At 35.8% G+C, this 57671-nt stretch carries 45 protein-coding genes (2 of these 45 cut by a window edge); 27 read left to right on the forward strand and 18 right to left on the reverse strand.

The genetic code is table 11. The features are described from left to right. The 5 genes from ACHRWY_RS15455 to ACHRWY_RS15475 form a co-directional block, all read left to right on the forward strand. Positions 1–1297: the 3' end of a family 16 glycosylhydrolase gene (locus ACHRWY_RS15455; RefSeq protein WP_395355847.1), read on the forward strand. It extends 2666 nt beyond the left edge of the window; the window shows 1297 of its 3963 coding nt (coding positions 2667–3963); its start codon lies beyond the left edge, outside the window; it ends in the stop codon at positions 1295–1297. Between the two features lie 122 nt (positions 1298–1419). After that, complete coding sequence (locus ACHRWY_RS15460; protein ID WP_395355848.1) at positions 1420–4092, forward strand: beta-1,3-glucanase family protein; 2673 nt, start codon at positions 1420–1422, stop codon at positions 4090–4092. Positions 4093–4252: 160 nt separating this feature from the next. After that, complete coding sequence (locus ACHRWY_RS15465; RefSeq protein ID WP_395355850.1) at positions 4253–5893, forward strand: glycosyl hydrolase family 18 protein; 1641 nt, start codon at positions 4253–4255, stop codon at positions 5891–5893. Positions 5894–6041: 148 nt separating this feature from the next. Continuing rightward, positions 6042–8918: an RICIN domain-containing protein gene (locus ACHRWY_RS15470; RefSeq protein WP_395355852.1), complete on the forward strand. Its 2877-nt coding sequence runs from the start codon at positions 6042–6044 to the stop codon at positions 8916–8918. 384 nt (positions 8919–9302) lie between these two features. Next, on the forward strand, positions 9303–11246 hold the full coding sequence (locus tag ACHRWY_RS15475) for a metallophosphoesterase (protein WP_395355854.1): 1944 nt from the start codon (positions 9303–9305) through the stop codon (positions 11244–11246). 673 nt (positions 11247–11919) lie between these two features. On the opposite strand, the gene ACHRWY_RS15480 is transcribed toward ACHRWY_RS15475, so the two are convergent. After that, a complete protein-coding gene (locus ACHRWY_RS15480; RefSeq protein ID WP_395355855.1) occupies positions 11920–12981 on the reverse strand; it encodes a phosphatidylinositol-specific phospholipase C1-like protein in 1062 nt (353 codons plus the stop codon). A gap of 270 nt (positions 12982–13251) precedes the next feature. Here ACHRWY_RS15480 and ACHRWY_RS15485 point away from each other — a divergent pair, with 270 nt between their 5' ends. The 5 genes from ACHRWY_RS15485 to ACHRWY_RS15505 all read left to right on the forward strand — a co-directional run bounded on the left by ACHRWY_RS15485 (position 13252) and on the right by ACHRWY_RS15505 (position 20578). Further along, on the forward strand, positions 13252–13776 hold the full coding sequence (locus tag ACHRWY_RS15485) for an RNA polymerase sigma-70 factor (RefSeq protein ID WP_395355856.1): 525 nt from the start codon (positions 13252–13254) through the stop codon (positions 13774–13776). Between the two features lie 83 nt (positions 13777–13859). After that, positions 13860–14783 (forward strand): FecR family protein, encoded by a 924-nt coding sequence (locus tag ACHRWY_RS15490; RefSeq protein WP_395355857.1) that lies wholly within the window; start codon positions 13860–13862, stop codon positions 14781–14783. A 73-nt stretch (positions 14784–14856) separates the two neighbouring features. Continuing rightward, positions 14857–18141, forward strand: coding sequence for a SusC/RagA family TonB-linked outer membrane protein (locus ACHRWY_RS15495; RefSeq protein ID WP_395355858.1), 3285 nt, complete (start codon positions 14857–14859; stop codon positions 18139–18141). A 3-nt stretch (positions 18142–18144) separates the two neighbouring features. Then, positions 18145–19914 (forward strand): RagB/SusD family nutrient uptake outer membrane protein, encoded by a 1770-nt coding sequence (locus tag ACHRWY_RS15500; RefSeq protein ID WP_395355860.1) that lies wholly within the window; start codon positions 18145–18147, stop codon positions 19912–19914. Between the two features lie 289 nt (positions 19915–20203). Then, positions 20204–20578, forward strand: a complete 375-nt coding sequence (locus tag ACHRWY_RS15505; protein WP_395355861.1) for an STAS/SEC14 domain-containing protein — start codon at positions 20204–20206, stop codon at positions 20576–20578. A gap of 224 nt (positions 20579–20802) precedes the next feature. Here ACHRWY_RS15505 and ACHRWY_RS15510 read toward each other — a convergent pair whose 3' ends face one another. From ACHRWY_RS15510 to ACHRWY_RS15525, 4 genes are all read right to left on the reverse strand, one after another. Next, on the reverse strand, positions 20803–21072 hold the full coding sequence (locus ACHRWY_RS15510) for a PrgI family protein (RefSeq protein ID WP_395355862.1): 270 nt from the start codon (positions 21070–21072) through the stop codon (positions 20803–20805). Positions 21073–21092: 20 nt separating this feature from the next. Then, positions 21093–21509, reverse strand: a complete 417-nt coding sequence (locus ACHRWY_RS15515) for a hypothetical protein (RefSeq protein ID WP_395355863.1) — start codon at positions 21507–21509, stop codon at positions 21093–21095. 190 nt (positions 21510–21699) lie between these two features. Further along, the gene (locus tag ACHRWY_RS15520) at positions 21700–22074 is read right to left on the reverse strand and encodes a hypothetical protein (RefSeq protein ID WP_395355864.1); all 375 of its coding nucleotides are present in this window, start codon (positions 22072–22074) and stop codon (positions 21700–21702) included. Between the two features lie 21 nt (positions 22075–22095). Next, the gene (locus ACHRWY_RS15525; RefSeq protein ID WP_395355866.1) at positions 22096–22245 is read right to left on the reverse strand and encodes a hypothetical protein; all 150 of its coding nucleotides are present in this window, start codon (positions 22243–22245) and stop codon (positions 22096–22098) included. A 277-nt stretch (positions 22246–22522) separates the two neighbouring features. Here ACHRWY_RS15525 and ACHRWY_RS15530 point away from each other — a divergent pair, with 277 nt between their 5' ends. From ACHRWY_RS15530 to ACHRWY_RS15570, 9 genes are all read left to right on the forward strand, one after another. After that, a complete protein-coding gene (locus ACHRWY_RS15530) occupies positions 22523–23443 on the forward strand; it encodes a hypothetical protein (RefSeq protein ID WP_395355867.1) in 921 nt (306 codons plus the stop codon). Between the two features lie 13 nt (positions 23444–23456). Continuing rightward, complete coding sequence (locus ACHRWY_RS15535) at positions 23457–23945, forward strand: hypothetical protein (protein ID WP_395355869.1); 489 nt, start codon at positions 23457–23459, stop codon at positions 23943–23945. A gap of 139 nt (positions 23946–24084) precedes the next feature. Next, positions 24085–24681, forward strand: a complete 597-nt coding sequence (locus ACHRWY_RS15540; protein ID WP_395355870.1) for an SMI1/KNR4 family protein — start codon at positions 24085–24087, stop codon at positions 24679–24681. Positions 24682–24720: 39 nt separating this feature from the next. Continuing rightward, positions 24721–25413 carry an SMI1/KNR4 family protein gene (locus tag ACHRWY_RS15545; RefSeq protein ID WP_395355872.1) on the forward strand — a complete coding sequence of 231 codons (693 nt, stop codon included), beginning with the start codon at positions 24721–24723 and terminating at the stop codon, positions 25411–25413. A gap of 290 nt (positions 25414–25703) precedes the next feature. Continuing rightward, positions 25704–26102, forward strand: coding sequence for a hypothetical protein (locus tag ACHRWY_RS15550; RefSeq protein WP_395355874.1), 399 nt, complete (start codon positions 25704–25706; stop codon positions 26100–26102). Between the two features lie 151 nt (positions 26103–26253). Beyond that, the gene (locus tag ACHRWY_RS15555) at positions 26254–26553 is read left to right on the forward strand and encodes a hypothetical protein (protein ID WP_395355875.1); all 300 of its coding nucleotides are present in this window, start codon (positions 26254–26256) and stop codon (positions 26551–26553) included. Positions 26554–26580: 27 nt separating this feature from the next. Then, complete coding sequence (locus ACHRWY_RS15560) at positions 26581–26823, forward strand: Imm19 family immunity protein (protein ID WP_395355877.1); 243 nt, start codon at positions 26581–26583, stop codon at positions 26821–26823. Between the two features lie 222 nt (positions 26824–27045). Further along, complete coding sequence (locus ACHRWY_RS15565) at positions 27046–27522, forward strand: TlpA family protein disulfide reductase (RefSeq protein ID WP_395355879.1); 477 nt, start codon at positions 27046–27048, stop codon at positions 27520–27522. An 11-nt stretch (positions 27523–27533) separates the two neighbouring features. Continuing rightward, positions 27534–28169: a thioredoxin family protein gene (locus ACHRWY_RS15570; RefSeq protein WP_395355880.1), complete on the forward strand. Its 636-nt coding sequence runs from the start codon at positions 27534–27536 to the stop codon at positions 28167–28169. Between the two features lie 9 nt (positions 28170–28178). Here the strand turns inward: ACHRWY_RS15570 and ACHRWY_RS15575 are convergent, their stop codons facing one another. Both ACHRWY_RS15575 and ACHRWY_RS15580 read right to left on the reverse strand, forming a co-directional pair. Further along, a complete protein-coding gene (locus ACHRWY_RS15575; RefSeq protein WP_395355882.1) occupies positions 28179–28913 on the reverse strand; it encodes an AAA family ATPase in 735 nt (244 codons plus the stop codon). Positions 28914–28943: 30 nt separating this feature from the next. Then, positions 28944–29675, reverse strand: a complete 732-nt coding sequence (locus ACHRWY_RS15580) for a YggS family pyridoxal phosphate-dependent enzyme (protein WP_395355884.1) — start codon at positions 29673–29675, stop codon at positions 28944–28946. A gap of 209 nt (positions 29676–29884) precedes the next feature. On the opposite strand from ACHRWY_RS15580, the gene ACHRWY_RS15585 reads away from it, so the two are divergent. Next, on the forward strand, positions 29885–30148 hold the full coding sequence (locus tag ACHRWY_RS15585) for a DUF2024 family protein (protein WP_395355885.1): 264 nt from the start codon (positions 29885–29887) through the stop codon (positions 30146–30148). Positions 30149–30224: 76 nt separating this feature from the next. On the opposite strand, the gene ACHRWY_RS15590 is transcribed toward ACHRWY_RS15585, so the two are convergent. Genes ACHRWY_RS15590 through ACHRWY_RS15600 form a run of 3 tightly spaced genes read right to left on the reverse strand, consistent with a single transcriptional unit; the run spans position 30225 to position 32310 of the window. Next, positions 30225–30518 (reverse strand): DUF3861 domain-containing protein, encoded by a 294-nt coding sequence (locus ACHRWY_RS15590; RefSeq protein WP_395355886.1) that lies wholly within the window; start codon positions 30516–30518, stop codon positions 30225–30227. Between the two features lie 17 nt (positions 30519–30535). Then, positions 30536–31267: a LytR/AlgR family response regulator transcription factor gene (locus ACHRWY_RS15595; protein WP_395355887.1), complete on the reverse strand. Its 732-nt coding sequence runs from the start codon at positions 31265–31267 to the stop codon at positions 30536–30538. Next, entirely contained in the window at positions 31267–32310 is a 1044-nt protein-coding gene (locus ACHRWY_RS15600) for a sensor histidine kinase (RefSeq protein WP_395355888.1), read from the reverse strand. The genes ACHRWY_RS15595 and ACHRWY_RS15600 overlap by 1 nt, the downstream gene beginning before the upstream one ends. Positions 32311–32577: 267 nt before the next feature. On the opposite strand from ACHRWY_RS15600, the gene ACHRWY_RS15605 reads away from it, so the two are divergent. The 5 genes from ACHRWY_RS15605 to ACHRWY_RS15625 all read left to right on the forward strand — a co-directional run bounded on the left by ACHRWY_RS15605 (position 32578) and on the right by ACHRWY_RS15625 (position 39883). Next, positions 32578–33741, forward strand: coding sequence for an efflux RND transporter periplasmic adaptor subunit (locus tag ACHRWY_RS15605; protein ID WP_395355890.1), 1164 nt, complete (start codon positions 32578–32580; stop codon positions 33739–33741). Between the two features lie 6 nt (positions 33742–33747). Continuing rightward, positions 33748–36918 (forward strand): efflux RND transporter permease subunit, encoded by a 3171-nt coding sequence (locus ACHRWY_RS15610; protein WP_395355892.1) that lies wholly within the window; start codon positions 33748–33750, stop codon positions 36916–36918. An 18-nt stretch (positions 36919–36936) separates the two neighbouring features. After that, complete coding sequence (locus ACHRWY_RS15615; protein WP_395355894.1) at positions 36937–38343, forward strand: efflux transporter outer membrane subunit; 1407 nt, start codon at positions 36937–36939, stop codon at positions 38341–38343. Between the two features lie 228 nt (positions 38344–38571). After that, complete coding sequence (locus tag ACHRWY_RS15620; protein WP_395355895.1) at positions 38572–39072, forward strand: hypothetical protein; 501 nt, start codon at positions 38572–38574, stop codon at positions 39070–39072. A gap of 292 nt (positions 39073–39364) precedes the next feature. Then, positions 39365–39883 carry an MEKHLA domain-containing protein gene (locus ACHRWY_RS15625; RefSeq protein ID WP_395355896.1) on the forward strand — a complete coding sequence of 173 codons (519 nt, stop codon included), beginning with the start codon at positions 39365–39367 and terminating at the stop codon, positions 39881–39883. A gap of 460 nt (positions 39884–40343) precedes the next feature. On the opposite strand, the gene ACHRWY_RS15630 is transcribed toward ACHRWY_RS15625, so the two are convergent. The 8 genes from ACHRWY_RS15630 to ACHRWY_RS15665 all read right to left on the reverse strand — a co-directional run bounded on the left by ACHRWY_RS15630 (position 40344) and on the right by ACHRWY_RS15665 (position 54554). Next, on the reverse strand, positions 40344–43157 hold the full coding sequence (locus ACHRWY_RS15630; protein WP_395355897.1) for a M16 family metallopeptidase: 2814 nt from the start codon (positions 43155–43157) through the stop codon (positions 40344–40346). A gap of 11 nt (positions 43158–43168) precedes the next feature. Next, the gene (locus ACHRWY_RS15635) at positions 43169–45436 is read right to left on the reverse strand and encodes a Gldg family protein (protein ID WP_395355898.1); all 2268 of its coding nucleotides are present in this window, start codon (positions 45434–45436) and stop codon (positions 43169–43171) included. Positions 45437–45447: 11 nt separating this feature from the next. After that, entirely contained in the window at positions 45448–46395 is a 948-nt protein-coding gene (locus tag ACHRWY_RS15640) for an ABC transporter ATP-binding protein (RefSeq protein WP_395355900.1), read from the reverse strand. Positions 46396–46459: 64 nt separating this feature from the next. Beyond that, positions 46460–47830, reverse strand: coding sequence for a RagB/SusD family nutrient uptake outer membrane protein (locus ACHRWY_RS15645; protein ID WP_395355901.1), 1371 nt, complete (start codon positions 47828–47830; stop codon positions 46460–46462). 12 nt (positions 47831–47842) lie between these two features. Beyond that, positions 47843–51169 (reverse strand): TonB-dependent receptor, encoded by a 3327-nt coding sequence (locus tag ACHRWY_RS15650; RefSeq protein WP_395355903.1) that lies wholly within the window; start codon positions 51167–51169, stop codon positions 47843–47845. A gap of 224 nt (positions 51170–51393) precedes the next feature. After that, positions 51394–52434 (reverse strand): FecR family protein, encoded by a 1041-nt coding sequence (locus tag ACHRWY_RS15655; protein ID WP_395355904.1) that lies wholly within the window; start codon positions 52432–52434, stop codon positions 51394–51396. Positions 52435–52667: 233 nt separating this feature from the next. Then, complete coding sequence (locus ACHRWY_RS15660; protein WP_395355906.1) at positions 52668–53255, reverse strand: RNA polymerase sigma factor; 588 nt, start codon at positions 53253–53255, stop codon at positions 52668–52670. Between the two features lie 552 nt (positions 53256–53807). Further along, a complete protein-coding gene (locus ACHRWY_RS15665; RefSeq protein WP_395355908.1) occupies positions 53808–54554 on the reverse strand; it encodes an NrtR DNA-binding winged helix domain-containing protein in 747 nt (248 codons plus the stop codon). A gap of 391 nt (positions 54555–54945) precedes the next feature. Between ACHRWY_RS15665 and ACHRWY_RS15670 the strand changes: the two genes are divergently transcribed. Next, positions 54946–57204 (forward strand): TonB-dependent receptor, encoded by a 2259-nt coding sequence (locus ACHRWY_RS15670; protein ID WP_395355909.1) that lies wholly within the window; start codon positions 54946–54948, stop codon positions 57202–57204. Between the two features lie 10 nt (positions 57205–57214). After that, on the forward strand, positions 57215–57671 hold the 5' portion of the coding sequence (locus ACHRWY_RS15675; protein ID WP_395355911.1) for a glycoside hydrolase family 3 N-terminal domain-containing protein. Its footprint extends 1853 nt past the window's final position; 457 of the gene's 2310 nt are visible here — the first part of the coding sequence; the start codon lies at positions 57215–57217; its stop codon lies off the right edge, out of view.

Raw genomic sequence — 57671 nt, forward strand, 5'->3', positions numbered from 1 at the left:
CAGGGCTGTAAATTTAGTGGGTACAGAAAACCCGCCTGCCACTTTACCTGCGCCGTGGGCGAGTACCGATTTAGGTGCTGTTACACCAGCAGGAGAAGCTACACATGCCAGCGGAACTTTTACTATTAAAGGATCCGGAACTGATATTTGGGAATCAAGTGATCAATTTCAATTTGTAAATCAATCTATTACGGGTGATGCCGAAATTATTGCCAAAGTAAATTCGCTTACCAATACCAATACATATGCAAAAGCCGGAGTAATGTTTCGCGAAACGCTTACGCCAACGTCTAAACACGCCATGACCGATGTAAGTGCCGCAGCAGGGATCGAATTTTTATCGAGAGATGCTGTTTCAGGCATCACGACTGCTACGGTAGTGGCAGGAACAACTCCAAAATGGATTCGTATTACAAGATCCGGAAATGTATTTACCTCTTATTCTTCGGATAACGGAACGACGTGGACACCAATTGGCACGCCAAAAACAATTGCTATGGCAAGCACCATTTATGTGGGAATGGCAGTTACCTCGCATGCCAACGGAACTTTGGCAACAGGAATTTTCAGCGATGTTACGGTTCGAAATATTACGCCTCCGGTCAACAATGTCAATTTAGCTTTGGCTAAAACTGCAGTGGCTTCAACAGAAGAAAATGCTGCTTTTTCTTCGGCGAAAGCCACAGACGGAGATGCCGGAACAAGATGGGCGAGTAGTTTTGCCAATGCAAGCGAATGGATTTATGTTGATTTAGGGAGCAACTACAACATTAATCGGGTAGTTCTAAAATGGGAAGCTGCTTTTGCAACACAGTACAAAGTGCAAATTTCGACGGACAATGTTTTTACCGAAAATGAAACCGTCAACACACAAACCGCCAGCGATGGAGGAACGGATGACTTAACAGTAAGCGGAACAGGAAGATACATCAGAATTTTATGCACCACAAAAGCTTTGGCCCCATACGGATATTCGTTATTCGAAATAGAAGCTTACGGATCTGCTTCTACAGCCAGAAAAGCTGCGGTTGCGACAGAAGAACCGGAAGCTGCAACGACTGCTTTTACAATGTACCCAAACCCGGCAAATAATTATGTTCAACTTTCAATACCTGAAAAATTAGACAATAAAGTCGTAACGATTTATGATGATTCAGGAACATTACTGGTAGAGAAAAAAATCGATTCTGATGCTAAGGAAGAACTAATCGATATTAGTAAACTTAGAAAAGGAATCTACATCCTGAACTTTAAATCCGATCAGAAAAACTGGTCAAAAAAACTGATCAGGAATTAATTAGAATCCGTTGGGCGTGATGTGTTTGTTAGTATGAACATTGCGCCTGGCGGATCCATTAATACTTTTCAAAGTCTTTTTTGATTTAAAATCTATTTACGTAACCCCAAAATAATTTAGATATGAATAAAAACAAACTTAGAGGATTTTCTCTTCTGACAATACTATTTCTGGCATTGTCCAATCTCATGCACGGGCAGGGACCTATCCCGTTTACTATTAGCAATACCTCAACATTCAATGACAGCGAATTGTATGTTGCCATTGTAGGTATTGATTACACTACCGGAAATCACGTTTGGGTAAATGCCAAAACAAGTCAGGTATTGCCTATGAGCGCTTCTTATAATACGGTTACAGGCCCTACAATTGGCGGAAATACCGGACCGGGACAAAACTCAAAATATGCCAATTGTTTTACCAAATTAAGCGAAATCCCAAACAAGACTTTTACATTGCCACAAATTGCCGGTTGCAGGGTGTTTATCGCCAAAGGGCAGCAATTGTATTTTTACTTTTTTGGAGCAAGCGGAGCACCTTCGGGATATACATCACCCAATCCGTTGAATGCCACAGATCCGAATCAGGGTATTTTGTATGAAATCATTGAATTGACGAACAATCAATATGGTTTTTTTGGAAATCCGTCGAGAGTCGATTCGTATAAATACCCAATGGGACTCGAATTATTTGGAGCCAATGGTTATCAGAAAAGAGTAGGTGAATTAAAAAAACACGCTGATATTGTGGCGGCTTTCAAAGCCAATGTTCCATCAGAATTTCAGGGTTGTGTAAATGATGCAACAGGTGAAATTACAGCACCATCAAAAACACCCGCTTTCGCAGATGGAACAGGAGGAAATTCTGTAGGCGCTCAGGCCAATTACCTGAAATCGTATATTGATGCCATCTGGAATAAATACAAAAATGAAGATTTGATATTTTATGCCGGAGATGCGGGAGTTTTCAAAGGAAGAGTGATTGGAGAACAGCTTGAAGTTGTGGGACAATCAGGTGGTTTTGTTGGCCGTACAGGTCGTGTACAAAACAGACCTTCGACTCAGGAAGCGCTTGAAGGAAAAGGTGTCCTGGACAGAAGACTGGTCGACGGAGATCTTGATCTTGTCGTTCAGGCACAATTAACAGCGGCCATTAATCGTCATGTGGTAAATGTTACAACTGCAAATCCGGGACAGCAAAACTGGTACGATGCATCGAAATTCTATCAGGTGAACCCAACGAATCATTACTCTAAATTCTGGCATTTACCGGGAATAAGTGTTGATAATCTGGCGTACGGATTTGCTTATGATGATGTAGCCGATCAGTCACCATCGCTTCATTCTCCTCAGCCCACTAAAGTAATTGCGACTTTTGGAGGATATGCCGGATCAGTTCCTTCTGTTCCCGCTACTACAGATGTCATTACGGTGTATAAAGATTGTAATTACACCGGATTTTCCGGCGGATTAACTATTGGAGATTATAATCTGGCACGTCTGAATACTCTAGGCGTGTTAAACGATGATATTTCTTCGCTTAAAATCACGCCCGGTTTTCAGGCGATTTTGTATCAGGATGATAATTTTACCGGAGCTTCAACCGTCATCAATTCGGATAATTCCTGCCTGAATACAACCTGGAATGATAAAGTGACTTCGATTAGGATTCTGGCAAACGGAACAACTACTTTAGGCAATCAAACGTTTTATCTTCAAAACAGAAACAGCAGTTTATATATGGATGTCTGGGGTGCGAGTTTGTCTAATGGCGCAGCGATTAATCAGGGGGCTCTAAATTCAGGAAACAATCAGAAATTTACATTTACCCATTTAGGAGACGGACTGTATAAAATTATTGCAAATCACAGTGGTCAGTCATTAGATGTAAATAATTTCAATAAAGCCAATGGTGCGCATGTAGAACAATATCCATACAATGCCACTACCAATCAGCAATTTGTATTGGTTGCGACAGGCGATGGGTTTTATAAAATGGTAGCCAGACACAGCGGCAGAATAGTAGAAGTGGCAGGAGCAAGTACAGCTTCGGGCGCTGTGGTACAACAATGGGATAATAACAACCAGACTTGCGGACAATGGAAATTAGTCCCGGCTACAAGTTCCCAAACTTCAGTTTTAATTCAGGCAGAAGATTATTCTTCCATGAACGGGATTCAGGTTGAAGCAACAACCGATGCAGGCGGAGGATCAAATGTGGGGTATACTGAAACAGGCGACTGGCTGGCATACAACAGCATTAATTTTCCAACAACAGGTTCTTATTTAATCGAATACAGAGTAGCGAGTGCTGTAACAGGTGGTAAATTATCTTCAGATTTAAATGGAGGAACAATTGTTCTGGGCAATGTTGATATTCCAAACACAGGCGGATGGCAAAACTGGCAGACTGTTTCTCAAACGGTGAATGTGAATGCAGGAACCTACAATTTCGGAATCTACATTCAGAATACCGGAATGAACATTAACTGGATTAAAATTACAAAAGTGGGGGCTGGTTTAACAGCAAAAATGGCTGCTGCGCCAATAGCTGAAGAAGAAGTTAATGCAGCCGCTTTAAACGTTTATCCAAGTCCTGCTGAAAATACACTTTTCTTTACGGCTGCTGTTAGCGGAGAAAATGCAAGTATTGTAGATTCTCAAACGGGTGCAACGGTTTCAATACAAAAAATCAATAACAATAGTGTAGATGTTTCTCATTTGAGAAAAGGAATTTATCTGATTGTTTTAGATAATGCTGGTAAAAAAACGGTCAAACGTTTCATAAAAAAATAGTTTTAAAAACAATTGCAGATTTCAGGTTTCAGCATTGATTTACCATGATTCCTAAAATGAAGTTTAGGGATTTGGTTTCAAATTCAAGCTGAAATCAGGAATCTACAATTAAAAAATCTCCCCCATTTTTTACAAATTTTTATTAACCTGTTAAATAATTATGATGAAAAACAATTACAAAAGAATGTCACTAAGATGGATGGTCATTTTGGTGTTGGGTATTTTTAATTTATCAGTAGCCCAGAAAAAAGTAATCGCTTATGTCCCGAACTGGGTAGATTTGAATTCGTTTTCGGGCAGTATTCAGTACAGCAAACTGACGCATATCAATATTGCATTCGAAAATCCTGATGCTAATGGATATTTGTCTTTTAACTCCGGCAGTACTACCATTATTAATGCAGCACATGCTCAAAATGTAAAAGTTTTTGTTTCCCTTGGCGGAGGATCAGTTTCTGAAGGCGGCGCTATTCGTGATAATTATTTCAATTTGATTACGAGCAGCAACAGAACGGCTTTTATCCAGAAAATATACGATTATGTTGTTGCCCATAATTTTGACGGTGTCGATGTCGATCTTGAAGGTCCTGCTATTAATGGTGATTATGGAGCATTTGTTATTGCTCTGGCTGCTAAATTACATGCAAATGGCAAACAAATTACAGCAGCGCTTTCAGAAGGTTATGGAGGTGCCAATGTGCCATCGTCTACTTTTGCCGCTTTTGACTGGATCAATATCATGGCGTATGATGCCACAGGGCCTTGGGCTCCTGGAAGTCCGGGACAACATTCTCCGTACAGTATGGCGGTAAATCAGTTTAATTACTGGACCGGAAGAGGATTACCGGCAAGTAAAGCGATCATTGGTCTTCCGTTTTACGGATATGGTTTTGGTGCTTCGGCCAATCAGGGAATTTCTTATGCTAATATCGTAGCCCAATATCCGGGTGCCGAAAATCTGGATCAGGTAGGAAACACGATTTATTACAACGGAATTCCAACCATCAAGGCCAAAACAACTTTCGCAATTCAGAATGCTGGTGGAGTGATGATCTGGGAATTATCACAGGATGCTACGGGGGCAAAATCATTATTAACAGCCGTTAATCAGGTAATTACAGGTAGCCAGCCACCAACAGGTACAGGAACTTTAATACAGGCAGAAAGCTATTCTTCAATGAGTGGTGTTCAAACCGAAGCGACAACAGATACCGGCGGAGGTTTAAATGTAGGTTATGCAGATACAGGGGACTGGATGGCGTATTCGAACATCAATTTTCCAACTTCAGGTTCTTATGTAATCGAATATAGAGTAGCAAGTGCCGTAAATGGTGCAAGAATATCTTCTGATTTAAATGCCGGAACCATTCAGTTAGGTGCTGTTAATGTACCCAATACCGGAGGCTGGCAAAATTGGCAAACCATAACGCAAACCGTAAATGTAAATGCCGGAACGTATAATTTTGGAATCTATATACAAAGTTCAGGCGTAAATATCAACTGGTTCCGAATCACAAAATCAGGAGCAGCTTTAACAGCAAAAACAGCGTCTCCTGAAGCAACAACGGATGGAATTGCAAGTTTGAGTGTCTATCCAAATCCAACAGAAAGCACGCTTTTCTTTAGTGCCGAAGTTTCTGGGGCCAGCGTGAGTGTTATAAATTCTCAGGGAGGAGAAACCGTTTCTACACAAAAAGCCAATAACAATAGTATAGATGTTTCGGGCTTAAAAACAGGAATCTACCTGATTTTAGTAGAAAAAGACGGAGTCAAAACTGTGAGACGTTTTATCAAAAAATAAGATTTAACCACAAAGTGCGCAAAGCTTTATGTTGAACCAGCTTTGCGAACTTTGTGTTTGCTAAGCGTAACGTGAGAAAAAAACTTTGCGCGCTTTGCGGTTATTTTTTCAGCACATACTATTGCAACCCCAAATACCCAAATTATATATGAAAAACAATTACAAATTTCGGTTAAGCTTACTTGTATTTCTTGCTTTTAGCGGTTTTGCCATCGCACAAACGTCTTTAGGTTCGAGTAAAACCCTTATGAACAATCTAAAAAAAGAACTGGTAAATTCTGCGACCTCAAAGAGTACTGAAAAAACAGTTTTGCTTCAGGCAGACCATTCGAAAAACTTTGACGGAAAAATAAATTACAAGGAATCAAATGCGTCAAGTGAATTCTTGATTGGAGAAATCAAAAACGTTCCCGAATCTTCTTTTTACATTAAGGTAAAAGACAAATCGCTGGAAGGTCATATTATTTTAAAGAAGACAAAAGAAGCTTATAAATATTATTCAGATGCTCAGGGAAATGCCTTCGTTTCTAAAGTTGATATTAATACCCTTGTTTGTATCGATTACAGAAATGTTCCTGAAAACACCAACAATACAACGAATAAAACAGCTGTTGCGGCAGCAATTGCCCCGGCATTATTGAATTTACAAAGTTTACCAGGCGCAGCAGGTTGTGTTTTGCTGGATTTTGACGGTTACAATATGCCGGCAGGAAATCTTTGGAACAACGGAAACGCCATCAATGCAGCACCCTCCGGAATGAGCGATGCCGATGTGCAACAGCATTGGGAAGTAGTGTCTGAAGATTACAGGCCTTTTAACCTGAATGTTACAACGAGCGAAGCCGTTTTTAACTCCTATCCAAGAAACAGAAGAATGCGTGTGGTGGTAACTCCAACCAATACTGCAGCCCCGGGGGCGGGAGGTGTTGCCTATATTGGTTCCTTCAATTGGGACAATGATGTACCGTGTTGGGTATTTATTACTTCGGGTAAATCTGGTGGAGATGCCTCTGCGCATGAAGTTGGGCATACTTTTGATCTGGGTCATGACGGACGTACCAATCCTGTAGAAGATTATTTCGTAGGCATAAACAATACGTCGTGGGCGCCTATTATGGGTGCAGGATATTACAGACCTGTTGTGCAATGGAGTAAAGGAGAATATGATTTTGCCAATAATAAACAAGATGATGTGGCTTCGATTGCAGGTTCTAAATTTGGTGTTGGGTATAGAGGCGACGATTACGGAAATACTACAGCTTCGGCAGCCAATTTAGATTATAATGCCAACGGGGTGATCAATCAGAAAAATGGTATCATCTCCAGTGAAGCCGATTATGATTTCTTTACGTTTACAACAGGCGGAGGAAATGTTTCTATTAATACCAATACCGTTGGAAGAGACGGAAACCTGCATCTTTTGATCCGATTGTATAACGCGGCAGGAGCCGAAATGGGAACGTATTGGAACTCTGATCCTTTTGCCTTAAACGCTTCTATGAACGTAAATTTGCCGGCTGGTAAATATTTTATTGGTGTTGATGGTACAGGAGCAGGAAACGCAGGTTACGGAGGTTATTCGGCGTACGGTTCTATCGGAAGTTATTCGATTACAGGAACAATTCCGCCCGGAGGAAATGTTAGCGCTTCGACCGATGTGATCACCGTTTATAAAGATTGTAATTATACGGGATTTTCAGGTGGTTTAACCATTGGCGATTATAATATGGCGCGTTTGAATTCTTTGGGAGTTTTGAATGATGATATTTCTTCGCTAAAAATCACACAGGGTTTTCAGGCGATTTTGTATCAGGATGATAATTTTACAGGAGCTTCAACTGTAATCAATTCTGATAATTCCTGTTTGAATACCACCTGGAATGATAAAGTGACTTCTATCCGTGTACTTGCAAACGGAGTGACCACTTTAGGAAATCAGACTTTCTTTTTACAAAACAGAAACAGCGGACTCAATATGGATGTTTGGAACGCCAGTTTATCTAACGGTGCCAATATTGCACAGGGAGCCCCTAATTCAGGAAACAACCAAAAATATACCTTCACACATTTGGGTGACGGATTGTATAAAATCATTGCGAACCATAGCGGACAATCATTGGATGTTAATAATTTCAATAAAGCCAATGGTGCGAATGTAGAACAGTATCCCTACAACGGAACTACGAATCAGCAATTTGTTCTGGTAACTACAGGCGATGGTTTTTACAAAATTGTAGCCAGACACAGTGGCAGAATCGTCGAGGTTGCCGGAGCAAGTACAGAAAATGGAGCCAACGTTCAGCAATGGGATAATAACAACCAGACTTGCGGACAATGGAAATTGATTGCAACAACAACTTCGCAAACCTCCACTTTAATTCAGGCTGAAGATTACTCTGCTATGAGCGGTATTCAGGTTGAAGCTACAACAGATACAGGCGGAGGTTCGAATGTTGGATACACAGAAACGGGCGATTGGCTGGCTTATAATAGTATTAATTTCCCAACGACGGGTTCGTATTTAATCGAATACAGGGTTGCAAGTGGTGTAACAGGTGGGAGATTATCATCGGATTTAAATGGAGGGACAATTATTTTAGGTAATGTTGATATCCCCAATACGGGAGGATGGCAAAACTGGCAAACCGTTGCCCAAACTGTAAATGTAAATGCCGGAACGTATAATTTTGGAATCTACATTCAAAACACGGGAATGAACATCAACTGGATCAGGATTACCAAAATTGGTGCTGCGGCAGCAATTCCCGTATCTTCATCAATTACAGATGAAAGAGCAGATGAAGTTGCTTTAAACATATATCCGAATCCGGTTGCCACTACACTTTTCTTCACTACAGATGTAGTAGGAGGAAATGTTAGCATAGTTTCTCAAACAGGAGCTGTGGTGGTAACCAAAACAATCAATGATAATAGCATCGATGTTTCAGGTTTAAGCAGAGGCGTTTATTTAATTGTTTTTGAAAAAGACGGTGTGAAGACTGTAAGACGTTTTTTAAAGAAATAAATAATAATATTTAACCGCAAAGTATGCTAAGGTTTACGCAAAGTTTGCAATATTTTAAGGCTGTCAGAAATGGCAGCCTTTTTTTATGTGCAGGATTTTATATAAACACGGAGTTCACAAAGCTTTGTATTGATATAGCTTTGTGAACTCCGTGGTTACAGTCACTAAGCTGATAGAATAAAAAATTTGCGACTTTGCAAGATTAAAAAAATAAAGCTTAGCTTCCGACAGCTATCGGGATTGCGTAAACCTTAGCGTACTTTGCAGTTAAATAAATAAGCAATAAAAATTATCATTCCATAACAATACGATAAAGGTCTTTCAGGTTTTAATTCATAGAATTGCAAATCGTTTTATAAATCCCCATTTGCAAAAGCTTACCCTATGATTTCAAAAGTTATTTCTCCTTATAAATATTGTTTTGTTATTCTGTTTTTTATTCTTTTCAGTGCCACAATTTCAGCACAAAAACAAAAGAATCTGGAAGGGGTACAAATTGCTTTTCTATCCGATGTTCATTTGCAGGATTTATTCGGAACATTTTCAGACAATCCTTATAAAGGTATTTTAAACCCAAAAACGGGAAAATATGTTTTAATGAGAACCATGGCTTCTCAATTGCATTCGACCCGAATCTTCAATGAAAATTACTTTGCTTTTATTGCCGCTTTAGAAGATATCGCTAAGCGAAAAATAAAATATGTCGCGCTTCCCGGAGATTACACAGATGACGGCCAGCCAATTCACGTAAAAGGCCTGGGGAAAATTTTAGATCAATACAGAAAAAAATACCATATCGAGTTTTTTATTACCACAGGAAATCACGATCCCGTAGGACCTTTTGCACAGGAATCCGGTAAAGAAGATTTTCTTGGTGCAACAGGAAAAAGTCAGCCCATTTATAGCAAAGAAGGCCTTTATAAGCCAAATTTAACGATCGAACAGCCTGTAGTTGTAACCGCCGATATTGCTAAAATGGGTTATTTAGAAATTACGGATAATCTTAAGGATTTTGGTTTTTACCCCAATAAAAAATACAAATTCTGGGCAACTCCATTTTCAGCCTATAGTTACCAGAATTATAGTTTCGAAAAAGCTTCAAAAGCGGCTCTACTATCGAATCGGGTTTACAATGTGGCTCCGGGTTACGAAGTTCCGGATGTAAGTTATGTGGTTGAGCCTGTTGACGGACTTTGGTTAATGGCCATTGATGGGAATGTTTATATTCCGAAGAAAAATGACGGAGATCCAAAAGATCCGAAAAACTATTCAGAAGCCAGTACAGGGTACAACAATGTACTTTCGAATAAAAAACACCTGATAAAATGGGTAGAAGAAATTTCGGCGCAAGCCAGATTACAAGGTAAAACATTAATTGCCTTTAGTCATTTTCCGATGATTGATTTTAATGATGATGCTTCTGCGGAAATAAAAGAATTACTGGGTCCGAATAAATGGCAGTTGAACCGTGTTCCGGTTGAAGAAGTAGCGCAGGTTTTTGCTGATGCCGGATTAAAAATTCACTTTGGCGGACACATGCACATCAACGATACAGGAACCCGGACTACAGCAAAAGGAAATACTTTGGTCAATATACAAACACCATCATTGGCAGCGTATATTCCGGCTTATAAACTATTGACGATAAAAAAAGAGAATCTGGTCGATATTCAAACCATTACAATCGATGAGGTTCCCGGATACAACGAACTTTTTGATTTATACAAAATGGAATATCAATTCTTAGAAAGCCAAAACACAAAAGACATCTGGAATATTGATATTCTAAAAACCAAAAACTACCATGATTTTACCGATTTCCATTTGAAGGAATTGGTTCGTTTGCGTTTTCTGAAAGACGACTGGCCAGAATCTTTCAAAAATTTTATCCTAAATATTTCTGCAAAAGATTTATTGGTTTTAGCCAATATTCAATCCGATAAAGATTTTGATGTGATACTAAAAAACAAAGAAAACTTTAAAAAAGAATGGGCAGAAGCAGAAAACAAATCAGATAAAATCTTAACCGAAAACAATTTTAAAAAGCAAGATTTTAACTGGACAGGTTATGATCTTCTGGTCGATTTTTATCGTTTCAGAAGTGCCGATGAATTGGCTTTAGTTGATGTTGGAACCGCAAGAGCCAAAGAATATAAAGTTCTGTCTCAATTATTCTTCGAAAACCATAAGGAAGATGCATCAAAAGAAAAACCATTGCAAAACCAGATGCGATTGTTTCTGATTATTTTCAATAAATTCATGCACGAAGTTCCGGCAGATCATTTTAGTGTTGATTTGAAAACGGGAGAGATTAAGAGCGAAAAATAGTTTCAGGTTTATTTTGGTTTCAGGTTTCAGGTTGAAATCAATAAAAATTAACCGCAAAGGGCGCTAAGGTTTACGCAAAGTTCGCTAAGTTTTGTTTTGGTTCGTAAAGTTTTGAGTTCGCAAAGCTGGTTAGGAAAATGGCACACGAATGACATGATCACACGGATTTAGCGCAGATTATTATGTGGCAGCAGAGAGTAAAGTTTTTTTGAAAGCTTTACAAAACGCAAAGTTCGCAAAGCTAATTGATAAAGCTTTGCGAACTTTGCGTTTACTAACCGCAATCTAAAACAAAAAACTTTGCGTTCTTTGCGGTAAAATTTTTATTGATTCCAACCTGAAAACGGAGACTGAAAACTACTCAACTCCAGTCACAGGATTGACTCTCACATAACTGCCATCATCATATGTTTTGGTTGGTAAAGTTTTGAGTTCGCAAAGCTGGTTAGGAAAATGGCACACGAATGACATGATCACACGGATTTAGCGCGGATTATTATGTGGCAGCAGAGAGTAAAGTTTTTTTGAAAGCTTTACAAAACGCAAAGTTCGCAAAGCTAATTGATAAAGCTTTCCGAACTTTGCGTTTACTAACCGCAATCTAAAACAAAAAACTTTGCGTTCTTTGTGGTAAAATTTTTATTGATTCCAATCTGAAAACGTAGACTGAAAACTACTCAACTCCAGTCACAGGATTGACTCTCACATAACTGCCATCATCATATTTTATCTGATAAGGAGAATTGAAGAATGTACTTGGCAAATAATAATCCGTTGTAATGACCTGAGCGCCGGATTTTTTGGCAGCTTCAAAATGCGTGTAATCATTTTTGCGGGCTTCTTTAGTGTCGGAATCTGCTCTTGTACGGATGATGTATCCTTTTTTGACTAAATCTGTAATTTTTGGATCTTCAGAATTGCCTATCATTAATGTTGCAGCTTCTGGTTTTCCCGGTTCTGCACAGATGAAAGCGGCGCGTCCTTTTAACGAAGGATGATTCAAAGCATACATGTCTCTTTTCGCTCCGTTGTTATCCAGAATAAATAAAAATTTACCTTTTGCTTTTTTCAGTGTTGGCCAATTGTCGTTTAAAACCGCTTCTTCTAAGGTTTTATATTTTCCACGGACCATATCCGGCGTGATTAGTTTATTGCCTAAACCTTTGCGAAGTTCTTTGTCCAGGGCATCAAATAATTCAGGTGTAAATTTCTCTGCTTTTGTACCTAAGAAACTGTCATCATCTTTTGGTTCCAAAGTAATAAAAACCGGAACGTGATCCGGATTGGCGTCAGACCATTTTTTTAATTCGGCAAGAGCAATTTGTAAAGTATAACAGGAAGTCCTGAAATCAATATCGATCATATGAAAAACCTTGAAACCTGGTTTTTGCATTTCGCCTTTAGGATCATACACTTGTTGAGATTTTACAACATCCAATCCCTTTGGGTGGGCGTATTTTCCACCTTTAGGATCGGCCTGAACATCAATTTCAAGATTGCGTAAACCTTTGTTCAACTGATCGGTAATGGGAATATGGGTGTATTGCAAACCTTTTAGGGAACGTGAAGTATCTTTTGCCTGCATCAAATTGTATAGATCCGGTTCGATATTCTGGCGGTAACTGTTGTGTGAACCAATTACCTGAATTTGATTGATTTTTAAATTGTCGCTTTGGGCATTGGCATTACAAATTACGATGCCGGTAATGAGTAATGTAAACAGGGTTTGTTTCATAATTGAATTTTAATAAGAGTTACTGAAATAGAAGAGGGGATCAGACAAATGAGTTTTGTCTTTTTTTGAGAGTACTAATGTAGAAACAATATCTGGTTTTTACGTTAGTTTAAGAAAAACAAATCGCAAACGGATTGTGATTTTTGCCTGAAAAAAGTAGTATTAATAAAACAAACGAATGGATTCCTTAATTTAAAGTTAACCTTCAGGAAAAAAACATTGGTATAACATTTTATTATTTTACATCACCAAACAGCCCCTAATATTGTTATGAAAAATCCTGAAATATTTGAAAAAACGTATACTGATTACTGGAAAAAGCTAAATGCCTTTTCGTATACGATGACTCAGGATAAAGACTTGGCACAGAACATTGTTCAGGATGTTTTTATTGACTTATGGGAACGAAAAGACGATTTGAATATCAATGCCATCGAACCTTATTTGTTTCGTGCGGTAAAAAATCAGGTTTTCAAACATTACCAGAATAACCGTTTTGATAAGACGATTCTCGAGGATAAATTCGAAGATTATATTATTGATAATTTCAGTTCGATCGATCCTGAATTAATGGATTTACTTTATACCTTAATTGATAAACTTCCGGAGAAACGAAAAGAAGTTTTATTGATGTATAAATTTCAGGACATGTCAATTGATCAGATTGCAGATGAACTTGGAATTTCGAAACAAACTGTTAAAAATCAAATTTCTTCAGCGCTGAAACAATTGCGCGAAGGCCTGAAAGACCTTGCCTGGCTTGCTCCATTCATTATTTTGAATCAAAAGTTTTAAGATAACTTTCTGTTAATGGTTTCATAATATTTCCCGATAGTACGATTTTGCATTTCTGGTACTTATTGGTAATAACAAGTATTATGATAAAAAGAATCAAGCATAGTTTAGAATATCTTATTGATAAAAGTTCCCGAAATAAAACTTCCGAAGCAGAAGAAAATCTATTGAATAATTTTGCTTTAAACCAATATCAAAACTCCAATTGGGATGAAACTTCGATGGGAAATTCTGATGAAGTGGCTCAGGATATATATGACAACATTCAGCTTAAAATAGGAAAGAAGAAAAACTTCCATCCTTATTTAAAATACATGGCAGCTGCCAGCATTCTTTTTCTGGTTGGTTTAGGATTTTTCTATACACCAAACGTTACAGCCGAAAAACAATTATCATTTAAGACGTCAGATACCCCCAAATCTATCTTATTAAGTGACGGCTCGAAAATTTATCTGGCAGCAAATTCATCATTTCAGTATCCTGAAAAATTTATGGGCGACGAAAGAAAAGTTTCTTTACTAAAAGGAAATGCATTTTTTGAAGTAGCCAAAGACAAAACACATCCTTTTATTATCAGTTCCGGCGAAATTAAAACCAGGGTAGTGGGAACTTCATTTCACATTCAGTTATCCAAATCAAAATGCGAAGTAATTGTCGTAACCGGAAAAGTAAATGTTTCTGCAAAAGGACAGAGCGTTGATCTTGTACCAAATGAAGAAGCCTTGTTTACAGCACAAAAGTTAACCAAACAACTGGCAGATAAATCATTTTTGGTCAATTGGTATGCTACGGATATTACTTTAAATCAAACCACACTTAAACAAGTCATCACGATTTTACAATATAAATACGGTGTTTCATTTCAGTACAATGACGAGCGTGTATTGGCAACTCCGCTAACGGTATTCATCAAAAAAGATGCGACGTTAGAAAGTGTTTTACAACAAATAAATTATATCACAAACCTAAAATTTAAAGTTTATGACGAAATAGTAAGAGTGGATTAAAAACAAAAAAGCAGTTGCTGAGAACAACTGCGATTAATAATTAAGTATCGTAAAAAAACCAATAACTTAAATCATGTATTTTAAACTTACCTATTTAAATCTAAAGAGGATTGTCTTTTTAGTGCTGGCGTTACTGACCATTCAGAGTGGTTATAGTACAACTAATTTTTTCGGAGAATCAAAAGTAAAAAATAAAATAGAAAAAGCGACTCTTGTCTCTATTTTTTCAAAATTGACACAGCAAACGGACTATAAATTTAGTTACGGACAAGCTATTATTGCTGATAATACGGTTTATACTGTAAATTACACGAATGAATCTATCGCTTTAATTTTAAGTGATCTTTCTAAAAAAGCCAATTTTAATTACAGTATCAATGGCAAATTAGTTTTAATTCAAAAAACAATTACTCCTAAAACGACCAGTTATAAAGCAGCAGATAAAGTTAAAGTACAAGGAAAAATTGTAGATGAAAATAATGTACCAATTCCGGGAGCCAGTATTATCGAAACAAGCTCATCAAATTCGACAGTTTCTGATTTCGATGGAAAATTTGAAATTACAGTTGGAGAAGGCAGGACAATTCAGGTTTCGTATGTGGGCTATAAAACGAAAACCGTTTCAGTACAAAATAGTTTTATGACCATTCAGTTAGAGCCCAATACAGCCGAATTAAATGAGGTTTTGGTTGTTGGTTACGGTAAACAATCTAAAAAAGATGTGACAGGAGCTGTTACACAACTTGAAGCAGCAAATTTTAAGCAGGGAATCAATATTTCACCTGATAATTTATTGCAGGGAAAAGTTGCCGGAGTTCGTGTGGTAAGTACAAGCGGAGAACCGGGAGCAGGGGTTAATGTTACGATTCGTGGAGTTGGATCGATCAGAAGCGGAAGCACACCTTTGTTCGTAGTTGATGGTATTCCGCTGGCAAACGACGATGTAAGCCCATCAGGAACAAATGTTGGTTTTGGAGCTTCGGCTGCTAAAAATCCATTAAACTTTTTGAACAGCAGCGATATTGAATCGATCACCGTTTTAAAAGATGCGTCTGCAGCAGCGATTTATGGTGCAAGGGGATCTAACGGAGTTGTTTTGGTGACTACTAAAAAAGGATCTAAAGGCGAAGGAACTTTGACTTTTGATACCTATACTGGACTTTCGACTGTGGCTAAAAAACTAGATGTTTTAAGTGCAGGTCAATATAGAAGCGCTATAAAAGAGCCTGCTTTTGATCATGGCGGAAATACAGACTGGCAGGATGTAATTTACAGAACAGCAATTACAAAAAATAATGCATTGTCTTTCTCTAAACAAACAGAATCAGGAAATTATTACGCTTCTGTAGCCCAAATGGATCAGGAAGGTATTATTCGTAACAGTAATTTCAAACGTATGTCGGGCAGGATTAATGCTGCCGAATCGTTTTTGGATAACAAACGTTTAAAAGTAAAAGTAAACCTTACGGCCAGTGAAACTAAAGATGACGGAGTCCCAACCAGTGATGACGGAGGTTCAAACGGTCAGTTGATTGTACATACTTTGATGGCAAACCCAACCAGATCAGTCTTTGATGCGAACGGAAAGTACACTAACTTTAATATGAACGCGCATTATAATCCTGCTTACTTATTGAGTATCTATGAGGATCAGACACGTACATTAAGAGTTTTGGGAAATCTTGAAGCTTCGTTAAGAATAATTGACGGATTAGAATATAAATTAAACATTGGTATAGATCGTTCTACAGCAGAAAGAAACACAACAATTTATCCAAACGTAACGGATTTAAATCCAAAAGGAAAATATGTTCAGAATAACTTAGATTCTAAAAACTCTTTGATCGAGCACTATCTGACTTATAATTTAGCGCTGGACAAACATAAATTTGAGGTTTTAGGTGGGTTCTCGTATCAAAAATTCGAAAGATCAGGAACAAGTTTCAGTATCGACGGAATCTCTGCCCAGGGAGTTGGTATTAAGCCGTCTATTAATCCTGGTTTTTCAGGAACACAGTCGGGAACTACAGGTTATGCCCAGGAAAATGAGTTACAGTCTTATTTTGGAAGAATCAATTATACCTTCAATAATAAATATCTGTTGACAGCTTCGATGAGAGCAGATGGTTCGACCCGTTTTGGTGAGAATAACAAATACGGTTACTTTCCTTCAGCTGCAGTAGGATGGAATATTTCTAAAGAAAGTTTCCTGGAAAATGTAGCGGCCATAAACAACTTAAAGCTGAGAGCGAGCTGGGGACAAACTGGAAATCAGGAAGTTCAAAACAAATTGACTAAAGCAAGTTATTCATTAGCAGGTCCTGACGGATATTATTTATATGATGATTTGAATCTGGTAAACGGAGTTTCGGTAACGAGAACAGCAAATCCTAATTTAAAATGGGAAGTGGTAACACAATACAATCTTGGTTTGGATTTCAATTTATGGCATGATAAATTGTATGGTACGCTTGATTATTTCAACAAAACCACTACAGATGCGATCTTAAACGTTCCTTCAAGTCCTTTACAGCCAACAACAACAGTGTGGACAAATATTGACGGAAAAATTGTCAACAAAGGTTTTGAGTTCATGTTAGGAACAAAAATAATTGATACGAAGAATTTTAGCTGGAATGTTGATGTTAACGGAGCAACATTAAAAAATAAAATTGAAGACTTACCGGTTTCAGAAATCTTAACAGGAACTATTTCGGGACCTGGACAATCCGGAGTAAATGCCAATATTTACAAAAGCGGTTATGCGGCAGGTTCTTTCTATTTGTTAGAGCATATTGGGTTTGACAGTAAAGGAGGAAATATTTTTAGAGATCAAAACGGAGACGGTAAAATTGATAACAGCGACAGAATTATTATCGAAGGTGCGCTGCCCACTTTTTACTATGGCTTTAATAGTGACATGAGATACAAGAACTTTAGTTTTTCATTCTCAATTATTGGTCAAACGGGAGGTTATTTGTTGAACAATACAGGATTGAATGCCTTAAACATAAACAACTTAGCCTCTGACCGAAATGTGGCTACAGGGTATTATCAATCTGGTGCAAACCCTACAAACTCACCTATTTTATCGACATTATTCTTAGAAAAATCAGATTTTATCAGGTTGAACACGGCTCGTATTGGGTATAATTTTGATCTGAAAGGATTGAATTGGTTAAACGGACTGACTCTTTACATCACAGGTCAAAACTTAATCACAATTACAAATTATACAGGTTATGATCCGTTAATCAACAGTCCAAAATCTAACGGAGGAAACCAGTCTATTGGTATTGATTACGCTAGTTACCCAACTTCCAGAACGTTTAGTTTCGGAGCAACTTTAAAATTATAAATTATGAAGACAAAGACATTTTTTAGCCTGAAAATTATAACTATATTCTCTTTTATTTTTCTCTTAAACAGCTGTACAGACCTGAATGAAGTTGTATTGGATGAAAAACTGGGAACGGACGCTACTGATCCTGCAGGTGCACTTGCTGCAGCTTATGACAGACTTGGAGACGGAACTTTTACAGATCACGGAGCTGTTTTTGCCATGCAGGAATACACCACAGATGAAGCTATTTTACCAACCCGTGGAAGTGACTGGGGAGATGGTGGAAAATGGAGGGACATGCATGAATTTACATGGAGTTCCAGTAATGCCATTATTGTGAGTAACTGGGATTTACTGACAAACGGAATTACCCGTTCTTTAACTGCAATTAAGTCTGCGCAGGAAAGCACTTTTCCGGAAAAGGAATTGTTTTTGGCAGAATCAAAAGCACTTTTAGCGTATTATACCTATACTACATTAGATCTGTACGGACAAGCACCATTTAGAGATCCATTAAACGTAGAGGCACCTTTACAAATTTTAAAAGCGGAGACTGAGATTGACAAATTAATCACTGATGTTGAGGCCCTGATACCCAATTTAGCTGATATTGGTACACAACGTACACATCACGGAAGATTTACCAAACAAGCAGCTTATGCTTTATTAAGCACCATGTATTTAAACCGTGCCGTATTCAAAGATCGTTACAATGCCACTTCAAGCTTTAATTTTAATGAAGCTGCCGTAAGCGGAACAGGAACAGACATGGACCGTGTTATTTATTATACGTCATTATTAATCGATTCCGGAAAATATAGTTTAGAAAGTGATTTCTTCAAAAATTTCGCAAGAGATAATGATAATGGTAAAGAACTTATATTTGCCATCACTCAAAAGATAGATTATATCCGTAATGGTTCTAACAGTTTTGCTTATGTGTGTATGGAGCGTAACCAGAGAACATCTGCAGCAAACAGAGGAACAAATGCAGCTTGTACAACTCCTGAATTCTATGCATCATGGGATGGTAATCATGATGATCCAAGATTTGAACAACATTACCAATATGCTGATGGTACATGGTTTATGAACGACGGTACAGATGTAAGTGTTCCTGCAACAGACGTTGTACCTAAGAGCAACCCGGCATTGCCCTGGTTCCACTTTAACAGAGGAATTCAGGCGGGACTTCAATACGGCCCTGTGTTATTGGCTTCGGGATCTCTTGAAATGGCAGGAAACCGTATAAAAGTTTCTCCACTAGTGATGGAAAAAAGTACCGGTACTAGAATGAATTTTACACCATCATTAACATTTGCAGATCCTACTAAATCTGTTTTTGCTCAAAACGAAATCAATCAGGGAGCACGTGTTTTTAAATATGAATTTGATCCGGAAGGCGGAAACGGTAACAGTAATGTTGATATTCCGTTATTCCGTTTAGGGGGAATTTATGCCATGAGAGCCGAAGCTTACTATAGAAAAGGAAGTACAGGTTTAGCCCTGATCGATCTTAATAAACTGCGTACAAGCAGAAAAAGAGAATCATTATTTGCAAATGCTCCCGGAAAAGTACTTACTTCTTTAGACACAGCGCAATTGTATAAAGAATTAGGTTTTGAATTGTACTGGGAATTACAAAGAAGACCACAAAGTATACGTTTTGGAAAATTTGACTTAGCCGGAACTGCAAAAGCTGCTTCTCAACCCTTTAGAAGAGCATTTCCAATTCCACAAACCGTTATCGACCAAAAGGTATTCAAACAAAATCAAGGTTATAATTAAGTTTTTGTGTTAGTTTATTTTTTTTTATAAAGGCCTGCTTCGAAAGAAGCAGGCTTTTTTATTTAAGATTAAAAACTTCGGTAATGCACAATGAATCCCTGCAATAAAATACTTAGGGGCTTAGCGTCTAACAATTTCAGCAACTTAAAAAGAGATAGTTATAATATAAAAATTGTGTGAGATGTTATAAGGTACTATAGGTATTGTATACCTAAATTTGAGAGTAATTTTCATCTTTTCAGATGAAATTAAAAGAGTAAAAATAAATAAACAATTCAAAAAGAATAAAATGATACATCAAATCGATACCACAGACAATATTGTGGCTTTTAGGGCATTGGCAGAAGTAACTAAAGAAGATTTTCTACGAGTAGTAGTACCTTCTGTAGAACACCTGGTTAAGCAAATTAACGAGATCAACTTTCTGTTAGTTTTAGATACGGACATTCAGAATTTTACTGCCGGAGCATGGCTTCAGGATGCTTTACTGGGATTAAAGCATCTCGGAAAATGGAACAGGGCTGCCATCGTTACAGATTCTGACGAAATAATCACTTTTACTAACGGATTTAGTTATGTCGTTCCGGGAGAATTTAAAGGATTTAAAAAATTAGATTTTAATAAAGCCCTAAACTGGGTTGAAGGAAATATTGAGATTAAATAATTTTGCTTTCTACGTTTATAACTTATTTTAATTGAAGTAACTTATTTCATCGTGGACTTTATGAAAAAATTATTTTTAAGCTGTGCTGTAATCCTGTTTTTAGGAACTGCAACTGCACAACAAAAGCCACAAATTCACGGATTTTAGTTCTGTATAAAAGAACTGTAATCCGTGAATTTGTGGCTACTATTTTTTTCGGGATAAACCGGAAATATTAATAAAATCTAGTGATTGTATTCAATACCACTACTATCATTGATTTCTCTTTTTGCTTTAGAATTTTTTGAAATCTGTTTGTAACAAGCCGAAGCCAATAATGGTACTGCAAGGCTTCCTACAATTGCAGCTGTTTTATTTTGTCCTGCTTTTTTTAATATAGCGCCAATTAAAAGTGAACTTACTCCTGCACAAACCAAATTTTTTACAGATAGTTTAGAAGATGGGGCTGGTGTAATTCCATGTAATAATGGATCTATAAAATTTAAATTTTCCATGATTATAATAATTTATTTAGTTAAACCTGTTTGTTATTGATATCGATAGATTTTTCACTATCGGTTTCATTCTCGATTTTTTCAATTTCTACTTTTTCTTTTTTTATGGCCTGCCTTAACAAGGCAAAAAGGCTCATGTAAACATTTGCCATAAAAACCAGCGAAAATCCTGCCAAAATATACCCGCGCCAATCATTTAGCAAAAGTTTATAATTACAAAGGATTAAAAAAGCAATCGTGACATAATGGCTAAAACAATATTCGCAGGTAAAAAGATAAAATGCCTTTCTGGCTAAAAGGGTCCGGTCATTTTTGGAATGCTTAACGCACCATTCTCTGGGTTCCTTAAATATTTCCTCATGCGTTACGGTCCAGCTAATGCACGCTATCGGAAGAGCGAGAACAAATAACCAGATAATTTGAATTGTGATATCCATAATACAAAAGCATTTCTAAATCAGTATTAATTTAGTAAAACCAATAATTTAAAATTACTGCAATTCAGTCTATTGGTCTTATATAGTTTTACTTTTTTATTATAAAATTTCATTACCGGATTCAATTTACAAAAAATAACCGTTAAGTTCAAATCCTTAACGGTTATCTAATAGTAATGTGCCATTATGTCTACAATTTTTCAGGATTTAGACTCGGAAAAGGATCGTGCGATACTTCGTCCAGATCCTCATCTATATCTTTTAAATTTTCCTCATCTTCTGAATCGTCGTAGTCGAGGTCTCCGTTTTTTTCCAGAGCATGATCCAGATCTTCCGGATCTTCATCATTTGTAATCTGATCTTCTCCATTCAGGATAGGTTCCTCACCAGGATTATTTTCGTTTCTGTTATAGTCATTTGTCTGGTGATTAACGTCGTCTATAAATTCTTCCTGATTGTGATATTTACTGTCCTGATTTGCATTTTCTTTATCGATAAGTGTATCTAAGTCCTGATTAAAATCACGATGATCCAGACCGTAATTTTGATTGTTTCCATTTTCCATTGTCGTATACTTTAGAATTAATTATTTTTTTGTCGCAGAAGGTTTCTTGTCATCCTTTGGATTATGTTTTACCTCTCTTTTTGGAGATGTCTCTTTTTTATCTATTTTTTTGTCCATTGATTTTGCACCAGAAGTTGAAGTGCTGCTGTTTTTTTGATCTGTAGTTTTCATGATATTTAATTTTTTAAAGGTTTGTTATTATACAAATCTACCTCCTTATGTTTCGTTACACCTTACAGAACAATAATTTGTAATTTCATAATTAACAGTAAGTTATCATGTAATGTTTATTCGGAATTATATAATTCCGAAATGTCCTGTGAAGAAATAAAATAACACCTGGTGATTTGGGCTTATCCTGATACAATTATGTCTTTTAGAAGATACTTAATAAAGCTATAGAATTTAATTTTGTCCTGCGACTTCAAATATTTAAAAAAATGACAGCATGAAAATTAATTTTATAAAAAGTACCTGTGACTCTTACGGTAGTGAACTTGATGAGCCTTTTAGATATTTTGGAAAAATTATTTCAGATAGATTTGAGCGGGACGGAATCGAATTTTCTTTTGAAGAAATTGAGATTCAGCTTGCCCTTTTTTCGAATGAGCTAAAAGAAAAAGATGTGTATGTTAATTGGTATAATAAACTGCCAAATTATCACAGGGGCAAAAATATGGTGAGAGTAATTTTACCCGTATTAGAAAGCGAAAAATGTATGGAAGATGTTTTTCAATTTGTCTACCGTACGTTTAAAATTCTGGGACTTAAAAAAAAGAAAGACGATCGCTATGATGGAGAGCAAATACAGCAAACATTACTTCTTTTAGAAACGGAATTACAAAATACAGATTTATGGGAGTTGAATAAACGGTATGAATCTATTTTAAGAGCAGAAGCGATAACAAAACAACTTGATAAAAGAACCGCAAGGGAAAACCGTACTGTAGATAAAAAGAAACTGATATTCAAATTAGAAATTGATCCTGAATTTGAAAATGTTGAAAGCCCCACTTTTGCCCCTTATGACAAGAAGTTTTGTGACAGGATATTAATCAAACTCCGTGAAAAAAATTTCCGTCTTCCTGATTATAACCATTTGTATATTAAAGTTTCCGACTCTTTTGAAAATGCCTTATACCAGAAAGTAAAAGCAGAAAAATGTTTAATGTACGGAATCGCTGTATGTGAAGAATACGATGCTTACATAACAAAAAATGAAACAGAGAAAAAAAGAATAACTTTTGATCTTATTAAGCAAGGCTTATATGATATCGCTAAAATTGATAAGCTAAATATCGAAAAACTAAGTCATGTTTTAGATGAAGTGGAAAAAGAAATGGAGTGTAACAGTCTTACTAAGATTTAAATTATTTTTGATTATGAATGGAAATAGTAACAAATATGAAACCAAATTTGGGCAACTCGTTTTAAGAAATGGGCCTGAAAATAATTTTTATTGGACTGGTTATAGTAATAGTCATAATGCTATTTTTGCAGACAAGATTCCTGTTTACATCTTTACAAAAGATAAAAATATATCCAACCAAACCATCGATTTTGTACAAACCATAGTTTCAGATATAAATGCATATTTAGCAACGGCCATTTTATTCATTAAACAAACTTTAAGTGAAGAAAAAGAAAAGTACAATATTAGAGAAGACAAATTTGATTTTTTAAGTTCAGATCCGGATTGTTTGCCCGTTGACCTGCCGGAACTTACTTTCTGGGAAGATTCAAATGAATGGATGATTCGGTTTGCAGAAGGAAAATTTAGAATTTGTGACCCATTAGGTATTGGGGTAACATTTAGTTTCAATAAACCCATAAGTGTGGATAATCTGGAAGATATTGAATTTATAGAGTAGATTGGTTTAGAATAAAAGCAAGTTTTAAAATGAAATTAAGATCAAAAATTGAACATATCATTTCCTTAAATTGAAACTAATTGCAATCTTATAGTTAATTCTGTATTTTCACGCTTCGTAAAACATATAAGCCGTAGCCATGATTGAAATAAATAAGAAAGAAGACATCCTTATTCCGTTTAATAAAATTGGGGATCCGGATTGGAAAATTAACACTCAAAAAATCATTGAATCTATTGCCGACAATTTTGGTGATGATTTGAAGCAACCCGTTTCGAACGAAGAGATTCAGGCTCTCGAAATAAAGTTAGGAACGACCTTACCTGAAAGCCTTACATTATTTTACCAGACTTTTGGAATTGCTGATATTGGTGAGCAGCTTCAGGATTTTAATGAAGTAGACTATATTAAAGATATTTGGGCAGGTGCGCCGCAATATGGCCCTGATTTTACAGATCAGGACAAAGAGATTTTACCATATTTAATTTCTTTCAGCGATTATTTAGGTAACGGAAATATGTTTTGTTTTCACAGTGAAACAAAAGAAATTTATTACTATGACCATGACGGGACACCTTATTTAACCAAAATGTTTGATACCGTAGACGATTACCTAAAAGGCTGCCTGATTTTTGCCCAAAATGATTTTTCAGATAGCAGGGAAATCGACGAATGGACAGAAGAAATAGTTATTGATTTATTCGGTGAAAAAACAGTTAAAAAATGGCAGTATTAATATTTAAAAATATCCTGCTACCACTTAAAATAGTTTTAAATGAATTGTATTCAAAAGATTAAACGCCTTTATGACCTTTCAGAAAATGAAAATTTCGGATTTTCAGAAATTGAAATTCTTGAACTTGAAAAGAAATTAGGAATAGACCTTCCTGCAAAACTTAAAGAATATTATCAGGAATTAGGCAAAGAAGAAAACCTTAATTATTCCTATAACAGACTTTTAAAACCTGATGGCGAAATTGGTTTTTCAGATGATGGATATTTGGTTATTTACGAAGAAAATCAGGTTGTAGCGTTTTGGGGAGTTAAAAAAGAAGATTTAAAGTTAGATAATCCACCGGTTTATGGTAATTATGATACTATTGAAAAATCAGACTGGGAGATGGAAAACCAAACCATCGGTGACTTCTTTTTATTGATGGCTGTTTACAACGGAACTTTGGGAGGTTTACAGTATAATGGGAATTTTTTTGGTGATGTTGACCCTGAAACCGTAAAGTTGATTGAAGAAAGCTGGTCATTGGTGCCGGAAATAAGCAGAGACAATCAAAAAGTGTTTACAGACAATTATTATGAAGTGATCAGTCTTTCTTTTGATCAGGAAAATAAGTGTACCGGAGCTTTTATTGGAACCAGTGATCAGGAACGTTTTGATACTATTCTAGAGAATATAGATCTTGATTGGTCTTACCTTTCCTATGATGATGACGAGGAATATGATAAGGAGTAACTGGAATAAGTTTTCATCCAAATATTTTGAAATATTCTTTGCTATATTTCAGATGAAGAATTGAATTTAGATGCCATTAATAGATATTGTGATACTATTGAGCAAGAAAGAACAATTGCTATTGATATAAACGAAGATAGTGAATGGGGAGCGGCGTATGGCGTTGATTGTAGAAATATTCAACACAATTGCATGTTGTCTGCTAGATAATTACAGTGAGTTACGTTATTTTTGTAAGAAATAAACAGATTCAAGTAATAAATCTCAAACTATAACATACCATAAAAAATATGAAAAAGCTATTTTTAATTTTGCTGTTATTATTGCAGATTCCTGCAATTTTTGGAAGCAGTCAGACTCAGGACCCTTCATCCAAAAAAATTATCGGCACCTGGTATGCTGATGCAAACCGAAATACAAGATGGGTATTTACTGCCGATGGAAAAGTTTACAATTATGATAAGGACGTTTTCAAGGTAATGTATCGTTATACGATTTCACATAGCTGCCAAAACAATTCAGATGATACTATTGAATATTTAACCTTAATGGACAGGGACGGAGATGAATTTTGTTTTAAAATAAATAGTATAAATGAGAACAAAAATGGCATTTTATCTATGACCAACATGAGTAATATGGAGGCACTTCTGTTTGTTAATAATTTAAATATAATAACAGGAAAGTAATAGTTTTTAGAAAAAAATAAATCTTGACGTTATACTAAAATTTTTTGGCTATCCTGAATATTATCACAATGGCAGTTTATAAATTCGACGAAGTATTGATCCTTTACTTTATTTGTAAAAAATAATATATAATATAAAAATGTATATTTTAATGAAACAGGATGTTCCCGATAAACTTGTTCCTGTAATAGCGGCACACGCTTCCTTAGCGTGTTTTAGAAAATTTGAACATAACGATAATATGCAAACATGGATCAACGGAATATTTAAAAAAGTGGTATGCGTTGTTTCTGAAAAAGAATTTGCAAATGCAGAAAAAGAAGAAGACCATATCATCTTAACCGAATCTGCGTTAGAAAACCGGGAAGTTTGCATGGCATTTGTGCCGAGGGAAGAATACCCAAAAATGTTTAAATATTTTAAAATGTGGACGCCGCAGGATAATTTGTAACGAATAGAAGAAAATCAGAAATCTATTTTGAAACCAATAATCACAAAGCATCTGGGAACAATTCCAAAATTCCAAATACATTCTGAATATAGCGCAGCTTGTAATTTAAATGGTCTAATAATGGAATCTCCATTTCAGGAAACAGCTGAAATTAGTATAACAAACCGTCAAAACCATAGTGTAAGAAACATAACAGCATATCCACGTTATAAACAAGATATAATTGAATTGAATAAGTCCTTGACTTCTTTTAAAAGCAGATTGCTTTAAATTCCCCGGGGAATGTTCTATTTTGTAGCAACGGATTTTAATGCGTTGTAAAAGTAGGGCCAAAGCTTATAAAGTTGCTCAGGAATGAACCTGTAAATTTGAGCTCTGAACCTTTACTTCTCAAAAGCAACTATTTCAAACCATTAAACTTTTATTAACAAAAAGTAAGTTTTCATTAGTTTATATTTGTAAGGCACAATTAATCGTAATGCGCTGTATCTTATGAAAATAAAATCTTTGTTATATATTTTTCTATTTGTTCTTCTTTCAGCATCGGCTTACAGTCAGAATGTAAAATTGATTACTATTGATCAGCTTAATGAAAGAATTAAAACAGGAAAAGATACTACTTATGTCGTCAACTTTTGGGCAACCTGGTGCGCACCTTGTATTAAAGAATTGCCTCATTTTGAAAAACTTCAGGCAGAATATAAATCAGAAAAACTGGCTGTTTTATTGGTGAGTGTTGATTTTAAGTCAAAGTTAAACTCAAATGTAATTCCGTTTGTAAAAAGAAAAAATTTAAAGAATGAAGTTTTTCTCCTGAACGAAAGCAGCCCGCAGGAATACATCGACAGAATTGATCCTTCGTGGTCAGGCAGTATTCCGGCAACGCTTTTCATTAAAGGCAATACACGAAAATTTGTCGAAAGCGAATTTACCTATGAACAATTATTAACTGAATATAAAAAACTGTAAACCCATAAACCATGAAAAAAATAATCCTTTTATTTGCACTGGCCCTTTCAGCCTTTCTTTCGCAGGCACAAACAGCAACACTTAAAGCCGGAGATACTGCACCGGAGTTTAAATTGAAAAATGTAGACAATAAAGAAGTTTCTTTTGCCAGTTACCCAAAAGCCAAAGGTTTTATTGTTGTTTTTACTTGTAATACCTGTCCTTATGCAGTGGCCTACGAGCAAAGAATTATAGATTTAGATAAAAAGTTCAGATCACAGGGTTATCCTGTAATTGCCATTAACCCAAACGATCCGGAAGCTTCAAAAGCAGATGCTTTTAACAAAATGCAGGACTTGGCAAAAGAAAAAAAATATCCTTTTCCCTATTTATTTGATGCCGGACAAAAAGTTACAGATGAATATGGAGCAAAACATACCCCACATCTTTTTATTGTTTCTAAAACCGCTAAAGGAAATATTGTAGAATATGTAGGGGCCATAGATAATGATCCTGAAGGAACCAAAACAGAGAAAATAAAATATGCCGAAGATGCTATTGCGGCTTTAAAAAGCAATCAAAAACCGGCAATAACAGCAACGAAAGAAATTGGCTGTACAGTAAAGAGAAAAGAAAAGAAAATTGGATATAACAAAAGCGCCTTTTAAGGCGTTTTTTTATACTGGTATCTCACTTAATTTTTGCTGGTCCTGAAGTTCTAATTCAGCAATGATTTGTCTTTTCATTGTGGTATGGATATAATCTTTAGCTTCAGCGTATGAAATAGTGTATTTACGGGGTATATCCTGAAAACGAACAGGAAAAACAGCTAATAGTTTATCGTAATAGAGATTAAGTTCTTTTTCATCCGGCATTTCAAATTTTAGTTTAATCTGAAATCGTCTAAGCAAAGCGGTATCGATACTGTTGTAATAATTGGTAGCACAAACAAGTAAACTTTCTGTGGGCAAATAGTCAATCAATTGAATAATAGTGTTTACGAGACGTTTCATTTCGGCAACGTCCTTGTCATCATTGTCACGACTTTTGCCAATCTGGTCAAATTCATCGAGGAATAAAACTGCCTTTTCGCGAATCGCCTTGTCGAAAATGGCCTTTACATTTTTAGAAGTTTCCCCAATTTTAGCGTTGATCAAAGTGCTGAGATTGATGATAACAATGTTTTTATTCAAAGCCGTTGCAATCGCTTTTGCAGTGGTCGTTTTACCACAACCGGAATGACCGTGCAGCAATATTTTGTGGTCAGTTTTCAGGTTGTACTTTTTTAACTCCTCAATGTATTTATGTTCTTTAATAGTTTGAAGTAGTGCCGTTTTATTTTCCTGGCTGAAAAGCAAATCATCCAGTGCTATTTTTTCAGTATCGTTTACAACAAGTTCGTACAGATTCATTTGAGTTTCTATTTAGTGCAAAATTATACTTTATTCTGTAATATTTTCGTTCCAGATTTCTTTTCCTGAAAAACGGTTTCCAAAAACAGAAGTTCCAACTCTTACCATATTAGAGCCTTCGGCAATAGCCAGTTCTAAATCCTGGGACATTCCCATTGAAAGTTTTAAACTATGGATTCCTTCAATTTTAGCCTCGTAGATTTCTGTTCTGATTTTTTGAAGCAGGTGCAATGACGGACGCATTTTTTCTATTTCAACATCCAGTAATCCAATGGTCATCAAGCCTTTTATTTTTAAAGTTTTGTAACTCTTTATTTTTTTTATAAATGGAATTACTTCTGTTGGCGTTAAACCAAATTTACTCGCTTCAAACGAGGTATTTACCTGAATGAAAACCTCGAGAGTTCGCCCGTCTTTTTGTAATTGTTTGTGTAATTCCTCTGCCAGGGTTAACCGGTCGAGCGATTGAATGCAGGTTACATATCTTAGGACATCTTTTACTTTATTCGTTTGCAGATGGCCAATAAAATGACGTTCAGGATGTAAATCTTTCAATTCGGAATTTTTATCACGCAGCTCCTGCATTTTATTTTCACCAATAAGTGTTTCTCCGGCTTCAATAGCAATTCGGATGTTTTGGGCGGGAACAGTTTTAGTAGCCAGTAATAGCTGTACATCTGAAACAGCTCTGCGGGAAGATTTGCAGGCATCTTCAATACGCTGGTGAACCTGTTTCAAATTAAAAATAATTTCCTCTTTCATGAGGGCAAAAATAATAGTCAGGTAAAATATGAAAAAGATCCAGTTTTAATGTTTATCAATAGTCCAGATTGCATTTGAACCGGACCAGAATAATGCTGTAAATAGCAAAACTGGATCATCTTAGTGATTAAGAACGAAAGTAATTTTGTAGTGGCAAAAAAGCACAAATAAATTTGCGGAAGGTTTTTAACTTAAACAATATAAATAATATGAAAGTAGCAGTATGGGATACCTATGTAACCCGAAAAGATGGAAAAGTGATGCATTTTGATATTCTGGTTGATGCCCTTACCACTGATACAAACCAGATTTTTGAATATGGTAAAACATATCTTAAAACAGTTTTGCAGGAAGGTCAGCCTTTGACCTCAAAAGAATGCAGGTTTTGTCATATTGATAAAGCTCCTAAAGGAATAGAAAATAAAATTCTTAAAGATGGATTTTCGATTATCGAAATGGAAAACTGTAAATAATTAGCGCATATTAAAAACAAAAAAGACTGGAAACTTAATTTCCAGTCTTTTTTGTTTTTAGAATATAACAGGCAAATTAAAGGCTTTTTAATTTTTTCATAAACAAAGGAAATACCTCATTTAATTCTTCAAATAAAGGGTTTTTACGGTGCTTTAATTTTATTTCGCTGAACAATTTCAGTCCAAGTGCAAATTGTGTTGCCTCAGATTCATTTTCAAATATGTTTTTAGCTTTAATTCTTTCGATGATACTAAATATTTCGTCGTGATTATCAAATTCTATTCCCAGTTCTCTGGCAGGTTCTGTTTCTCCATTTGCATATTGTTTTAAGCTTAATGTCAAATGATATTTGTTTGCTCTTTTTTCCATGTGATCTTATATTATAATTATTTCAACCATTTTTCAACGATGGTCTTGAAGGTTTCTTTATATTGTTCCCCTACTGTAATTTCAGTTTTTTCTATAAAAATAGAGTTTTTGCTGATCGTGTTAATCTTATCAAGAGCAACAATAAACGAGCGGTGAATACGCATGAATTTTCCAGATGGAAGTTTTTCTTCTAAAGCCTTTAAAGAAATTAGGGAGAGTACTGTTTTTTGAGAATCGTCAAGATGAACTTTTACATAATCTTTTAAACTCTCAATGTATGAAATATCTTTAAGTGAAATTCGAACCCACTGATATTCTACTTTCAGGAAAATAAATTCGTCATCTGCCGTAATGGGGTGGTAATTAGTTGATGCGTCTTCTGTTATTTGTAAAACTTTATTTGCGGCACGTAAAAACTCTTCATAACTAAAAGGTTTTAAGAGATAGTCTACTGCATTTACTCTGTAACCTTCTATTGCATAATGATTGTAAGCGGTCGTGAAAACAATTTTTGGCGTTGGTCCTGTTTGTTCCTGTAAAAGCCTGGCAAGTTCCATTCCGGTTAAATTGGGCATGTTGATATCCAGAAAAACAAGATCCGGCTGTTTTTCTTTAATTATCGTCATGGCTTCAACGGCATTGTCGCAACTTGCAGTCAATTCTAAAAAAGGAGTTTGCGCAATAAAAGTCTGTACCAATTTTAAGGCAAGAGGTTCATCATCTACTGCTATACATTTTAATGTTGTCATTATTCTAAAATTATTTGCAGTTTTACATTATACATTCCGTTTGTGGCAATGCCGGCTATAAGGCTGTGTTTATGCGGATATATTAAATGCAATCTGCGTTTTGTGTTCTTTAATCCAATACCGCCTTCATTTGTAGTTGAAGATTTTTCGAAATAGGTATTTTCCACTTCAAATTCAAGAGTACTTTCTTTTTGTCTTAGTTTAATATGGATTTCACTTTTATCAGTGGCATGGACTCCATGTTTAAAAGCATTTTCTACTAAAGGTAGTAATAACATTGGCACAATTGGATAATCGTGTACTTTTTCGGGAATATCGGTTGTAATGGTAAGCTTGCTATTGGCACGAAGCTTCATCAGGGCAATGAAATCCTTCATAAATTCGGCCTCTTTTAATAATGTCGTTGTTTCTTCGGTACTATAAAGCAAGTATCGCATCATGCGGCTTAAAGTATGAAGCGCATTTCTCGAATCTTCAATATCCGTATACGTAAGCGAGTAAATACTATTTAAAGAGTTAAAGAAAAAATGCGGATTAATCTGTGCTTTTAACATTGCCAATTCGGCCATTGTTTTGTCTTGTTCCAGTTTTTGTTTGTGTTGCGCTGCTTTTTGCCAGTAGTGCAACATGGCCCAGCTGGTACTGATTCCCAATACTAATAATGTGAGCATCAGGACATAATTGTCAAAATAAGGGTTCCTAAATTTTTTAAATCCTAAAACTTCACTTACCTTAGTGTGAAGATCTGTTTCAGAAGTATAAAAATAAGCAATAAGCTGCATTACAAAAATGGTTGCAAAAGCCCATAATAAAAATGGGGAAGTATTGTCTTTAATAATGGTTTTTGGAACAACAATTTTGGCATTTGAATAAAAAATGATAATCAATAAAACCAATATTATGATCTGCCAAAGCCAAAAAACTGACGGTAAAACGACATTCCAGGTGATAGGGATATAAAACAGCATGATAAATCCCAATAATAACCAGCCTAGAATGTGTATTCCGGTAAATAAATAAGGTCTGAAAATATTTGTTGACATTATAATGTAGTTTTTTTATGGACAATATTACATTTTATTTACATGCGATTTGGAATCAATCGCTAAACAGAGTTTTATAGTCTGTATAAACCATTTTAGAGCCGACGAGCTTATAAATTAAACGAGCGTTTAATTTTTTTTGAAAACCATCGGTTATAAGGTAATCTCTATCGATTATCTTTTGCTCTTCGTCTATTTGGAAATTTTGGTATGTTATATTTTAGTTCTTTTGTTTCGATATAAATTGATAATTACACATTTTTCACAATGAATAAGCAATCCTTTTTAAGCATTCTCGCAGCAGCTATTATCATCGCATCGTGTGGTAATAAAAATGACAAATCGGCCCAGGCCGGAGGTGCACCACAAGTTAAAGAGTATAAAACGCTGACTTTACAGCCTAAATCAACCACATTAAATACAGACTTTCCTGCAAGTATTCAGGGACAGCAAAATATAGAAATCCGACCGAGAGTTGAGGGCTATATCGAGAAGATTTTTGTTGATGAAGGTGCTGTTGTAAAAACAGGACAGCCTTTGTTTAAAATCAATGCGCCGGAATACGAGCAACAAGTTCGTACTGCAACTGCCAGTATAAAAAGTGCTCAGGCAAGTGTAAGTTCTGCAAAACTGGCTGTAAATAAAGTAAGACCTCTTGTAGAAAAAGGAATTATCAGTAAATATGATTTAGAATCAGCGCAATATACTTATGAGTCGGCTTTGGCAGAATTAGCGCAGGCAAATGCCGCTTTAGTAAATGCTAAAACCAATTTGGGATATACTACCGTAATTAGTCCGGTTAATGGTGTTGTAGGTTCGATTCCGTTTCGTTTAGGAAGTTTAGTAAGTTCAGCTAATGCAGAACCTTTAACGACAGTTTCCAGTATTGGAAATGTGTACGCATACTTTGCATTAAATGAAAAAATGTTACTAAACTTTACTGAAAATGCCGGTTCGGGATCTTCGTTAACTCAGGCGATAAAAAAAATACCACCCGTTTCATTAGTTCTTGCTGATGGTTCTGCTTATCCTGAAAAAGGATATGTAGAAACGGTAAACGGACTTATCAATACAGAAACCGGTTCGGTAAATATCAGAGCGCGTTTTCCTAATCCAAAAGGCGTGATCAGAAGCGGAAGCAGTACAACAGTGCGAATTCCAAAAGAAGTTAAAGATGTCATATTAATTCCACAGAGTGCCACATTTGAACTTCAGGATAAAATTTTTGCAGTGACAGTTGGAAAAGACGGAAAAACAAAAAATGTCAATATCACTATACTTGAAAATACAGCTGGTAATTATTATGTGGTTACAAGCGGCTTAAAAGCAGGGGACCAAATTGTATTAGAAGGGGTAGCTTCTTTAAAAGACGGAAGCGAAATTAAACCTCAAAATCAGAATGCAGAAACTGTTTATGCTGACTTAAAATAAGAAAAAATGTTTAAAAAATTCATACAACGACCTGTACTTTCGACAGTAATATCGGTTATTATTGTCATTTTAGGTATTCTGGGCCTTATCGAGTTGCCTATTTCTCAATATCCGGATATTGCCCCTCCAACAGTAAACGTTTCAGCAAGTTATACCGGTGCCAATGCCGATGTGGTACTAAAAAGTATCGTAATTCCGCTTGAAGAGCAAATTAATGGTGTAGAAAACATGACTTACATGACTTCTACAGCAACTAATGATGGAAATGCGTCTATAAAAATCTTCTTTAAAGTAGGAACAAATCCTGATTTAGCAGCGGTAAACGTTCAGAACAGGGTTTCAAGAGCCACCAGTTTATTACCGGTAGAGGTAACTCAGGCAGGGGTAACAGTAACAAAAAGTCAGAGTAGTAACTTGTTGATCTTCTCTCTATATAGTGATGATAAAGCTTATGATCAGACTTTCCTTCAAAACTACGCCAAGATTAACCTTGTTCCTCAGATTCAGCGTGTAGTTGGGGTAGGGGATGTAACCGTTTTTGGTGCAAAAGATTACTCGATGAGGATCTGGCTGAAACCGGACATTATGCAACAATACAAACTGATTCCAAGTGATATTTCAGCTGTTTTGGCAGAGCAAAATATTGAAGCTGCACCAGGTAAATTTGGTGAAAACGGAAATCAGGCTTTTCAGTACGTAATTAAATATAAAGGACGTTTAACCAGTGCACAGGAATTTGAAGATATCGTTATAAAATCTGTGGGTAACGGACAGATGTTGCGATTGAAAGACGTGGCTAAAGTAGAACTGGGATCACTGAGCTATGCCTCAACCATTAAAACAAACGGTGTAGAATCGGCAGCGATGGCAATTAGCCAGACTCCGGGATCGAATGCCCGTGATGTAATCAACAATTCTAAAAAATTGATTGAAGAAGCAGCCAAAAGCTTCCCAAAAGGAGTAAAATATACAATCCTTGTTGACGTTAACGAAAACCTTGATGCTTCTATCGAAAAGGTAATCCATACTTTGATTGAAGCCTTTATATTGGTTTTTATTGTGGTATTTATTTTCCTTCAGGATTTCAGGTCTACGTTAATTCCGGCGATTGCAGTTCCGGTAGCGATTGTAGGTACCTTCTTCTTCCTGAATTTATTCGGCTTTACCATTAACTTATTAACGCTTTTTGCGATGGTCCTTGCGATTGGTATTGTGGTCGATGATGCCATTGTCGTCGTCGAGGCAGTCCATGCCAAACTGGACCATGGTTATAAATCGTCTAAAAAAGCAACGATTGATGCGATGGATGAAATTTCCGGAGCAATTATTTCGATCACACTTGTAATGGCTGCGGTATTTATTCCGGTAACTTTTATCACCGGATCGACAGGGGTTTTCTACAAACAATTTGGTATCACGTTAGCCGTTGCGATTATTCTTTCGGCAATTAACGCTCTTACTTTAAGTCCGGCCTTGTGTGCCTTACTTTTAAAACCTCATGCAGACGATCACAAACATAAAAGTTTTATTCAGAGATTTTATACGTCATTTAATGTTGCATTCGATAATGTAACCAATAAATACAAACGTTCGGTTACCTTTCTTTCTGTCAAAAAATGGATTGTACTTCTGGCTATTGTTATTGCCGGAGCTGCTTTATTTTATATGATGAAAACCACGCCTTCAGCTTTCGTTCCAGCGGAAGATCAGGGTACTGTTTTTGCTAACATTAGTTTGCCGCCATCGGCTTCTATGGAACGTTCTGAAGTAATTGCCAAAAAAGTAGACAGTATTGCCAATACCATTCCCGGAGTTAAAAACACACTTCGTATTGTAGGGCAGAACTTTACAGCCGGAGCGGGTAGTGCTTACAGTATGGTTATTGTAAAACTGGAAACATGGGATAAACGTGATTTAAGTGTTAATGATGTAATTGGCCAGCTATTTGCCAAAACAAGCGGTATTCGTGAAGCGAACATTTTCTTTATTTCTCCGCCGACTATTCAGGGATTTGGACAAAGTGGTGGATTCGAATTCCAATTGCAGGATAAAGGAGGTCACACGACAGCAGAATTCTTTAAAGTCAATACTGAATTTTTAGATAAGTTGTCAAAACGTCCGGAAATACAATATGCGACAACCCCATTTAACCCTGGATTCCCTCAGTACATGATGGATATTAATCTGGCAAAAGCCAAAGATGCAGGTGTTTCAATCAATACGATTTTGTCTACCATGCAAGGATATTATGGCGGATTGTATGCTTCGAATTTTAATAAATTCGGAAAACAATACCGTGTTATGATTCAGGCTTCTCCGGAATTCCGTACCAATACCGAAGGACTAAACAAGATTTTTGTGAGAAACAGTGCGGGAACAATGGCGCCAATTACAGAGTTTGTAAAAATGACCAGAGTTTTTGGACCGGAATCCATTTCAAGATTTAACCTTTTCTCTTCTATTGCGATTACCGGAGCACCAAATCCCGGATTTAGTTCGGGAGATGCAATTAAAGCTATTCAGGAAGTTGCTGCCCAGGAATTACCGGCAGGTTACGGATATGAATTCTCCGGATTAACGCGTGAGGAACTGGCATCGGGAAGTGAAACTATTTTTATCTTTATTTTATGTCTGGTGTTTGTTTACTTCTTATTAAGTGCACAATACGAGAGTTATATTTTGCCATTTGCAGTATTGCTGTCTATTCCTTTTGGATTGGCCGGAGCCTATTTGTTCTCGATCATTTTCAAGTTAAACAGTAATATTTATTTACAGATTTCCTTAATCATGCTGATTGGGTTGCTGGCAAAAAATGGTATTTTGATTGTCGAATTTGCCCTTGAAAGAAGACGTAAGGGAATGCCAATTGTACAAGCAGCTGTAGAAGGAGCTGTAGCTCGTTTACGACCAATTTTAATGACTTCTTTTGCCTTTATTTTAGGACTTGTTCCTTTAATGTTTGCGTCGGGAGCAGGAGCTGTAGGAAACAAATCGATAGGAACGGGAGCTGTTGGAGGTATGTTAATCGGAACCATTTTGGGAGTATTTGTTATTCCTATATTATTTATCATTTTCCAGTCTTTACAGGAAAGAATTAGTGGTCCTGCCAAAGAAAACTATGACGACGAAGGAGATGATGATGAGGAAATACAACTAATCGAAGCTCATAAAGAGTAATAATTTAATTAAGAAAAAATGACTCATAGTTCAAATAAATATATTCTTATCGTAATTGCAGCCGCACTTTTAAGTGCGTGCTCAATTACCAAGAAATACGAACGTCCGGCGACAATTTCGACGGATAAGTTATATAGGGATCAGGCTTCTGCCGATTCGACTACGATTGCCAATATGCCCTGGCAAACTGTTTTTAAAGATCAAAAACTGAATGCTTTAATTCAAAAAGGATTAGATCAGAACCTGAACTTAAAAAATGCGATCGAAAATATCGTGCAGGCCCGTGCTACTTTACGTCAGACCAAACTGGCTTATTATCCAACTTTGGATCTGGATGCTAATGCAACGCGTAATAAGCAATCTAAAGCAGCATTAAATTTTCCGGCAGGAATTAATATCAATACGTTAACAACGACCTATAAATTAGGTTTAAGTACCTCTTGGGAAGCTGATATTTGGGGAAAACTAAGCAGTTCAAAAAGAGCGGCCCTGGCTACGTACCTTTCTACAGATGCTGCGAAACAGGCAGTTCAAACCCAGTTGATATCAGACATAGCGAACAATTATTTTTTATTGTTAGCCTATGACAAACAATTAGAAATTACGAAATCAACCTTAGAAAGCCGTATTAAAAATGTTGAAGTGATCAAAGCTTTAAAAGAAGGCGCAATAGTTACCGGTGCATCTGTCGTACAAAGTGAAGCGAACCAGCATGCAGCCGAAGTTTTGATCCCGGATTTGAAAAGAAGTATTCGTGAGACTGAAAATGCGCTTAATATTTTGTTAGGACAAGCTTCAGGACCAATTGAGAGAGGTGTTTTAGGAGATCAGGTAATTCCTGAAAAAATTGCTATTGGTTTACCGGCTCAGTTGTTAGAAAATCGTCCGGATGTTCGTGAAGCTGAATTTAATTTCAGAACGGCTTTTGAAACGACAAATATGGCCAGGACCTATTTTTATCCAAGTCTTACCCTTACAGCAAGCGGTGGATTTTCGACTTTGGAATTAAAAAATTTCTTTGATCAGTCTATTTTTTATTCTATAATTGGAGGATTAACGCAGCCTATTTTTAATCAGGGACTTAATAAAGCAAGATTAACAAATGCGCAATCCAGACAAGTGCAGGCTTTTAATAATTTCCAACAAAGCCTTTTAGTTGCAGGTCAGGAAGTTTCGAATGCTATGTATGCTTATGAAATGGCAGTTGAAAAAGAAGATTCGAGAGAAAAACAAATCGAAGCTTTAGAAAAAGCAGTTGATTTTACGCAACAACTTTTAGAATATAGTTCTGAAACCAATTATACCGATGTATTGACATCAGAACAAAACCTTTTGGCAGCTCAATTGAGCGGTGTTAACGATAATCTACAGAAGTTGCAGGCTGTAGTTGATTTGTACCGTGCTTTAGGTGGTGGATGGAAATAGATTCCTGATCAGAATTGATTTTAAAATTACCACCACTATTAAATTAAATTGTTGAAACAAAAAATGCCTCAATATTTCTGAGGCATTTTTTATTGGGTAACTTCTGTCGGTTGAGAGCTCCTATACGTCGATTGGTTTTGCCTTTCTGTATAATCAATAGAAGAAAGGCAAATTAATGGCACTACTTTAGCTTTGTTCAAATCAAATTAATATTTAATACCACAAAAGATGAAAAAGTTAGGATTCGCATTAATACTCTTGATGAGTATTTTTGCACACGCGCAGGTTTCGATTAACGTAAATATTGGTACACCTCCAAATTGGGGACCACAAGGTTATGACGACAGCAGATATTACTATCTGCCAGATATCGATACCTATTATGATGTTGCCCAAAAGCAGTTTATCTATGATAATAATGGCAGATGGGTTCGTGAAAGCAGATTACCGGCGCAATACAGACAATATGATCTTTATGGCGGTTATAAGGTAGTTTTAAATGATTACAGAGGAGATGCTCCTTATGCGTACCATACCAAGCACAGAGCGAATTATCCTAAAGGATATCATGGCAGCCCTCAAAAAAACAGAGGAAATAAACCGGATAAGAATTACAAACAAAATAATAAACAAAAACCTCAACACGGAAACGACAGAAAGGATAATTCAAATAAATCCAGAGGAAATTCAAACAAAAAAGATCAGAATCATCATGATGATCGCCACTAATTAAAAAAACATGACTAAATGAAAAACGCCTCAGATTGAGGCGTTTTTTTGTTTTAACATTAAAAACAGGGAAAGCAATGTTATCAGGATGTGATCTAAATGTATTGCAAAAATGATAATTTAAACAATTATTAATCAGTTAATTAGTAATTTTTTGTACGAATTTTTATATTTTTATTTCATTGTGTTTTAATTTTGGTTTGTATATTTATGATGATCAAAATTTGATTAGTTAAACTCATTATCTTGTTACTATATATAAAATAATTCACTTCTTAAAAATTTATATATCATGAACTCAGAAGAAAAATACCAACTGATTAAACAAATAGATGATTGTTTTCTCGCCCTTAACGGAACGCATCTTCCTTGTCCTGAAATGGTTCCGGATCGCTATAAATGGCTACATGAAAAAGCAAATTACAGTATACTTGCAGTAGATAATAGTACGGATTCTTTTTTTATTTATGCCAATCAATATGCATTGTCTTGTTTCAAATATACGTGGGATGAAATACTTTTAATTCCTTCAAGATTCAGCGCTTCAGAGGCTAATAGAGAGGCACGCGCACTATTATTCGAAAAGGTTAGTAAAAACAAGATTGTTTATAATTATTCAGGTCCTCGCGTTGATAAATACGGAAATAGTTTTACCATTAACGAAGCAATCGTTTGGGAATTACAAGACAAAAATAATAACGTTTGGGGCCAGGGAGCAATTTTTTGGACAACAGAGGAAATACAAAAAAGACAATCTCACAATAATCTCTTTGAAAACAGTAAGATTTGGTTCGCCAACTTTCCTTTGTAACTTCTTTTGGTGGTTCGTCTAGTTTTGGCAGAGATTGATCCAGTACGATTGAATTTTTGAATTTTGGGAATATAATACAGAATTTGTTCCGTTGGGATATTATCCGGTAACCAATCCGTATGCTTTATCTTGTTTTAAATACAATTGGGATATGCTTTCTCTTTCTTCAATATTAGTTTTAGCAGAACATAGTATTAAATAAGGGATTTAAATTAGTGACAAAATAACGAACACATAGAAACGTAGATTTAAAGTTGGAATTAAGGATTTTCATAAAATCATAGTTTTTTCGCATAGAACGATGATATTTATTTAAGTGAAATACCTTTTTTACAATTTATAATCTATGTTTTTTAATACATAAAATATTGAAAATGAAAGATGTTATAAAAACAAAAAAGGCTGTCTGTTACGACAACCTTTAATGACTAATAAAAAATAAAAAAGTATTCTAAAGCTATTACTTACCTGGTTGACTTTCCGGACTCATAATTACTTCAACACTACTGGAACTATCCAAAATATGCCTGCTCAATTGCTGAATAGTTTTCTGATTAATTTTAGAAATTAAATTTTTATATTCGTCATCCTGTAAAAACGGAATCTGATTTAAGCTGTTATTGTAAAGTGTTGTATTCCAAAACGAATTGGTTTTAAGTGACTCTTCCCTGTTTTTTAGAAGTGCTTTTTTAATGTCTTCTAAATCATTAACATTGACCGGATTTGATTTTAAATCATGGATTTCTTTCCAGACAATCTGCATTAATTTTTCCTGTTTATCCGGATTACAATCGAAAGTAAGCGCAAGACTGTAAGTGGGTTTCGGGATTAGTTCCAGGTTTCCGCCCACATTTACGCCGTAACTTCCGCCTTCTTCTTCGCGAATGGTCTGCAGGAATCGTTTGGATAATATTTCTCCAATAACATACATCGACAAGGCATTTTCTTTACTGTATTCTATTGTTCCGGTTAGGTTTAAGTAAACGGTTGTTTTCGCCACTTCCATCGGACGTTTGAAATGAACTTCGGTTTTTCCTTTTTTAGGCTCCATATTATGGTCGACATAATTTTCTTTTAAAGAAGGATTAGATTTAATATTTCCGATGTATTTCTGAATCAGTTCTAAAACTGAATCCGGAATATTTCCAACAAAAATAAAAGTGAAATCACCAGCGTTTTTAATGCGGTCGCGGTAAATACTTTCTGCTTTCTTTAAATCAATAGTTTCAAGGAATTTTTTGTTGAATATAAAGGTACGCGGGTTGTAATTAGAATTGGCCAGCTCAATGGTATCCTTAAAGGTGTTTCCGTTGTCTTGTTTGATATTTTCCAGATTGTTTTTGTACTGCTCTTTTAGGATATTAAAGATATTGGGATCAAAACGCGGCGCTTCAAAAGAAAGATAAACCAATTGCAGCATGGTTTCGAAATTGGCTTTGTTGGAGCTTCCCTGGAAACCCTGCGTATTTTCGCCAATAAAAGGAGAGGCCTGCGCTACTTTTCCGGTTAGTTTTTCTTTTAAACCCATATTATCAAAATCGCCTAAACCTGAAGATCTTGCAAGTGTTGTTGCAATTTCGGCGGAAGCCAGATCTTCTGTTTTTATCAAAGATTTACCGCCTTTAGAAAATGCAGAAAAAATAATCTGATCTTGCGAATTGGTTGTTGGAAGCACAATTATTTTAGCCTCATTTTCTAAAATATAACCTTTTGCATCCTTAATTCCAGCCACTTCAAATGTTTTTTTGATCGCAGCAGGTTTTAATTCTTTTGCTATTAAAGGCGCATTGTTTTCTTTTTTGGTGTAAGGTTCCAAAGTCATATTTTCAACCTTCTTCATCACAGCAACAACAGCTTCCTTATTTGGGAAATCATTTTTATCCTGATCAGAACCTGTTACTAAAACCACCTGATTGGCAGGCTTTTGGATGGTTTTCGCGTAAGCGTTTAACTCTTCTAAAGTGATGCTTTTAATAATGCCAACAATCAGGTTATAATCATCTTGTGGCGAAAGAAAAGGTTTTGCTTTCAGGAAATAATCCGTCAGTTTATCTGCCCAGCTGTCGTTGTCGACTTTATCTTTATTACTGATAAAATCATCGTAGGAACTGATAAAGATCTTTTTTGTCCGGTCTAATTCGGCTTGTGCGGCACCAAAACGTTTTAAGCGTTCTGCTTCAGTATACGCTTCTTCAAAAGCCTGAATTGTTTTTCCTTTTTTGGCTAAAGCCGAAATATTAAAGGAGGTATTTAACCTTGAAACAGGTTCAAAGTAAGTCTTTAAATTTAATGCCGAACCTTGGTTTTTCAGGATTAATTCCCTGAAACGATTGTTTAAGATATTGGTATAAAAAGAGTTCATAACGTTTTTACGCGTCACGATACTGTCTTTTAATAAAGGCTCATCGAGAACGTACTGAAGTGTAATGGAAGTTGAAGAAGCTTCTTTGTCAGACGCTGTTCCAAAATACAATTCGTCATGTTTTGGAATCTCTGCATAGGTTCTGGCAGCTACTTTTTTTGCCAGAGGAATACCTGAAAATATGGTTTTGACTTTTTGCTCCATTGTTTTCACATCAATATCGCCCACAATAATGACAGCCTGTAAATCTGGCCTGTACCATTTTTTATAGTAATTTCTCAATTCAGGATATTTGAAGTTATTGATGATATTCAAATCACCAATAACATCTCTTTTACTGTATTTTGAACCTTTGTATACAACAGGATCTGTCTGCATTTTTAAACGAAAACCGCTGGTTCTGCGCGTTCTCCATTCTTCTCTGATCACACCTCTTTCTGCATCTATTTCTTCATTGGTTAAAGACAGCGATCCTGACCAGTCGTGAAGTACCCAAAGTGTAGAGTCGATCAGTTTTTGGTTGGTCACGGGAACACCGCTGATATTATAAACAGTTTCATCCTGAGCCGTATAAGCATTGATATCTTTACCAAAACTTACCCCGTTTTTTTCCAGCATTTTAATGATCCCTTTGCCTTTAAAATGTTCTGTTCCGTTAAAAGCCATGTGTTCCAGAAAATGCGCCAGCCCGTTTTGATTGTCGTCTTCTAATATGGCTCCAACATTTTGAACAAAGTAAAAACTCGCTCTGTCTTTTGGTTCTTCGTTATGCAGGATATAATAGGTGAGTCCGTTTTTTAATTTTCCGGTCGTCACACTTTTATCCAGCGGAATGTTGGTTTTAAATTGAGAAAATGCACCTTGAAAAGACAAGCCCATAATCGCAATAATGATAGTTGTTTTAGTATTCATTTTGATGTTTTTTATCTTCTGTTTCTTCTTATTAATATAAAAGCACCACTTAATATGATCAATAAAGGAAATAGCCCAATGAAGACAATTTTATTGATGAAAACCTGATTTGCATTGATGGTTATTTTCTTGTCTGTATTTTCAGGACGAGTAGTATCGATTGGGAATTCGTAATTGCTAAACCAGCTGAAAACATCGGTTACAAACTGAAAAGTTCCTGATCCGCCGCGGCTTAACTCTGCATTGCCCATAAAATCGGCATCTCCGGTAACAATTATTTTTTGAGATTTACCATTTGTATTTCTTGTTAATGCCACAACTAGAGGAACTGCTGTTGCTGAAGGCTGCTTTTTTAAATCTTCAGAAATGGTTGTAATTCCCATTTGAGATTCCCAAGCCGGCTGATTATTGGTTTTTAAAATCGGCGTAACTTTAAATCCGGCATCTTTTACGGTTTTGATACCGCTGCTTCCTAAAAGCGGAATAGGATTATCATTTTTAGTTTTACTGAATTTAATTATAGCAGGGTCAATGTTTTTTTGAAGATCTGTTACTAAATAATCAGGCGAATTGGTTTCACTTTCCTGAATCAGTCCTTGTCTGGTGAAACTTAAACCTAATTTATCTGTAACTGCAGACAAAGCAGAATTCGTTTCAGGTTCTGTTAGAAGCATTAAATTTTTTCCTTCGTCAATGTATTTATTGATACGGTCAATGGCACCCTGGCTTAATTGTGTTTTAGGATCTGCAATAATCAAAATAGTAGTTTGTTCCGGAATGTTCTGCGCATTAAGATCTACAGAAGAAACGTCAAATCCTTGATTGATAAGTGAGTATCTAAAGGTGATTTCATTAAATCCTGTTTTGTAATTTTTATCTCCGTTTTTATCCACACTTCTTTCCATGTTCCCGGTTGCAAAAACAATTTTAGGAGCAGGAACAACTAAGCGTTTTAAAGCGGCAGAGATTTCTTTTTCCATCGGAACTTTAAACATATCCTCATACATTCTTAAAAATGTTTTCTTTCCGTTATATTCAATTGTTCTTACGACTCGGTTTTGCTCTGGTTTTAGATCTATAACTTTTTTAATCTCTTCTGGAGAATATAGTTTTTTTAGCTTTAAATCCTGTGTTTCGATCATTTTTTGCGCAAGCTGCTTGTCATTCAATCCGGGATTTTGAGCATACAAAGCTGTATTGTTTGAGGTATCATAATAATACACATATTCCATTTCCATCTGCGGTATAAAACGGGTGTATTTTTCGAAGCTTGCTATATCTGAATTCTGAGAATACGGCATCGCCATATAATAGTCTATATCTAAGAGATTTACGTAAGTGGTTATCTTAATTGGGCCGTCTATTTTCTTTACGATATTTAAGCTGGTTGCGGTAAGCGTCCTGTCTTTTTTTCTGGTCATGTCATAATACAGCGAAAGTGGTGCTCTTGATGTAATGTAGCCAAGTATAAGAACCAAACTTACCAGAGCAGTGTATTTCAGCACTCTTTTTGAGATCGTTTGTGCGTCTCTTCCGGTTTGTAATTTATAGATACTCAATACGATAAAAAGACCGCTTACCAAAATAAAGTAAAATACATCTTTACTGATGATAAGACCTTCAAGCATTTCGTTCGCGCGTCCGGCAATCGAAAGGAAATAGGTGATATCTTTTACATATTCGATATCCTGCCATAATTTTCCAATAAAATTTAATCCGGCCAAAACCACTAATGTGCTTATTGCCGCCACAACCTGATAAGAAGTAAGGCAAGACATAAAAAGACCAATTGCGGCGTAGGTACAAACCAATAAATACAAACCAATTAATCCTGAGACAGCAAATGTTAAATCTAAATTATCAATAGAGAAATAAGCTATAACAACCTGTATTCCTAGTATACCAACAAATAATAAGCAATAAGCTGCAATAGCTACATATTTCCCTAATACGATGTCTTTTATTTTTATAGGAGAAGAAAGTAAAAGTTTGATAGAACCGCTGTTGATTTCGCGGCTTATTAGCCCCATTGTTAATAGCGGAACGTACAGATACAGATAATTTTGCATTTCAGTATATAAACCACTGAAACCTGAAAAAATACTCTGTGATAAGTTGCCAAGGCCTTCTCCAATTTTTTGTGCTTTTTCAAAACGTTCGATAGAATTGAAAAATTTCCAGCTTGACTGGATCGAAAATATTACTAAAACTACCCACGCGACAGGGGAGTAAAACATAGTGTTAAGCTCTGTTTTAGCAATTCTGTATATTGTTTTCATTTGTTTGTTTTTTAAGAAAGAATAGCGTTTTTAGAAGGCGCTTTTTTAGATAATTGTGCGAAAATTTCATCCAGGGATACTTTTTCAAATTGAATTTCTCTCAATTTCCAGTTGTTATAAACGCTTAGCGAAATAATTTTTTCGGCAACTTCCTGAGTTCCGGTAAAGGTTACCTGTACTTTTTTTGGAGACAGAAAAATAGCAGCTGTAATTTCAGGAATTTCTTTTAACACTTCAAGAGCCGGCGGATTTTCAAAACTTGCTGTTAATTTATCGGCTTCGATATAATTGTTGAAAGCATCGAGTGTGTCCGAAAAAACCATATGTCCGTTTTCGATCATTCTGATATCCTGACATGTGGCCTGAACTTCAGAGAGAATATGCGAAGAGAAAATAACGGCTTTATCTTTGGATATTTTTTTGATTAATTTTCGAACTTCTAAAATCTGGTTGGGGTCAAGTCCGTTGGTTGGTTCATCTAAAACTACTAATTTTGGTTCGTGAATAATAGCCTGAGCAATACCTACACGTTGTCTGTAACCTCCGGATAAGTTTCGAATCAATCGGTTGCTGAAATGTGCAATACCGCATTGTTCTTTGGCTTTCTCTAAAGCATATTTTAAATCTTCTTTTTTTACATGTCTTAATTCGGCACAATGAATCAAATATTCATCAACCGTTAAATCTAAATGCAAAGGCGGAGTCTGCGGTAAAAAACCAATTAACTTTTTAGCTTCAACAGGGTTTTCTTTCAGGTTAATTCCGTCAATAAAAATGTTTCCTTTGGTTTGGTTCAAAACGCCGCAAAGGATATTCATTGTAGTTGATTTTCCTGCTCCGTTTGAGCCCAAAAGCCCTAAAATTCTATTTGTTTTAATTTCAAAACTTATATTTTGTATTGCCCAATCCTTGCTGTATTGATGTGACAAGTCCTCAACTCTTACAATTGTTGTTTCCATAGTGTTTTTTAAAAATCGCAAGAATGTTTTTTTGAAGTAACATTCTTGCGTTTATTTTATTTATTTAATATCCAGAATTTTGGTTTAAGAAGGGATTAGAGCGAATTGCAGGCTCCGGAATAGGATATAAATTATCCGTAGTTTTCCAGATTTTATCAGATAAAACAGAGAGTGTTTCATCCAGCTTTCCGGTTCTTTTAAGATCCAGCCAGCGATGCCCGTTTTCGGCAAAAAACTCGCGTTGTCTTTCAAGAGCAATTAAGTCTAACAATTGATTTGGATTGGCTAAGGTAGTATTGTCTAATAAAGCTCTGTTTCGAATGGTATTAATATCCTGCTGAGCTCCGGTAATATCATTAGATCTTACTCTGGCTTCGGCTCGTATTAAATAGAGTTCTGCCAATCTTAATACAGTAGAGCGTTCTGTAAGAGTACCACTAAAATCGTTATGATATTTATAAGGTGCAATACCTAAAAACACGCCAAATCTGTCTTTAATGTCAACAGTCCAGTTTGTTTTTCTGGCATCGCCGGTTTCAAAAAGCGCATTGCCTTTTCTTAGCAATAAAGTACCACCGGTTGTAAATACAGAAGATCCTTCGTAGGTATAATCGACATTAAAATAAGGTATTTGAAGAATTGACTCTTTACTATCTGCAATAAAAGGACTGTTAGATTCTGTTAATTCGGTAATTAAACCGTAAGTACCAGTTTGATTAATTACAGCAGATGCGTGGCTTGAAGCCTCATTCCATTTTCCTAAATAAAGATTTACTCTTGCCAATAAAGCTTCTGCAGCCCATTTTGTAGCCCTGATTCTTTCCTGATCATAATTTTTATAATCTGTTGGAAGATCTTTTGAAGCATCGGTTAAGTCCAGCAAAATCTGCGCATAAACAGCTTCTTGAGAAGATTGCGGCAACAATGCAGACACATCTATATTTGTCGTAAGTACCAAAGGCACATTGCCCCAAAGATTGGTCAGGTAAAAATAACAATACGCTCTTAAAAATTTAGCTTCGGCAATCCATTGTTTGCTTTTAGCGGCATTCAGCGAAGTACTTTTCGTAAGGCCTTCGATTACATTGTTAGCATTATAAATAGTTTTATACAATTCGCCCCAATTACCGTTTATAGTTCCGTCTGTTTCCGGGATTTCATTCGAACTGTAGATATTGGCAATACCGGTTCTTGGTACTAATTCATCAGCCGTTTGTCCAAGAAGCGTATGGATTCGGTTATAATAAAAATCGGCAACCGTACTTTGGTAAATTCCGTTTACAGCAGCCTCAGCTGTTGCTTCTGTAGAGTATACAATTTCTGATGATAACTGATTGCTCGGAATATCGACATCAAGAGCATTATCACAGCTTATAAGTCCTGATAAAAGGAAAAACGAAAATATACAGGTATATTTAGTAGAAATATTTTTCATGATTTTTTAGATTTAAAATGTAAACTGTGTTCCTAGAGTGATTGTACGTAAGGGAGGCAATGCCAATCCCTGCGTTTCGGGATCAAGACCTTTGTATTTAGTAAATGTTACTAAGTTTTGTCCCTGAACCGAAAGGCGAATACTTTGTAAATATTTCTTTGTTGCCTCATCTAAAGGAATCTGATAAGAAGCGCTTACATTTTTAAGTTTTATATACGATGCATCTACAATAGAAGCAGTTGAGCCCATATAATTGAAAAAACTATTTTGGAAACCTGAACTTAAAACATTTCCCTGAGCTATATAATCATTATATTCATCTACCTGAAAATTGGCAGTTGAGTAAGGGTACCCTGGTTGTGCACCAGTTTGAGACATCAAGGTAGTACCATCCTGTTTTACAAATTGAAATAAGAAATCAAGCGTAAAGGCTTTATAACTAATAGTGTTAGAAATACCGCCATAATATTGCGGATAAGAAGGACCATAATATCGTCTGTCCCCTTTGCCGGTTTCAGCAAATCCTGAAGAGATTCTTCCATCTCCGTTTACATCTTCAAACTGCGCAATTCCATTGGCATTTACACCTGTATAATTATACAAATACCTGCCGCCTAAAGGCTTTCCAACTACATATTGAGAGTAATAGCTGGTGAACTCGATATTAGGAAATGATACTAATTTATTGGAATTTGTTGAAATATTAAAAGAAGTTGACCAGTTAAAGTTTTTAGTATGAATGTTTGTTGTCGCCAGCGTAAATTCCCATCCTTTATTTTCAACTTTTGCCGGTAAGTTTGCCGTATAAGTTGTAAAACCTGCCTGCGCACTAAGGGTATAGTTTACCAATTGATTACTTGAAGTATTTTTATAATAAGCAGCAGTAAAAGAAATACGGTCGTTAAGGAAACTTAAATCCAATGCAGCTTCAAATTTCTTAGTTAATCCCCATTTGATGTTAGGGTTTGCAATTCTGGCTGCTGCCATAGAAGCATTTCCGTCACCGTAAGTACGGGTGTCAAAAGTTTCTGCATATTGATAATCTCCAATTTCGTCACTTCCTATTTCACCGTAACTGGAACGTAGTTTTCCAAAACTTAGTGCCGAAATGTTTTTCATGAATTTTTCCTGAGTAAAAACCCATGCACCACCCACAGAGCCAAAGTTTCCAAAACGGTTATTAGCTCCAAAACGTGATGAACCATCTCTTCTAAAGTTAATATTCAAAATGTATTTGTTGGCAATATTATAGTTAAGTCTGCTAAAAAGAGAAATGTACTTATATTCTGCACTTCCGTTACTAGCGGTTATGTTTTCTGCAGTGGCTAAATTTCCAATTAAGTTGTCTGAGCTATACCCACTTGAACTTACAAAAGATGGCATTTCAGATTTCCTGTTTTGCCATGAACCTCCAACTAAAGCAGTTAAGTTTCCTTTCCACAATTCAGTTGTGTAATTTAATTGTGGCTCTACCGTAAAATTATTGGTATTATTGGTTGAAACAGTATAAGATCTTTGAAAGTTCATATTCATACCGTTGGCTTCGGAATAAGCATGATTAGTGGCAGATGCCGGCATGAATTGTTTGGTCTGCATTTGTGCTCTGCCGTATCCAAGATCTGTTTTAAAAGAAAATCCTTTTGCAATTTCATACTGAAGGCTAAAACTTGTAATTAAGTTCGTTCCTTTGTCGTCTACTCTTTTCTCTAAAGCAGCAAGCGGATTAATATCGCTAAAGTAATCCGGAGACCAGTAATAGCTGCCATCTGCATTGTACAACGGGCGGTTAGGAGCAGTGCCTACAGCGTAAGTCGTGATATCAAAAAACGGTAACTTGTTATTATCTACCGCAAAAATTACAGAAGCCCCGACTTTCAATCTATTATCCAGTGTACTGTGATTGACATTAAAGTTGGTAGAAAATTTGTCATAGCTAAAATTTCCCGGTACAACAGTAGTTTCTTTATGGTAAGTACCGCTTAAAAGAAAATTGGTAGTATCATTTCCGCCTCTTAATGACGCAGAATAATTATTAAAATTAGCGGTTCCGCCTATTAATTTTTTCTGCCAGTTGGTTTGCGCATTTGGGTCCCAATCCGTAATAGCAATACCGTTACTATCCACATCAGCAACATCACCGTTATTGGTTAATGCAGTTTGCAGCATGTTTAAATAAGCAGGCGTACCTAATGTTTTTGTCATATGAGCTACTTCAGAAACTCCTGAATTTGTAGTTACCGTAAATTCTGTTTTTCCTGATTTTCCTTTTTTGGTCGTAATCAATACAACACCATTTGCTCCTCTGGAACCGTAAATTGCCGTAGCATCTGCATCTTTTAAGATTTCGATACTTTCGATATCATTTGGGTTGATAATATTAAGAGGGCTGGTCGATTTTTGAGCACCTCTAATAACGCTTTGATCCTGAACCTGTTCCTTGATATCATCTCCAATGTACGGAACACCATCAACAATATAAAGAGGTAAATTGTTTCCGGCAATAAAATTTCTTCCGCGAATACTGATATTCATGTCAGATCCTGCATAACCAGAAGTCTGCGTTACAAAAACACCCGGAGTTCTTCCCTGAAGTGTTTGTAAAATATTGGTTACCGGTTGTTTTTGGATATCTTCGGCAGTAATTTTAACTACAGATCCTGTCGAAGTTCTTTTGGTTGTGGTACCGTAACCAATCACTACGATTTCATCTAATTTAGCCAAATCGGGCTGCATTTTGATCGTAACAGACACTTGGTTTTCAACCGTAATATCCTGTGTTTTATACCCTAAATAAGATACTCTAAGGGTATGTTTTCCTGATGGCAGCTGGACATAAAATTGTCCGTCGAAATCAGAAACACCCTGTCTGTTACCGCCTAAAAGCGAAATAGTAACTCCCGGTAAAGGCTGACCGTTTTCATCAAGAACCTTTCCTGAAAGCATATAATCGGCATCATCAGATTTTTCTTTTTTAGAAGCATTTGTTTCTGTTTCGGCCTCAGTTTTAGACTTTTCTTTTTTATAAATGACTACATTTTTATCTACTTGTTTGTAGACCAAATTGCTTCCCTGAAGTACACTATTCAAAATATCGCTTACACTACGGCGTCCTTTTGGAGTACTCACTTTAGGGAAATCTTTTATGATCTGTGGCTGGTATGCAAATAGTAATCCTGTTTTATTTTCAATCGTTTTAAAAAGGGTTTTAATATCCTGATTATGAAGCTCAATATCTACAGATATCGCTTCCAGATTCTGACCGCTCATTTCATTGGCAAAGACCATGTGCGTGCCGCAGGTCAGTAAGAAAATGTGGAATAAACTGATTCGCATGATCATAATGGTTTTTTTTGACAGGTTAAAAAAAGACGTAGATGTCTTTTCCCTGTCAAACATGGTTGTTTTACAGCGTAATTTCATAAATTTGCATGTTTTTTAATGGTTACTGGAATTAATTATTAAGAATCGCGGCCATCTGGTGTAGGAGCCAGATGGCTTTTTTATTTTAGTTTTGGCTAGTTTTTTATATCGTTTTTTAAAAGATTAATACTCCGTTAATGGCTCTATTCACAGCCTTTCCCTTCCAGGACAATGGCGTTGTTTTGGTTGTAATGATAAGTAGTTTCTATCACACTGCATACTACTTTTAGAACATGATCCAGATCTTCTTCATTTAAGAAACTGGCAGTAATTCTGCATTTTTTAATTTTATCATTGCCTAACAAAATAGATACTTTATATTTTTGAGAAATCATGGCAACTGCATCTTCCATGTTAAGGTCGTCCAGAATAAGGTAATTACTTTTCCATGTTATGACAGTTTCTATTTTAGTGTTATTTTGCTCAAAATCTAAAGTATTCTTGTTTACTTTTATTTGCTGATTAGGAGTAATCACGCCGTATATTTTTTTGGTATCACCAACCTGTACTTTTCCACGTTCAACGGTAACCTCAATATTATCAGATGTATCGTAAGCATTAATATTAAAAGCAGTTCCTAAAACTCGGGTACTCACTTTACCGGTATGCACGATAAATGGCTTTTTTTCATTTCTTTTAATATCAAAATAAGCTTCACCGGATAAAGTAACTTCTCTGGTTTCTTTGTCAAAATCATTTTGGTCGTAGGTAATACTACTTTTATCGTTTAGGATAATAGTACTTCCGTCAGGCAACCGAATAAGCTGTTTTCCGTTGAATGCTAAAACTGAACTTACTTTTTCTGTTTTTTCCTGATTTGTTTTTACGGGATCCGGTGTGTTTTCATAAACGAAAGCAGTTCGAATGGCAAATAAAATTGTAATTGCCGCAGCGATCGCAACAATTGTCCGTCCTGATCTTCTGTATGATTTCTTGTTGTCATTAATCGGAATAACTTTAGGAGCCGAAGACTGAGAAAGGATATAAGTAAGAATATCATCTCCCTTTTGTTTGTCCAGCAGCTCAGCGTTTTCATTCTCATTTAACAGCACTCTGATTTTTTCTTTTACGAAATCATCATGATTGCCCTGCTGAATCATTTTCATCAGCTTTTGTTGTTCTGCCTCAGATATTGTATTCTGAAGGTAGTTTTCAAATAATTTTTCAAATACTTTTTGTTGCATTTGTGTTTTGATTGTGAGTTAATAATCGTTTATAAGGGTAAACCTGGGGGCTTTTTTGTTTTTGCTTTAAATTCAGAGATCCTGTTAAAACAGAAGACATATCTATGTTAAGTAGCGATCTTTATTATAAAGACGATTGAAAAAAGGGAAGGGAGTAGTCGAAAGTGAAAAAAATGTAAAAAAAAAGTAAAATAATGTAATGAACAGCTTTTTTGTAGTAAAATATGACGTTGTTATATTTTAAAAAAGACAAACAAAGTCATGAACATATTCATGTACGGAGAAATCTTAAGACGCACAAACTTTAAAGCCTGCGCCATGTGTTTTTTAACCGTTTCTGTAGAGATACCTAAATCTTCACCAATTTTCTGGTGACTTAAACCATCCCATTTTGCCATTTTGTAGATTTTTTGTTGCTGAGGCGGCAGTTGTTCCACAATCTGATTTAAAATAACATTGTACTGATCGTCTTTTATAGCTTCATCAGTATCATTTGCTGACGTGCTTTTGTAATTGACATTAGTAACTACAGCACTGTCACGCGCGATTTTTTTGATCATATCAAAAATATGATTTCGGGAAATGATAAAAAGATAATTTTCGATATTGGCTATTTCGGCAAGATTTTCGTGGTTTTGCCATATTTTCAGAAAGACATCCTGAACCACTTCTTCAGCGAGAACTCTGGATTTTGTTATTTTTAAGGCCGTAGAAAAAACAACATTTTTGTATTGATTATACAGCTGTGTAAAGGCCAGTTCACTCCCTTGCGAGAGCTCGTAAAGAAGCCTGCTTTGGTCGGAATTGGGATTGGATGACATGTATAGAAAAAATTTGTTGCTTTTTGGCAATATTATCACTTTTTTGAATATATGCACTATTCTGATGAAAAATATTTATCCGAAATGCTATTTTGGTAAATATTTGAAATGTATATTATGTAATTATTAAAAAAGGATTAAACATTTTACAAATCTTTGAAACGTACTATTTTGTGTACGAAAATGTTTTTTGTCCAGCATTTACTGGTCCTGACAGTTTTTTAAATTAAATATACGAAAATATTGAATTTATGGTTTTTTAGCTAAAAACGAGAATTATTGCTTAAAAAAGAAGTATTTAGAGAACATCGGTCTTGTAAATTTTCTCCTATTTTGTCAAAAAAGGTTATTGAATTGAATCAAAAAATTAATGCCAAAAGCGTTGGAGTGATCAAAAAGGAAGTCCAAATATTTGTTGGATTATAAAGAAAAAAACGGAGTTATAGTCAATCAATCATAGTCGATAGTTTCAGTCACGAAGACAGGATTGAAATCATCAATTGTGTTTCAAAGGTTGTAAAAATCATGGGCAATTTTAAGCATTCATCTCAATTACCAGCTTCCTTTTAGCCCTTCTTTTAAAGCATTATTGTATTTCTCCAAATCAAAACTATACAAATCCGGGGCTTTATGAGCGCCACCTTTTCGGGATTCATCTAATTTGATTAAGATATCATAACGCAGGATTTTGCGGTAAAAATTACCACGATTGAGTTTTTTGCTTAATATAGCTTCATACAATTTTTGAAGTTCCGGCATTGTAAATTTTTCCGGCAAAAGATTATATCCTATCGGATGATTGTTTAACTGCTCACGAAGGGTAAGCAACGCTTTGTCAAGAATGCTTCTGTGATCCATCATAAACAACGGAAGATTGTCTAAAGATTGCCATTCAACCGCAGTAGAATATTCATCAATAACTAATTTTACCTGAGAATGTTCTGCCAGGGCATAGTAACCAATAGAAACAAAACGCTGTTTGTTCCAGATGCTGTCATCATGTTCTTCAAAAGCACCTTCAGAACGTCTTAGGTTTCCAAAAGTATAAAATTGCTGCAGGTAAATATTTTCTGTTCCTGTTCTGTCTTTTAAGATACGAACTGCCGCATCATCCACATTCTCTTCCTTTTTTACATACCCTCCCGGAAGTCCCCAAGAATCCAGATCCTTCATTTTTACGGTGAGGACATGAAGCGAATTTTCGTAAAAGCTAAAAATGGCACAGTCAATCGAAAGGGTCGGAATATATTTTTTAAACGATTCCTCAGATTGTTTTTCAAGTATCTTTTTTAATTCCATTTGGGTACAATTAGCTCCAAATTTAATCTTTTTAAAAGGTACAAGTCAAATCCTTTCAATTTTTTCTGACATTTTTTTTCCATCAGAGAAAAATAATGATTTTAAAAAACAGGAATATTTTGTTCCTCTTTTTTGAGCTGACTTAAATTAAGGTCATACTGACTTTAACCAATGATTTCAAGACTTTACGCAAACGAGGTAGCTGTCTTTTTTCTCTTTTAGAACTACACAACGATATTTCTTTTTTATTGTTTTTATGAAATTTAATGACTGGTAATAATGCGATTATGAAAATTATTGAGGGATTTATTTGTTGATATGAGAATTTGTTTTTAATATTGCTTCATAATGAAGCAATGAAAAATTGCATACTTAAACTAACTTACCACTTATGAAAAAAATGCTAATCTCAGCGCTCTGTCTGGCCGTTTTTCCTGCTTTGGATGCTTATTCCCAAGAGGACAAAAAACAACAAAAAGCAACAGATTCAATTAAAAAAATCACCAAAATAGTAGAGACAGATACTAAAGAGGAAAAAAATAGAAATGTAATGCTGAACGCGGCAAACAATTCGGGGCCGCGTGATGTAAATATCGGATTGCCATCAACGGTTGGCGGAATTACGATTCAGGAAAATGATCTGCCCGTAGTATATTATTTCTGGCCGGAATTACCCAACAGAACCTGGAGACAAAGCAAAAGTTTAGGTCGTACGGGTTTGCTTAAAATTGGAGAAGCTGCCATAACCACCGGAGATTTAGGTTTTGCAGTAAACTCATATACCAAACTGGGAACGGATAAATTAGAAGTTGTGGGTAATTTTTCCGGTTCAAGTTTCGGATGGATGAAGGGAGATCTTAATGTTTCCGGACCATTGTCAAAAGGCTGGTCGTATACCATGGGAGCTTATGCCAATTTCGACCCGAACTCTTTCGATTTAAAATTTGCCAAATACTCAGACCGAACTCAAATTTACAGAGCCGGACTGACTAAGAAATTCAATAACGGAAAAGGACAAATTAGCTTTACATACAAATATGCCAACTCGGCTTCTTTAACCAATTATGCTGTTTTCAGATACAAAGAAGGCGGAAAAGTAGAGGAATATAACGACTTTAAAATTGGACGTGATTCGTATATCGTGAATGACGGAATCATGAAATTTAAAGACATTCTGACCGGAGAAACCAAATTTGCCGATATGGGAGGAAGCGATGCTGCTACAACCTCGCACACCTTTGATATTTTAGGAAATTATGATTTGGCAAACGACTGGAAATTTAGTTTCTCAACACGTTTCAGAACTTCAAAAGCTTCACAGTTAATAGCCATTCCGTTAAGTATTTTTCAGGGAACTGCTGCAGACAATTTTACCTACGAAGCGACAGGACAACCTTATGTAGGAAATGTCAATTCGATGTTAGGTTTATACACAGACGGAACACCAACAACATCGGTTTTGTCCCGATTTGAAATCAAAAAGAATGTGGAGAAACACAAATGGAGATTTGGTTTACTGGAATATTATTACAATGTTGATCAATTTACCTCAAGCCGTTCTTTCTTCAATCAGACCGTAAGTGCCAATCCGGATAAATTGGTTCGTAATACTCCCGGAGGAACGTCAAACACAGATGCCGACGGATTTTACAATTACAACGTGGGTGGAGAATACCATAACGGTTTCGAAAACAAATTATCAGGATATTTCTCTGATAACTGGACTGTTTCAGATCGTTTGACTTTGGCTTATGGTATCAATTTAAGATACCACAAACTAAAAGGCGATTATTACCAGACACCCAGAACACCAAATTTAGTTTTTGATCCAAGTCAGAAATCATACTTCGATAACAACTGGTTTCATTTGGGAGGTTCTGTCAATGCCGTTTATAAAGTAACCAAAAGTGCCGGAATACTTGCCGATTTCACTTATACCGAAAAAAATGGACAATTGGAAAGTTATTCAGGATCTGTTGCACCAAATCTTACGAAAACAAAAAGTCCTTTAGCCGCTTTTGGCTTGTATTACAATCAGGATAAATTCAGTGTGGTTTCTCAGGCAACGTATTTGACAAGAAATAATTATCAGGCTAGATTAAACCTGGTAAATCCTGCCAATGCAAGTCAGTCAGAAGTAGCAACTGTTTTCTACGATATTCAGACTTTAGGCTGGACGACAGATATTGTGGCAACTCCGTTTAAAGGATTTAATCTGCATTATCTGATTACATTTCAGGATCCGGTGTACAAAAATTATGATTTCTCTGCTTTTGGAAATAACTATTCTTATAACGATAAAAACGTATTGGAAATTTCTAAAGTTTTAATGGAAATTGATCCAAGTTATACCTACAAAGATTTCAAGGTTTGGGCGAGTTTTCGTTATTTCAGCAAGCAATATGCCAACCTGACGAATGCCTTATATTTCGCACCAAGATGGGAAACTTTTGGTGGAGTAAACTACAAAATCAACGATCATTTTGATATTGGATTAACAGCTGTAAACTTCTTAAACCAAACAGGAGCAAAAGGAACGATCAACGGAGCAGAGTTAATTACAGATGCTTCAGCATACTACGATCAGCTTTTGGTAGGATCTTATATTCGTCCGTTTACATTAGAAGCTTCTCTTAATTTCAGATTCTAAATTTTATACAATGAAAAAAATTATCATAACAGCCGGTTTAGCTTTTTTGATGAGTGCTTCCATGCAAGCGCAACAGGAAAATTTCACGATTGTAAAAAATACTAAAGGTGCCGATTTGGGATATTCTCCCGAATCCGGCATCAAAATTTTAACCGTTAACGGAAAGAAATTTAAAGACTTAAATAAAAACGGAAAACTGGATAAATATGAAGACTGGCGCCTTTCTGCAGATGAAAGAGCCAAAGATTTAGCTTCAAAAATGACCGTAGAACAAATTGCGGGATTGATGCTTTATAGTCGTCATCAGGCTTTACCGGCAGGGGTCTCAGGTTATAATGCCGGAACTTATAACGGAAAAGTTTTCCCGGAAAGCAATGCAAAAGCCTATGATTTAACCGATCAGCAAAGAGCATTTTTAAAAGAAGATAATCTGCGTCATGTATTGATTACAAAAGTACAGAGCCCGG

It is taken from the genome of Flavobacterium sp. FlaQc-48, assembly GCF_044007335.1.
Classification (GTDB): Bacteria; Bacteroidota; Bacteroidia; order Flavobacteriales; family Flavobacteriaceae; genus Flavobacterium.

Bases quoted from the DNA above. Each gene is read 5' to 3' on its own strand.
- ACHRWY_RS15475 (WP_395355854.1), top strand. From the start codon at position 9,303: ATGATTTCAAAAGTTATTTCTCCTTATAAATATTGTTTTGTTATTCTG.
- ACHRWY_RS15600 (WP_395355888.1), bottom strand. From the start codon at position 32,310: ATGTCAACAAATATTTTCAGACCTTATTTATTTACCGGAATACACATT.
- ACHRWY_RS15515 (WP_395355863.1), bottom strand. From the start codon at position 21,509: ATGGATATCACAATTCAAATTATCTGGTTATTTGTTCTCGCTCTTCCG.
- ACHRWY_RS15510 (WP_395355862.1), bottom strand. From the start codon at position 21,072: ATGGAAAATTTAAATTTTATAGATCCATTATTACATGGAATTACACCA.
- ACHRWY_RS15610 (WP_395355892.1), top strand. From the start codon at position 33,748: ATGTTTAAAAAATTCATACAACGACCTGTACTTTCGACAGTAATATCG.
- ACHRWY_RS15665 (WP_395355908.1), bottom strand. From the start codon at position 54,554: ATGGAATTAAAAAAGATACTTGAAAAACAATCTGAGGAATCGTTTAAA.
- ACHRWY_RS15640 (WP_395355900.1), bottom strand. From the start codon at position 46,395: ATGGAAACAACAATTGTAAGAGTTGAGGACTTGTCACATCAATACAGC.
- ACHRWY_RS15490 (WP_395355857.1), top strand. From the start codon at position 13,860: ATGATAAAAAGAATCAAGCATAGTTTAGAATATCTTATTGATAAAAGT.
- ACHRWY_RS15575 (WP_395355882.1), bottom strand. From the start codon at position 28,913: ATGAATCTGTACGAACTTGTTGTAAACGATACTGAAAAAATAGCACTG.
- ACHRWY_RS15540 (WP_395355870.1), top strand. From the start codon at position 24,085: ATGATTGAAATAAATAAGAAAGAAGACATCCTTATTCCGTTTAATAAA.
- ACHRWY_RS15590 (WP_395355886.1), bottom strand. From the start codon at position 30,518: ATGGAAAAAAGAGCAAACAAATATCATTTGACATTAAGCTTAAAACAA.
- ACHRWY_RS15650 (WP_395355903.1), bottom strand. From the start codon at position 51,169: ATGATCATGCGAATCAGTTTATTCCACATTTTCTTACTGACCTGCGGC.
- ACHRWY_RS15525 (WP_395355866.1), bottom strand. From the start codon at position 22,245: ATGAAAACTACAGATCAAAAAAACAGCAGCACTTCAACTTCTGGTGCA.
- ACHRWY_RS15670 (WP_395355909.1), top strand. From the start codon at position 54,946: ATGAAAAAAATGCTAATCTCAGCGCTCTGTCTGGCCGTTTTTCCTGCT.
- ACHRWY_RS15565 (WP_395355879.1), top strand. From the start codon at position 27,046: ATGAAAATAAAATCTTTGTTATATATTTTTCTATTTGTTCTTCTTTCA.
- ACHRWY_RS15635 (WP_395355898.1), bottom strand. From the start codon at position 45,436: ATGAAAACAATATACAGAATTGCTAAAACAGAGCTTAACACTATGTTT.
- ACHRWY_RS15545 (WP_395355872.1), top strand. From the start codon at position 24,721: ATGAATTGTATTCAAAAGATTAAACGCCTTTATGACCTTTCAGAAAAT.
- ACHRWY_RS15555 (WP_395355875.1), top strand. From the start codon at position 26,254: ATGAAACAGGATGTTCCCGATAAACTTGTTCCTGTAATAGCGGCACAC.
- ACHRWY_RS15530 (WP_395355867.1), top strand. From the start codon at position 22,523: ATGAAAATTAATTTTATAAAAAGTACCTGTGACTCTTACGGTAGTGAA.
- ACHRWY_RS15550 (WP_395355874.1), top strand. From the start codon at position 25,704: ATGAAAAAGCTATTTTTAATTTTGCTGTTATTATTGCAGATTCCTGCA.
- ACHRWY_RS15500 (WP_395355860.1), top strand. From the start codon at position 18,145: ATGAAGACAAAGACATTTTTTAGCCTGAAAATTATAACTATATTCTCT.
- ACHRWY_RS15660 (WP_395355906.1), bottom strand. From the start codon at position 53,255: ATGTCATCCAATCCCAATTCCGACCAAAGCAGGCTTCTTTACGAGCTC.
- ACHRWY_RS15520 (WP_395355864.1), bottom strand. From the start codon at position 22,074: ATGGAAAATGGAAACAATCAAAATTACGGTCTGGATCATCGTGATTTT.
- ACHRWY_RS15615 (WP_395355894.1), top strand. From the start codon at position 36,937: ATGACTCATAGTTCAAATAAATATATTCTTATCGTAATTGCAGCCGCA.
- ACHRWY_RS15535 (WP_395355869.1), top strand. From the start codon at position 23,457: ATGAATGGAAATAGTAACAAATATGAAACCAAATTTGGGCAACTCGTT.
- ACHRWY_RS15645 (WP_395355901.1), bottom strand. From the start codon at position 47,830: ATGAAAAATATTTCTACTAAATATACCTGTATATTTTCGTTTTTCCTT.
- ACHRWY_RS15485 (WP_395355856.1), top strand. From the start codon at position 13,252: ATGAAAAATCCTGAAATATTTGAAAAAACGTATACTGATTACTGGAAA.
- ACHRWY_RS15655 (WP_395355904.1), bottom strand. From the start codon at position 52,434: ATGCAACAAAAAGTATTTGAAAAATTATTTGAAAACTACCTTCAGAAT.
- ACHRWY_RS15465 (WP_395355850.1), top strand. From the start codon at position 4,253: ATGATGAAAAACAATTACAAAAGAATGTCACTAAGATGGATGGTCATT.
- ACHRWY_RS15585 (WP_395355885.1), top strand. From the start codon at position 29,885: ATGAAAGTAGCAGTATGGGATACCTATGTAACCCGAAAAGATGGAAAA.
- ACHRWY_RS15460 (WP_395355848.1), top strand. From the start codon at position 1,420: ATGAATAAAAACAAACTTAGAGGATTTTCTCTTCTGACAATACTATTT.
- ACHRWY_RS15620 (WP_395355895.1), top strand. From the start codon at position 38,572: ATGAAAAAGTTAGGATTCGCATTAATACTCTTGATGAGTATTTTTGCA.
- ACHRWY_RS15595 (WP_395355887.1), bottom strand. From the start codon at position 31,267: ATGACAACATTAAAATGTATAGCAGTAGATGATGAACCTCTTGCCTTA.
- ACHRWY_RS15505 (WP_395355861.1), top strand. From the start codon at position 20,204: ATGATACATCAAATCGATACCACAGACAATATTGTGGCTTTTAGGGCA.
- ACHRWY_RS15570 (WP_395355880.1), top strand. From the start codon at position 27,534: ATGAAAAAAATAATCCTTTTATTTGCACTGGCCCTTTCAGCCTTTCTT.
- ACHRWY_RS15630 (WP_395355897.1), bottom strand. From the start codon at position 43,157: ATGAATACTAAAACAACTATCATTATTGCGATTATGGGCTTGTCTTTT.
- ACHRWY_RS15580 (WP_395355884.1), bottom strand. From the start codon at position 29,675: ATGAAAGAGGAAATTATTTTTAATTTGAAACAGGTTCACCAGCGTATT.
- ACHRWY_RS15605 (WP_395355890.1), top strand. From the start codon at position 32,578: ATGAATAAGCAATCCTTTTTAAGCATTCTCGCAGCAGCTATTATCATC.
- ACHRWY_RS15480 (WP_395355855.1), bottom strand. From the start codon at position 12,981: ATGAAACAAACCCTGTTTACATTACTCATTACCGGCATCGTAATTTGT.
- ACHRWY_RS15495 (WP_395355858.1), top strand. From the start codon at position 14,857: ATGTATTTTAAACTTACCTATTTAAATCTAAAGAGGATTGTCTTTTTA.
- ACHRWY_RS15470 (WP_395355852.1), top strand. From the start codon at position 6,042: ATGAAAAACAATTACAAATTTCGGTTAAGCTTACTTGTATTTCTTGCT.
- ACHRWY_RS15625 (WP_395355896.1), top strand. From the start codon at position 39,365: ATGAACTCAGAAGAAAAATACCAACTGATTAAACAAATAGATGATTGT.